This window comes from Propionispira raffinosivorans DSM 20765 (assembly GCF_000381065.1).
Taxonomy (GTDB): domain Bacteria; phylum Bacillota; class Negativicutes; order Selenomonadales; family Selenomonadaceae; genus Propionispira; species Propionispira raffinosivorans.
Window position 1 is genome coordinate 1 of sequence record NZ_KB905866.1, and the last position, 54,973, is coordinate 54,973.

At 37.3% G+C, this 54,973-nt stretch carries 48 protein-coding genes and 1 pseudogene; 16 read left to right on the top strand and 33 right to left on the bottom strand.

Features of this window, described 5'->3' with window-relative positions:
- The coding region (locus F606_RS0116965; RefSeq protein WP_019555088.1) for a transposase at nucleotides 1-766 on the top strand (766 nt) is incomplete at its 5' end.
- 209 nt (nucleotides 767-975) lie between these two features.
- On the opposite strand, the gene ccsA is transcribed toward F606_RS0116965, so the two are convergent.
- The 7 genes from ccsA to F606_RS0117000 are packed head-to-tail and all read right to left on the bottom strand — an operon-like array spanning nucleotide 976 to nucleotide 7,411.
- A complete protein-coding gene (gene ccsA, locus F606_RS0116970) occupies nucleotides 976-2,787 on the bottom strand; it encodes a cytochrome c biogenesis protein CcsA (protein WP_019555089.1) in 1,812 nt (603 codons plus the stop codon).
- Nucleotides 2,784-3,161, bottom strand: coding sequence for a cytochrome c maturation protein CcmE domain-containing protein (locus F606_RS0116975; RefSeq protein ID WP_019555090.1), 378 nt, complete (start codon nucleotides 3,159-3,161; stop codon nucleotides 2,784-2,786). The genes ccsA and F606_RS0116975 overlap by 4 nt, the downstream gene beginning before the upstream one ends.
- Entirely contained in the window at nucleotides 3,154-3,777 is a 624-nt protein-coding gene (locus F606_RS0116980; protein ID WP_019555091.1) for a cytochrome c biogenesis protein, read from the bottom strand. Before F606_RS0116980 ends, F606_RS0116975 begins: the two co-directional genes overlap by 8 nt.
- Before the next feature lie 14 nt (nucleotides 3,778-3,791).
- A complete protein-coding gene (locus tag F606_RS0116985) occupies nucleotides 3,792-4,469 on the bottom strand; it encodes a heme exporter protein CcmB (RefSeq protein ID WP_019555092.1) in 678 nt (225 codons plus the stop codon).
- A complete protein-coding gene (locus F606_RS0116990; protein WP_019555093.1) occupies nucleotides 4,441-5,058 on the bottom strand; it encodes an ABC transporter ATP-binding protein in 618 nt (205 codons plus the stop codon). The genes F606_RS0116985 and F606_RS0116990 overlap by 29 nt, the downstream gene beginning before the upstream one ends.
- Before the next feature lie 31 nt (nucleotides 5,059-5,089).
- Nucleotides 5,090-5,617 carry a cytochrome c3 family protein gene (locus tag F606_RS0116995; protein ID WP_019555094.1) on the bottom strand — a complete coding sequence of 176 codons (528 nt, stop codon included), beginning with the start codon at nucleotides 5,615-5,617 and terminating at the stop codon, nucleotides 5,090-5,092.
- Nucleotides 5,618-5,641: 24 nt separating this feature from the next.
- Nucleotides 5,642-7,411: an FAD-dependent oxidoreductase gene (locus F606_RS0117000; RefSeq protein ID WP_019555095.1), complete on the bottom strand. Its 1,770-nt coding sequence runs from the start codon at nucleotides 7,409-7,411 to the stop codon at nucleotides 5,642-5,644.
- Nucleotides 7,412-7,641: 230 nt separating this feature from the next.
- On the opposite strand from F606_RS0117000, the gene F606_RS0117005 reads away from it, so the two are divergent.
- From F606_RS0117005 to F606_RS0117040, 8 genes are all read left to right on the top strand, one after another.
- Nucleotides 7,642-9,579, top strand: coding sequence for a BglG family transcription antiterminator (locus F606_RS0117005; protein ID WP_019555096.1), 1,938 nt, complete (start codon nucleotides 7,642-7,644; stop codon nucleotides 9,577-9,579).
- Nucleotides 9,580-9,797: 218 nt separating this feature from the next.
- On the top strand, nucleotides 9,798-10,841 hold the full coding sequence (locus tag F606_RS0117010) for a galactitol-1-phosphate 5-dehydrogenase (RefSeq protein ID WP_019555097.1): 1,044 nt from the start codon (nucleotides 9,798-9,800) through the stop codon (nucleotides 10,839-10,841).
- 164 nt (nucleotides 10,842-11,005) lie between these two features.
- Complete coding sequence (locus F606_RS0117015) at nucleotides 11,006-12,934, top strand: BglG family transcription antiterminator (protein WP_019555098.1); 1,929 nt, start codon at nucleotides 11,006-11,008, stop codon at nucleotides 12,932-12,934.
- Between the two features lie 14 nt (nucleotides 12,935-12,948).
- Entirely contained in the window at nucleotides 12,949-13,416 is a 468-nt protein-coding gene (locus tag F606_RS0117020; RefSeq protein ID WP_019555099.1) for a PTS sugar transporter subunit IIA, read from the top strand.
- A 40-nt stretch (nucleotides 13,417-13,456) separates the two neighbouring features.
- The gene (gatB, locus tag F606_RS0117025) at nucleotides 13,457-13,732 is read left to right on the top strand and encodes a PTS galactitol transporter subunit IIB (RefSeq protein WP_019555100.1); all 276 of its coding nucleotides are present in this window, start codon (nucleotides 13,457-13,459) and stop codon (nucleotides 13,730-13,732) included.
- A 53-nt stretch (nucleotides 13,733-13,785) separates the two neighbouring features.
- The gene (locus F606_RS0117030; protein WP_019555101.1) at nucleotides 13,786-15,165 is read left to right on the top strand and encodes a PTS galactitol transporter subunit IIC; all 1,380 of its coding nucleotides are present in this window, start codon (nucleotides 13,786-13,788) and stop codon (nucleotides 15,163-15,165) included.
- A gap of 124 nt (nucleotides 15,166-15,289) precedes the next feature.
- Nucleotides 15,290-16,147: a tagatose bisphosphate family class II aldolase gene (locus F606_RS0117035; RefSeq protein ID WP_019555102.1), complete on the top strand. Its 858-nt coding sequence runs from the start codon at nucleotides 15,290-15,292 to the stop codon at nucleotides 16,145-16,147.
- Nucleotides 16,148-16,163: 16 nt separating this feature from the next.
- A complete protein-coding gene (locus tag F606_RS0117040) occupies nucleotides 16,164-17,093 on the top strand; it encodes a 1-phosphofructokinase family hexose kinase (RefSeq protein WP_019555103.1) in 930 nt (309 codons plus the stop codon).
- 169 nt (nucleotides 17,094-17,262) lie between these two features.
- Here F606_RS0117040 and F606_RS0117045 read toward each other — a convergent pair whose 3' ends face one another.
- The 14 genes from F606_RS0117045 to F606_RS21550 form a co-directional block, all read right to left on the bottom strand.
- A complete protein-coding gene (locus F606_RS0117045; RefSeq protein ID WP_245542144.1) occupies nucleotides 17,263-18,027 on the bottom strand; it encodes an SDR family NAD(P)-dependent oxidoreductase in 765 nt (254 codons plus the stop codon).
- Nucleotides 18,028-18,043: 16 nt separating this feature from the next.
- Nucleotides 18,044-19,075: an alcohol dehydrogenase catalytic domain-containing protein gene (locus tag F606_RS0117050; protein ID WP_019555105.1), complete on the bottom strand. Its 1,032-nt coding sequence runs from the start codon at nucleotides 19,073-19,075 to the stop codon at nucleotides 18,044-18,046.
- Between the two features lie 115 nt (nucleotides 19,076-19,190).
- Entirely contained in the window at nucleotides 19,191-20,531 is a 1,341-nt protein-coding gene (locus F606_RS0117055; RefSeq protein ID WP_019555106.1) for an MFS transporter, read from the bottom strand.
- 683 nt (nucleotides 20,532-21,214) lie between these two features.
- A complete protein-coding gene (locus F606_RS0117060; RefSeq protein ID WP_019555107.1) occupies nucleotides 21,215-22,489 on the bottom strand; it encodes an MFS transporter in 1,275 nt (424 codons plus the stop codon).
- 211 nt (nucleotides 22,490-22,700) lie between these two features.
- Complete coding sequence (locus F606_RS0117065) at nucleotides 22,701-23,948, bottom strand: enolase C-terminal domain-like protein (protein ID WP_019555108.1); 1,248 nt, start codon at nucleotides 23,946-23,948, stop codon at nucleotides 22,701-22,703.
- Nucleotides 23,949-24,033: 85 nt separating this feature from the next.
- Entirely contained in the window at nucleotides 24,034-24,711 is a 678-nt protein-coding gene (locus F606_RS0117070) for a FadR/GntR family transcriptional regulator (RefSeq protein WP_019555109.1), read from the bottom strand.
- Between the two features lie 296 nt (nucleotides 24,712-25,007).
- Nucleotides 25,008-25,463, bottom strand: coding sequence for a pyridoxamine 5'-phosphate oxidase family protein (locus tag F606_RS0117075; RefSeq protein WP_019555110.1), 456 nt, complete (start codon nucleotides 25,461-25,463; stop codon nucleotides 25,008-25,010).
- Nucleotides 25,464-25,622: 159 nt separating this feature from the next.
- The gene (locus F606_RS0117080; RefSeq protein ID WP_019555111.1) at nucleotides 25,623-26,276 is read right to left on the bottom strand and encodes a D-sedoheptulose-7-phosphate isomerase; all 654 of its coding nucleotides are present in this window, start codon (nucleotides 26,274-26,276) and stop codon (nucleotides 25,623-25,625) included.
- Nucleotides 26,245-26,853 (bottom strand): D-sedoheptulose-7-phosphate isomerase, encoded by a 609-nt coding sequence (locus F606_RS21540; protein WP_019555112.1) that lies wholly within the window; start codon nucleotides 26,851-26,853, stop codon nucleotides 26,245-26,247. The genes F606_RS0117080 and F606_RS21540 overlap by 32 nt, the downstream gene beginning before the upstream one ends.
- Nucleotides 26,854-26,936: 83 nt before the next feature.
- Entirely contained in the window at nucleotides 26,937-28,280 is a 1,344-nt protein-coding gene (locus F606_RS0117090) for a PTS ascorbate transporter subunit IIC (protein ID WP_019555113.1), read from the bottom strand.
- Nucleotides 28,281-28,327: 47 nt separating this feature from the next.
- Nucleotides 28,328-28,606 carry a PTS sugar transporter subunit IIB gene (locus F606_RS0117095; protein ID WP_019555114.1) on the bottom strand — a complete coding sequence of 93 codons (279 nt, stop codon included), beginning with the start codon at nucleotides 28,604-28,606 and terminating at the stop codon, nucleotides 28,328-28,330.
- Nucleotides 28,607-28,629: 23 nt separating this feature from the next.
- The gene (locus tag F606_RS21545; RefSeq protein ID WP_033368567.1) at nucleotides 28,630-29,070 is read right to left on the bottom strand and encodes a PTS sugar transporter subunit IIA; all 441 of its coding nucleotides are present in this window, start codon (nucleotides 29,068-29,070) and stop codon (nucleotides 28,630-28,632) included.
- A gap of 25 nt (nucleotides 29,071-29,095) precedes the next feature.
- Nucleotides 29,096-29,533, bottom strand: a complete 438-nt coding sequence (locus F606_RS0117105) for a PTS sugar transporter subunit IIA (protein ID WP_026329462.1) — start codon at nucleotides 29,531-29,533, stop codon at nucleotides 29,096-29,098.
- 76 nt (nucleotides 29,534-29,609) lie between these two features.
- Nucleotides 29,610-29,849: a type II toxin-antitoxin system RelB family anti-toxin gene (locus F606_RS21550; protein WP_019555115.1), complete on the bottom strand. Its 240-nt coding sequence runs from the start codon at nucleotides 29,847-29,849 to the stop codon at nucleotides 29,610-29,612.
- A gap of 171 nt (nucleotides 29,850-30,020) precedes the next feature.
- Between F606_RS21550 and F606_RS0117115 the strand changes: the two genes are divergently transcribed.
- The 3 genes from F606_RS0117115 (at nucleotide 30,021) to F606_RS22450 (ending at nucleotide 31,501) form a co-directional block, all read left to right on the top strand.
- A complete protein-coding gene (locus F606_RS0117115) occupies nucleotides 30,021-30,323 on the top strand; it encodes a type II toxin-antitoxin system RelB family anti-toxin (protein ID WP_019555116.1) in 303 nt (100 codons plus the stop codon).
- Nucleotides 30,324-30,533: 210 nt separating this feature from the next.
- Nucleotides 30,534-30,752, top strand: a complete 219-nt coding sequence (locus F606_RS0117120) for a helix-turn-helix domain-containing protein (protein WP_019555117.1) — start codon at nucleotides 30,534-30,536, stop codon at nucleotides 30,750-30,752.
- Between the two features lie 365 nt (nucleotides 30,753-31,117).
- A complete protein-coding gene (locus F606_RS22450) occupies nucleotides 31,118-31,501 on the top strand; it encodes a helix-turn-helix domain-containing protein (RefSeq protein ID WP_019555118.1) in 384 nt (127 codons plus the stop codon).
- A gap of 130 nt (nucleotides 31,502-31,631) precedes the next feature.
- Here F606_RS22450 and F606_RS22455 read toward each other — a convergent pair whose 3' ends face one another.
- The 4 genes from F606_RS22455 to F606_RS0117145 form a co-directional block, all read right to left on the bottom strand.
- Entirely contained in the window at nucleotides 31,632-31,829 is a 198-nt protein-coding gene (locus F606_RS22455; RefSeq protein WP_051083368.1) for a hypothetical protein, read from the bottom strand.
- Nucleotides 31,830-31,946: 117 nt separating this feature from the next.
- The gene (locus F606_RS0117135) at nucleotides 31,947-34,724 is read right to left on the bottom strand and encodes a hypothetical protein (protein WP_019555120.1); all 2,778 of its coding nucleotides are present in this window, start codon (nucleotides 34,722-34,724) and stop codon (nucleotides 31,947-31,949) included.
- Nucleotides 34,724-37,486, bottom strand: coding sequence for a hypothetical protein (locus F606_RS0117140; protein ID WP_019555121.1), 2,763 nt, complete (start codon nucleotides 37,484-37,486; stop codon nucleotides 34,724-34,726). The genes F606_RS0117135 and F606_RS0117140 overlap by 1 nt, the downstream gene beginning before the upstream one ends.
- 574 nt (nucleotides 37,487-38,060) lie before the next feature.
- Nucleotides 38,061-38,846 carry a PhzF family protein gene (locus tag F606_RS0117145; RefSeq protein WP_019555122.1) on the bottom strand — a complete coding sequence of 262 codons (786 nt, stop codon included), beginning with the start codon at nucleotides 38,844-38,846 and terminating at the stop codon, nucleotides 38,061-38,063.
- A gap of 496 nt (nucleotides 38,847-39,342) precedes the next feature.
- Here F606_RS0117145 and F606_RS24030 point away from each other — a divergent pair, with 496 nt between their 5' ends.
- A complete protein-coding gene (locus tag F606_RS24030; RefSeq protein ID WP_407635984.1) occupies nucleotides 39,343-39,420 on the top strand; it encodes a putative holin-like toxin in 78 nt (25 codons plus the stop codon).
- Nucleotides 39,421-39,635: 215 nt separating this feature from the next.
- On the opposite strand, the gene F606_RS0117150 is transcribed toward F606_RS24030, so the two are convergent.
- The 4 genes from F606_RS0117150 to hsdR all read right to left on the bottom strand — a co-directional run bounded on the left by F606_RS0117150 (nucleotide 39,636) and on the right by hsdR (nucleotide 46,733).
- Entirely contained in the window at nucleotides 39,636-40,550 is a 915-nt protein-coding gene (locus tag F606_RS0117150) for a restriction endonuclease (protein WP_019555123.1), read from the bottom strand.
- 96 nt (nucleotides 40,551-40,646) lie between these two features.
- On the bottom strand, nucleotides 40,647-41,978 hold the full coding sequence (locus tag F606_RS0117155) for a restriction endonuclease subunit S (RefSeq protein ID WP_211210093.1): 1,332 nt from the start codon (nucleotides 41,976-41,978) through the stop codon (nucleotides 40,647-40,649).
- A gap of 38 nt (nucleotides 41,979-42,016) precedes the next feature.
- A complete protein-coding gene (locus F606_RS0117160) occupies nucleotides 42,017-43,474 on the bottom strand; it encodes a class I SAM-dependent DNA methyltransferase (protein ID WP_026329465.1) in 1,458 nt (485 codons plus the stop codon).
- A 1-nt stretch (nucleotide 43,475) separates the two neighbouring features.
- Entirely contained in the window at nucleotides 43,476-46,733 is a 3,258-nt protein-coding gene (hsdR, locus tag F606_RS0117165) for a type I restriction-modification system endonuclease (RefSeq protein ID WP_019555126.1), read from the bottom strand.
- Nucleotides 46,734-47,118: 385 nt separating this feature from the next.
- Here hsdR and F606_RS24035 point away from each other — a divergent pair.
- A pseudogene (locus F606_RS24035) lies at nucleotides 47,119-47,181 on the top strand (putative holin-like toxin); the annotation flags it as partial.
- A gap of 749 nt (nucleotides 47,182-47,930) precedes the next feature.
- Here F606_RS24035 and F606_RS0117175 read toward each other — a convergent pair.
- Nucleotides 47,931-48,557, bottom strand: a complete 627-nt coding sequence (locus F606_RS0117175; RefSeq protein ID WP_019555128.1) for a lactate utilization protein — start codon at nucleotides 48,555-48,557, stop codon at nucleotides 47,931-47,933.
- 203 nt (nucleotides 48,558-48,760) lie between these two features.
- Nucleotides 48,761-49,234 (bottom strand): MarR family winged helix-turn-helix transcriptional regulator, encoded by a 474-nt coding sequence (locus F606_RS0117180; RefSeq protein WP_019555129.1) that lies wholly within the window; start codon nucleotides 49,232-49,234, stop codon nucleotides 48,761-48,763.
- A gap of 302 nt (nucleotides 49,235-49,536) precedes the next feature.
- On the opposite strand from F606_RS0117180, the gene F606_RS0117185 reads away from it, so the two are divergent.
- Entirely contained in the window at nucleotides 49,537-50,592 is a 1,056-nt protein-coding gene (locus F606_RS0117185) for an HlyD family secretion protein (protein WP_019555130.1), read from the top strand.
- 2 nt (nucleotides 50,593-50,594) lie between these two features.
- On the top strand, nucleotides 50,595-52,139 hold the full coding sequence (locus F606_RS0117190; RefSeq protein ID WP_019555131.1) for a DHA2 family efflux MFS transporter permease subunit: 1,545 nt from the start codon (nucleotides 50,595-50,597) through the stop codon (nucleotides 52,137-52,139).
- A gap of 339 nt (nucleotides 52,140-52,478) precedes the next feature.
- On the opposite strand, the gene F606_RS0117195 is transcribed toward F606_RS0117190, so the two are convergent.
- The gene (locus tag F606_RS0117195; protein WP_019555132.1) at nucleotides 52,479-53,705 is read right to left on the bottom strand and encodes an anaerobic glycerol-3-phosphate dehydrogenase subunit C; all 1,227 of its coding nucleotides are present in this window, start codon (nucleotides 53,703-53,705) and stop codon (nucleotides 52,479-52,481) included.
- Nucleotide 53,706: 1 nt separating this feature from the next.
- On the bottom strand, nucleotides 53,707-54,973 hold a 1,267-nt coding region (glpB, locus tag F606_RS0117200), incomplete at its 5' end, for an anaerobic glycerol-3-phosphate dehydrogenase subunit GlpB (protein ID WP_019555133.1).

A 54,973-nucleotide genomic window follows, 5' to 3' on the forward strand; every position in this document is an offset into this window, starting at 1 on the left:
ATATAACATCCAGTATGGTATCGATGCCGAGTATGTGGTGTGGGTGACGGTTGGCCCACAGCCGACAGATACGACGACACTTCTTCCGTTTCTTCAAGATTTTGAGGCACATTTCCCTCAAAAATATCTCAATATTATCGCAGATGCTGGCTATGAGAGTGAGGAAAATTATCTGTATCTTGAGCAGCGTGGACAAATAGCATATATCAAGCCGAACAACTATGAAATGAGCAAACAGCGAAAATATCAGAAAGACATTGGTCGTAGAGAAAACATGGAATACAATGCGGATAAAGATTTTTATGTCTGTGCCAATGGTAAGAAAATCAGCGTAAGCGGCGAACGAAAACAGAAAACCAAAACAGGCTATGAAACATGGAAGACGCAATATTCGTGTGAAAATTGTAGCAACTGCACATTAAAAGCACAGTGCATTCATGGGAATCGTAGCAAGACGCCCTTAGAAACACGAACCAAACATTTTGAAATCTCAAAGATTTTCCAGCAGAAACGGGCAGAAGATTTAGAACGCATTACGTCAAAGAAAGGGATTGAACTACGGGTGAATCGGAGCATTCAGTCGGAAGGAACCTTTGCAAATGTAAAGGCCGACCTACAGTTTAGACGTTTTCTTGGACGGGGAAAAGTAAATGCATTAGTAGAAAGTATGTTGATGGCAATGGCACATAATATAGGAAAAATGCATCATAAAATACAGTCCAGCCGATCAGGACAATATCTATTCCCAGTAAATAACGCAGCCTAAAAGAAAAGACGTACGAAAAACCCATTAATAGGTGGGCCGTTTTCGTGCGCCTTTTTTTATCCTTCAATATAAAAAATGACATCAAATTGTTTTGTTCCGAAAAAAGAAGTCGCCGCAGAAATGAAAAATCACTTCATGCGACAGCCCCTTTTTACTGTAAAACGAATTAAAATTTATACTATGTCAAAACAAAACCCTGCTGTCATATTTTATAATTGCTTTTTAAACCTCTTGAAGAATGCAAAAAAACAACCCGCAGTTATCAGCATACAACCACTCCAGACAAGAATAATCAGCGGTTTGAAACTAAGTGTCAAATTTCGGTTCAGATCGGCAAGATAATAGTCACCAATAAATTTATGCAGAATAGCTGGTTTCTTTAAAACAATTTGACCCTCTGTGTTGAGCTTTGTTACTAAAGTCATTGGAATTCCATCAAACGTAAAGTTATAGTCAGCCGCCATACCATCTTCACTCATGCTGCCACCATTATAGGTAAGCTGCATGTTATAGACAGTCAATGATGGATTTTCTTTCGCAAATACAAGCCCATCCATTGTAATACTTGCAACGGATGAAAAAATTATACCTGCACAAAGCAAGGCTATACCAATATGAGCTAGACAAGCAGGCAAAGAAATGGATTTATACTGAACAATATGCATACCGATTGCCAATGCAGAAAAGCTTACAACAGCAATATACAGAGGGTTGTAAATCTGGTAGAAAATACACAGAATACAGCCTGTCAGAAATGAAAGGATTAGAAAAAAGCTCTTGCTTCTTCCCAGTTTCTGCCTGCCATTCCACATAATAAACGGACAAAAACTAAGTGCCGCCAAAACAATGAGAACTGGCAGCACGATTGCGTGATTATAAAATGAAGTATCAATGTTCTGAGGACTACCAATGATTGTAGAAACAAGCGGTGTCGATGTGCCAATGAATATCAGCACAGCCAATGCATAAAATAACATACTGCCAGTCATAAGAGTAAACGCACGACTGAATAACGTATTAGGAAATGATACCGATTCAATGGATCGATACCTAAACAAAAAGATCACGAAAGCAACACCAATAACGGCCAGTATACAAATAGCCAGCAAAGAAGCAGAATCGTCACCGCTGAAAGCATGCACTGAAAAATCATTCAGCACACCACTGCGCGTTAAAAACGTACCATACAAAATCAATGAAAATGTAAGAATCGCCGTAAAGTGAGTAAGTCGGCGAACCCCCGCATGAATTCTAGACAAATATAAGAGATGCACGAGAGCGCCGCCAGTCAGCCAAGGTATAAGTGATGCATTTTCAACTGGATCCCAGCCCCAATATCCACCCCAGCCGAGTGTTTTATACGCCCAATAACCACCAATAAAAATACCTGCACCAAGAAAAAGCCAAGCAAAAAGTGCCCAAGGTAACGACCGTGAAATCCATTTTGTTGACGGCTTAGCACTGAATAAATTCCCAAGTGCATAAACAAACGGAACAACGAATACAGAATACCCTATGAAAATAATAGGAGGATGAATCACCATCAAAAAATCCTGTAACAGCGGATTCATTCCAACACCATCTAAGTGCATGCCGCCAATCATAAATGGATTCTTAATAAGCAGAAAAATCACAAGTAATACCTGGATCATCGCATAAAATGTAAAAGTCGGACGATTCATTTTACCGCTTTTCAAAAAATAAAAACCCAGCACACTATGGATCAACATCCATAGTAAGAAAGAGCCTTCTTGACCTGCCCAAAAAACAGCTACTTTATACCAAAAAGTAAGATTGATCGATGAATAATTATATATATATATATATTGAAATTTATCAGATAAAATAGCTTGCATATAAAACATTGATGCTGCAACAATGAACAAGACTGATAAATAATAAATTTTATCAAGCCATGGTGATTTTTTATTAACTGAATTTCCCAAAGAAGAAAATAGATACCCTATAAATGCGATGATACTGAGCAAGCAGCTCACATAAAAACTAACTACACCAATCACTGCAAAGTTCCCTCCTTTTGATACTTCGAAGGACATTTGATCAAAATCTTATCCGCATGAAACTGCTGATTCTCATATTTTCCTATCACGACAACATCCGTTGCACGTTCGAAATCTCTCGGTTTTTCACCAGCATATGAAACAGCCAGCAGTTCGCCTGCTTCATCCATTAAATTAAAATGCAGCATACGCTGCGCATCATACGTAATACTAGCCTCATCTTTTACAAGATGACCTTTTACTTGTACCGTCGAATGACTGACTTTAACCTTACTAATTGTAATGTATGGATTAAGTGATGCACTGAATTCATGCATTGAATAACCACCAACTAAAACAATCAGTACTAAAATAAAAACGTGTCGTTTATTCATCAATCATATCCTTCCTTCTATATAAAACTCTAAAAAATATACAAGTAATATTACATAAACAAATAAGCAATACAAGAATCATGACGGAATCCATTTGAATACTGCCATTTTTATTAAGCAGCGGTTCTGGATGCAAAGAAAAATAATAACGTGGAATAACAAATACTAAAAATGGCACTGCCGCACAAGAAAATAGTGAATAAATTGCTGAGAGTTTTGCCTTGACTGCCCTGTCAACGATAGAGCTGCGCAATGCAAAGTATGCCCCATATATAAAAAGCAAAATAAAAATTGTAATCTGCCGCGGATCCCAATTCCAATAAGCCCCCCAGGTAAGTTTCGCAAAAACAGCACCGCTTATCGTAGCACACAAACAAAAAACAAATCCCATTGCAGCAGAACGACTACTAATAGAATCGTACGATAATCGAGATGTCTGCAAATAGCGAAAAGCCCACCAAGCAGAAAGAAAAAAAGCCAGTACAGATACCCAAGCGACTGGAATATGAAAAAAAGCAATACGAACAAGCCCACCAAGGCCTTCGGCTGGTGGAACAAAATAAAATACGCCCCAGATAGTCGCAGCAGTAAACACGATGAGTGAAAGATTAATCATTATCAAAATCCTTTCTAATCATACCAAATATAATCAAACAAAATAGATGCTATTCCAATCATTACAAGATCATAAACAAAAATAAAGGCCAATGGTTGCTGCAACATAAAAGTATCCGGTATAAATACAGCTTCTGTAAGTTGAATACAAAAGAGAAAAATAGGCAAAATCAATGGAAAGCTCAAAACAGTAAATAAAACACTCTGCATTTGCGTATAAATGATCATCGATGCAATCAATGTAGTGATCATAGCTATCCCCGCATTTCCGATGAAAAAGATAAGCAGCAATAAAAGCGGATGATATATATCTACATTAAGTACAATGACAAAAAGCGGCAGTAAAAATAAAGTAAGGATGTTAAGCAATAAAAAATTATAGATAAATTTTCCGAACAAAATCGGTTGTGCATCACTATAAGCACGCAGCGTTTGAATTGTACCCGAAACTTGTTCCTGCAAAAAGACGCGGGATAATCCGGTCATTGCTGAAAAAAACAAAATAATCCAAAGCAGTACTGCTAAAAGCTGTGGCGTCAGCTGCAAATTGCCGATTGACATGCTGATTGCTGTCAATGTTGTTAACGAAAACATAAACAATGCACTCATCGCATAATACGAACGACATTCTGTCTTTATTTCTTTTTGCACAACAAGCATTGTTTTATGAAAGCCGGATAACATCGTCTGCATAACCTACCTCCACTGAGTCATTCGTTGCCAATAAAATAGTACGATTTTGCGACCGAGCATTAAAAAGTATTTTCTTTACCAACGCTCGACCAGCCTCATCAAGATTAGAGGATGGTTCATCAAGAAACCATACCTCTTTTTTTGATGCAACCAGCAAAGCAATTTTCAAACGCTGCTTCATCCCCGTAGAAAAATTTTTTATTGCGCCTAAGGTCCCTGCAAGTTGTACATACGCCAAAAGCTCAACCAACTCACTATCTGAAAGTTCAATGCCACTCATCGCAGCAAAAAAATATAAATTTTCTTTTGCTGTCATCATATCGTAAAACTGCATATCCGGTGTCAAAAATCCAGCATGATGCCGAAAGTCCTCCATTGCCAGCTTTCTTTTGGCATCCATATATGCAACAACTCCAGCAGAAGGTTTTATAATACCAGAAAGAATTTTTAGCAATGTCGACTTGCCCGAACCATTTTTACCAACAATACAGGTACAAACTCCAGCAGAAATCTTACCCGTTAACCCTTGATATAAAGACAGTGATGGAAATGTTTTATGTATATTAGTAAACGCAATATCAATATTCATAAGCCAGTACTCCTGGCATAATGTAAAACAATCACTGTTCCCAACTACTATCAGGCTTCAACTCTTCCAGACCATGGCACGTAGTACATGCTTTGAGAGACTGTTTATGATGAACACTATGGCACGTATAACATTGCGGTGGTTCCGTATTTCCAACAGCATGTTCTGACTCATGCGGATTTTCCTTGCCATATTTGGCTGTTTTCGCTTTTACCGCATTAAAATCATGACATTTTAAACATTGCTCATTGCTATATTCATATTGCGGTAACGGATCCGTATAATTACCAGTCACAAATTTAAATCCTTCATCCATTTGTTGTGACATACTAGGTTCATGGCAATCATGGCAGGTAACATTGGCATCGGCATGTTTTTTCGCCAATAAATTGCCTTGTGTATACGTATCGCAATATGACTGCATATTGTGGCAGCTTCCACAAAATTTTGGATTTGCACTGACTTTTTCCATAGCAGCATAACCGACCGTACAAAGCACGATAACTATAAAACATACAAGAACTAAACATTTAGGCTGCTTAAAATCTTTTTTTGTCATACTCAACCCTCCCATAAACAATCATCAAAGTTTTGCTGCTGAAGCACCAGCCAGTCGACCAAAGCCCAATGCCATTGCATGGCTTACACCAGCAGTAACAACCGGATAATCCCCAACAAATCGACCACCTTGAACATTACCAGCTGCATATAAACCCGGAATACTATCATAATTTTTATCAAGAACATTACAATTTTCTGGATTTATAGTAAAACCACCACCGGCAAACAACATGATGCCTGCTGGCATTTTGCCGGCATAAAACGGAGGCGTCGCAATTGGAAACATTCGTTTAGCTAATTTACCAAATTCTTCATCATTTCCTTTATTCGCCGACTCATTATAACGAGCAATTGTCTTTTTAAGATTTTCTTGATATTCTTTATTTTCAGGAAAAATCTTACTAACTAATTCATCCATGGACTGTGCAATAATAAGATCCTGTGTTTTAAGAAAATCTTCGCGTGACGTATATGCTGTTCTACCAAGTGACCATGCACAAATTTTAGGTAATTTGGGGTTCTGATCTACAGGCAGACAATGGTTTACACTCCCATGACCTACCCCCATAAATTCCAGTTGCTCTGGCCATTTATCATCAAAAATTTGCCAAGCAAAATTTCCCGGCTGCCGATAAAGAGAACATGAAAGCTGCTGTCCACCAATATCTTCATTTACAAAACGTTTTCCACAATCATTCGCGAGCATATATGCATCCGTTCCCATTGGTCCACCCAGTGTATGGACAACTGGTGCATGCGGACCATCTTCAATTTTTCCGCCAATCCAAGCGCCCATGATGTGACCATCCCCTGTATTTGTCGGCTTTCCCTTCGCATCTTTATTGGGAAATACATTAACATAATCCACGGCCCACGGCATAAGTGCTTTAACCATTGATTTATTATTAGAATAATCACCAGTCGCAAGAATAACAGCTTTTTTAGCATTGATCTTGATATAGTTACCTTTAATATCCTCACAGATAACGCCTTCCACCCTGCTTTGATCATCAGGACGAAGCAATTGGCAAACTTTAGTTTCAAACAAAAATTCGCAGCCTTGTTCTTGATCCTTTTTAAATACTCGTTCCAAAATTGATTTTTGATCCGGTAAGAACGACATAACAGTTGGATATGTCGGACTATTTTCTTCAGAACGATTATACGACGCCGGAACGGGATAATGCATTAATAATAAATTGATTTTCCCTTCGGCAAGCTGTGTCGCTGTTTCAGGTAGAACTGCTAAGTCCGGTGCAAGTTCAAGCAGCCAGTCAAAATCTTCACCACTATGATCAGCCCAATAGTTCCAAATACGCTGATCAGCACGATATCCCATTTGTTTCATATTTTCCAAAATAGCTGTGTTTTTCTCAAAGGTAATGCCCAGCGAACGCTGTATTTTGTTATTGAGTGTACCATATTGACCACTGCGGCATTGCCAAGTACCAGCTTTTTCAATAACAAGAACTTCAGCACCATTTTCAGATGCAGCACGTGCAGCATTCAAACCTGCAACTCCTGCACCAACAACAATAATATCTGTGTTGAGAATCTTCTTAATTTTTGAATCAGGAATTTCCGGTGATTTGCCAAGCCAGTCATTGAAAATTTCAGGATTTTCCGCGGTAGGTTTTTTTAAGTAATCTTTTGGATTTTCATTGCAGCCGGTCAATAACAGACCACTGGATAAAACCCCGCCCGCAAGCATTACACTGTCTTTTAAGAAAGTCCTTCTTGAAACGGCATGTTTTGAAGTTTTTTTTTCTAACACATTCTGTTTTTCACCCATAAGCCTCATTCCTTTACTTTTAAATAGCGAATGAATCATCTGTTATAGTTTATGCCGAAATAAACAGTAAAACAAATAAACTATTTCATAGTAAATACGCAAATGATTATTGTACAAACCATAAGTTATAATGATATAATTAAAATTTATATGCATTGAAGTTGTAAAATTCAGCCAGACCTTCAAATCAAAGACCCTGCAACATTTATAATTAGGGAGTATGAGAATTTATGAATGGTAAAAACAAACAAGTAATAAAAATTCTTCTGGATGAGGAAGATCCTATTACCGCCTCTTCTTTAGCCGATAAAATAGGAGTTTCTGCCCGAAGTGTAATAAATTATATTTCCGAAATAAATTTTTTTCATCCAGATTTAATAAAATCATCACGAAATGGCTATTGTATTCATAAACAAATTGCCAAAAAGCTCTATCGCGATAAACACCAAACCCTTCCGCAAGCCCCCGAAGAACGTATAAATTGCCTATTACTAAAAATATTAATGGATCAAACATCTAAAGAGAATGGCATTGACCTGCATAATTTCGCTGACGATATATGTGTAAGTATGGAAACAATAAAAAAAGATTTAGTCAATATGAAAAAGAAACTTGCTGTTTTTGAAATAACCATAAATGTTACAAAAGGTTATATTACATTGATCGGTACAGAACAAAATAAGCGTAATTTATTTAGTAATATTATCTATGAAAATTTTGATAAATATAAGTTAAGTGTTTTAACCGTAAAACAAATATTCCCTGATGCCCCAATTGATCCACTCTATCAAGCCATAACGACTCAATGTAGACAACACCATTATTTTATTCACGATTGTTGGATTTTAAATTTAGTCTTAGACCTTTTAATTGCCATTTATCGAATACAACAAGGTTATACACTAAAAGAGAAGAATAACGCTGACCAAAATAATACTATGCCAGCTTCTGAATTTACCAATCAAATTACTACTGCTACAGTCAAATTTTATAATATTAAATATAATCATGCCGAAATAAAATACCTAAACGAAATTATAGTAAGCTACATTATACCGGCTGACTTAAAAAAAATCAGATATGCCCAAATTGATTGCCTTCTCGAACCGGAATGTAAACAAGTATTAAATCAAACTTTTGCCTATATAAAAAAAATGTTTTATTTTATTGATTTAAAAAACGAACGTTTTTTAGTCCGTTTTGCACTAAATGTTAACAATTTGTTGTATCGGCTGCGCCATGGTCATTGGATTCATAACCCGCAAAAAGAAGATATGAAACTAGCCTCCCCTTTTTATTTCAAATGCGCTGTAAACATCGCATATAAGATTACCGAACAAACTGGACTCCAAATAAGTGAAGATGAGACTGCACCGCTAGCCTTACACTTGGGTTTAAATATAAATGAACAAAGAAATGTTGATTTTGATAAAATTCGTTGTGGATTAATGATTACGCACTATTTTGATTATGATGAAGATTTAATCAAAGTAGTTCAACGTCGATTTGCGAATGATATCATTATTTCAGATATTTTCCGTTTGGAAAAACAAATGCAAGAATTTAAAGATATTGATTTATTAATCTCGACCGTACCATTACCTGAGAGTTTTAAATTTGACTGGGTTACTACTGACCCATTTCTATCAGATAAAAACATTGAAAAAATCAGCAGAAAAATTGCCGCAAAAAAACTTCAGCAAAAGCAGAAGATGCTCCACAATGAATTAATAAAAATAGGCAGTGAACTGCTTTTTTATCGAAATAAATCAAAAAAACCAATCCAGCCGGCTATCGCATTTACGCTGATGCATACATTATTAATCGAAAACAACTATCTTGATGGGACTGCCACATCTATGGTCCAAAATTACGGCAATGATGTAATACCAACCTATTTCGGTCATATTGCTGTACCAGATATTTTGTCCACCAATGTAAAAAAAACTGGCATCGTAATTATACTGAATGAACACCCTTCTATTTGGGCGAATAACCAAGTTGACATCGTTATTATGCTGGCACTTAATCAAACGGAATGGGAAAAAACCAGTTATGTATTTGATACACTGATTGGTGCACTGCGAGAAATTGAAAATTTAAATCAGATTTTAAAATGTAAAAACTATGCTCAATTTGTTGATACAATTGTTAATTTAATAGAATAAGTCTATACAGAAAGAGATCGTTTAAAAGGACCATCTAATGTGTCTTTACGATCTCTTTCTTTTCGTGGCAATATATTTTTGTTGATAATACTACAAGCACTGTCTTCTGCTCATCTCGATTTCCCTTCTATGCGGAAATTTTCAGACTATGGCTTAGAGAATCTTTTTGTTACACTTGGTTTGTCAAAAAAGTGACAAAATACAAAAGGAGCGATTTTATGAAAACAATGAAAGCCCTTCTTGTCGAAGGCGTAAAGGAACTTGTCTATAAAGACGTTCCCATTCCGCAAGTAAAAGAAAACGAAGTTCTCATTAAAGTACATGCCTGCGGTATTTGTGGTTCGGATATTCCCCGTGCCACCGACGGCGGCGTCCATTCTTATCCCATCATCATTGGTCATGAATTTTCCGGTGAAATCACTGAACTTGGTACACAGGTAAAAAATTTAAAACTGGGCGGCCGCGTGACAGCAGCCCCGCTGATCCCTTGTTATACCTGTGATAATTGTGCCAAAGGAAAGCCTGCTATGTGCATGAATTATTCATTCATTGGCTCGCGTCAAAATGGGGCCATGGCAGAATATGTAGTTGTACCAGCACGTAATGTTGTCCCAATTGCTGACAACGTTTCTTACGAACAAGCGGCCTGTATTGAACCAATTACCGTAGCCATTCACGGCATCGAACGGGTCCAGCAGCTTGGCAGCGGCAAATCCGCCATCGTTTACGGTTGTGGTACGATTGGTATTCTCACTTTGCAATGCCTCAAAGCCAAAGGTATCGAACAAATTTATGTCATTGATATTGACGAAACCAAACTTACGCTTGCCAAAAAGCTTGGCGCATATAAGACCATCAATTCGGGAAAAGTGGATGTAGCCGCCTATTTTGAAGAACATGGCAAAGTGGATTATGCATTCGAAACAGCCGGAGTAAATGCTCTCCAGACGCAAATACTCACGCTTGTAAAGAAGAACGGTCATGTAGTCTATATCGGCACAGCACAGCGTGATATCACTATTCCGGCAAGTACATTCGAACTAATCCTGCGTGGTGAGCTCAATATCACCGGCTCCTGGATGAGTTATTCAGCACCATTTCCTGGTAACGAATGGACCGCAGCCGTTGAATACCTTAAATCAGGTAAAGTAAAAGTAGACGAAATCATCACACACACCTTTCCGCTTTCTGCTGGCTATGAAGCGTTTGATACCTTGTTAGCAAAAGAGAAAAAAACATTAAAAGTTATGTATATAATGTAATATAGTATATACATGACGATGCGGTATAATTTCCTCATGAAAAAGTGCTTTAGGAAAAACATAATGAATTTACAAAATATTTCCTCAATGGAAGGAAATAGACAGCCTATGCGCTCTTACCGCTTTTTGATACACTTGTTTTAAGGCAGAAAGGATTGACAACGATGCTAAGTGAAAGACAGCAAAAAATCATAAGGCTGCTCCAACAACACCAAGATGGTATGACGGGCGAGGAACTTTCTAAACGGATTGGTGTCTCTTCCCGAACAATCCGCACGGATGTTAAAAACACTTCCACTACACTTGAATCAAAGGGGGCCAGAATTCATTCAGACACCCGTTCCGGATATACACTAGAAATATTTGATACAAATTTATTTAGAAAATTGACGGATCAAATGCCTGGTATCTATATTGGATCCATAGACGACAGAGTAGCCTTTATCCTGCAAAAATTTCTACAAGGTGCATTGGAAAATAAACCTCTCACGCAGCAACAATTGGCAAATGATCTTTTCATCAGCCTTTCCACCCTAAAAAACAGTTTAAAAGAAGCTGCAAAAAAGCTGGCTGTATATGATTTAGAATTCACGACCTACAAAACACAAGGTATGCAAATTAGTGGCAATGAAGCAAAGCTCCGCTATTTTTTGGCAGAATATTGTTCAGATCGAAAAGAAACAAATACCATCGCCAAAGAAGATTTCTATCGACAGCTATTCAAAACAATAGATCTGGATACTGTCGAAAAAATTATTTTACGTGTGATTACAGCCTATGAAATTCGCCTAACTGACATGGCTGTGCAAAATCTGCTCATCCACATAGCAATCGCTATGAAGCGCGCCAATCAAGACAATTACATGATCTACACCGTCAGTCAAACAAAAATTATGGAAAAAACAAAAGAATTTGAAGTGGCTGCTTCGATCTTTGAAGAAATCTATCGCGAAATGTCCATTGATGTAGCTACAAGTGAAGTGTACTACTTAACGCAGCATCTCATGACTAGTAAAAAATACATGGATGTCGATGATGCAGCGCTTGATCGTACTACTGAAATGGTAAAAAAAATACTCCTGGTTATCAATGAAAATGTAAGCATTGATTTTTCTAAAGATGAGGTGCTCATCCAATGGCTGGCACTGCACTTAAAAACATCCATACCACGCATGCGTTTTCAAATGAATATCCGCAATGATGTATTAGAAGTTATTAAATCCGAATATCCATTAGCCTTTCAAATTGCGGTTATAGCCAGCCACTACCTTGAAAATCAGGAAAACATTACCGTCAATGAAAACGAAATTGGCTATATTGCCGTTCATTTTGGTGCCGCTCTCAGCCGTATGGATATCAAAAACGATGCTTGCGTCAAACGGGCACTGCTCGTTTGTGCAACAGGTATTGGTACCGCCGTTTTACTCAGAACATGTCTTGAAGAAAATTTTAAAAGCCGCATAAAAATTGTCGATACAATTCCTGGTTATCAATTAGAACAACGTATCATTGACGATGTAGATATGGTAATCACGACCGTTCCCATCAAACATATTCAATCTGATAAAATTATTTTGATTCAGCACCTTTTAAATCAAAATGAACTCCAGATGCTGCAGCAAAAGTTTTTTTCGACACAAACGAATGCCGGAGCTGAAATCGAGACATTCTTTCACAAAGACTGTTTTAATACCGGTCTTCAGTTTAAAACCAAGGAAGACATTCTTGAATTTCTTACAGAACAGCTTAAAAGTAAAAATTTTATGAATGACGAAGCAAAAGCCTCTGTCTTCGAGCGAGAAGAAGCCTCCCCAACTGAAATTGGCAATCTGGTAGCAATTCCGCATCCCATTTACAACGATCCTCCCGTCTCATCCATTGCTGTTTTAATCTTAGACAAACCAATTATGTGGGATGAACATCATGTCCAACTCGTATTTCTGATCAGTATTGCAAAATCACAATTCAAATTATGGGAAACGATTTTCCTCAAATTATTTAAATATCTTGTCCAAGACAATGGAGTTAAAGAAATCCTCCATGATGCTACCTATGAAGCATTCATCAAAAATTTCAAAAAGCAGTTTTCTTAGAGGTGATTAAAATAATGAATATTACAAATTTATTGAATGAAAAGTTGATTTGCCTGGACGGAACAGCTGCTGACAGTACTGAAGCAATTAACCTGCTGGGTACTATGATGGTACAGGACGGTTATATCCATCCTTCCTACATTGAAGCTATACACAAAAGAGAGATAAACTTTCCTACAGGTATCGTTCTTGCAAGCTGCGGCATTGCTCTCCCGCATGCAACTCCAGAAGATAATGTATTTAAAAACGGTATTGCTGTATTACGCCTAAAACAGCCAGTCCATTTCCAGAGTATGGAAAATCCTGATGACAATGTATCTGTTACCTTACTCTTTATGCTCGCTTTAAATGGCAGCGAAAATCATTTGAATATGCTGCAAAAACTCTTTGCCGTTTTTCAGCAGGAATCTCTGGTTCAATGTATGCAGCAAACAACAAGTGCCAAAGAAGTGTGCCAGCTTATGCGGGACAATCTCAAATAACACTCGATTCGAGAATATATGAAAAAGGCGGACATTTAACATGAAAAAAATTATTGTAGCCTGCGGCGGTGCCGTAGCAACTTCAACAGTAGCTGCAAGTGCCATTAAAGACCTTTGCAAAGCCAATCAGATTCCTGTGGAAATTATCCAAATACGCATGTCAGAGATTGAAAGCAATCTCGACGGTGTGGATCTTATTGTTACAACCATGCGCATAAAAAAAGATTTTGGCAAACCTTATGTGAATGGTATGGCTTTTCTCAGTGGTATCAATAAAGAAACAACAGAAGAACAAATTTTATCCTATTTAAAGTAATCCCCTGCCAGTATTTATTTTAAAAGCATAATTCGAAATAGGAGGTTTTTTATTTGGAAACAATACTATACTGTGTACAATATTTTGTCGATCTCGGTGCAGCGGTCATGCTGCCTATCGTTATCTTCATCGTTGCAATGTGCCTTGGACAATCCTTTGGCAAAGCTTTAAAATCTGGTATATCCATTGGTATCGGCTTTATCGGCATCGGTCTTGTTATTGGGCTCATGCTCAACAACCTGGCTCCGGCAGCGAAAGCAATGTCAGCGAACTTCGGTATCTCTATGAACATCATTGATCTTGGCTGGCCTGGTTCTTCCCCTATGACCTGGGCAAGCAGCATAGCCCTTGTTGCGATCCCAGTCGCTATTGCCGTCAATATTCTCATGCTCGTATTAAAGCTCACACGTGTGGTGAATATTGATATCTGGAACATCTGGCATTTTGCCTTTACCGGTGCTATTATCAATATCGCTACAGGAAGCTATACACTTGGCATCCTCGGTGTAGCTCTTCATGCCGCTTACGCGTATAAAATCGGTGACTGGTTCGCTCCTGTAACCGAAAAATATTTTGGTCTTGAAGGAATTGCCATGCCTCATGGAACAACCGGCTGGTTCGCTCCGATTGCAGTTCCGGTAGATTTGATTCTTAATCGTATTCCTATTATAAAAGACATTGATATCAATCTGGAAAGCTTCGAAAAACACTTTGGTTCACTTGGTGACCCAGCTATCATGGGTGCTATCATGGGTATTATTATCGGTATTCTCGCAGGCTATGACGTCCGCGGTGTTCTCACTCTCGGTATTCAAATGGCAGCCGTTATCATTCTGATGCCACAGGTTGTAAAACATATTATGTCTGGTTTGCTGCCTGTATCTGAAACAGCAAGAACTGTACTGCAGAAACATTTCAAAAACTCGACCTTCTACATAGGTCTTGATTGTGCACTTTTACTTGGCGATCCAGCTGTAGTTGCAGCATCTTTGCTCTTCATTCCAGTTACCATTTTTATTGCAGCCATTGTTCCAGGCAATCAAATTTTGCCTTTTGGCGATTTGCCAACGATCGGTTTCTTTATCGCTATGGCAGTTGGTGTTCACGGCGGCAATCTGTTCCGTACACTCATTACGGGCTCCATCGTTATGTTTATGACCATCTGGATATCCAATCAAATGATTGGACTTCATACGGTACTTGCGGCAAATGCCGGACAAGTAACCTCTTCCGTTTCACAGTTCGCATCCCTTGATCAAGGCGGCAGCCCCGTAACCTATATCTTGACGCAAATCATGAATACAACCAACGTTACCGGACTTGCTCTTATTGGAATTTTCTATGGTGCCTGTGTTGTCTGCACCTATTTCTGGCACAAAAAACAACTCGCAGCAATGGCACAAGAAGCAGCACTTCGCGTGGAAAACAAATAATTTGAAATCAGCCCGCAAACAAAATTTGACGAATAGATGTTATAGCCTATAAGACAATTTTTATAGCGGGCAATTTTCTGCCCAAAAGTCGGCAAAAATCACTTAATTTATGGAGGAAAAAATCATGCACACAATTTTATCAACCAAACAAATGCTTTTAAATGCCCAAAAAGAAAACTATGCTGTCCCCGCTTTTAATATTCATAACATGGAAACCCTGCAAGTTGTTGTTGAAACAGCTAGTAAAATGCACTCACCGCTCATAATCGCAGCAACACCTTCTACAGTAACCTATGCCAACTGCGAGTACCTAATTGCCATGGCCCAAGTCGCCGCCAGACAGACGGATATCCCCATCGCCCTTCATCTTGATCACCATGAAAACGTTGCAACAATCAAAACGGATATTGATGCTGGTTTTCGTTCTGCTATGATCGATGCTTCACATGAATCCTTCGAGAAAAATATAGAGATTGTCAAAGAAGTTGTTGCCTACGCTCACAAATATGACACTACCGTGGAAGCCGAACTGGGTAAACTCGTTGGACAAGAAGACGATCTCATTGTAACCGAAGCAGACAGTGCCTATACCAATCCAGATGCAGCTAAGCTTTTTGTTGAAGCTACGGGTATCGATTCCCTCGCCATTGCCATTGGCACCGCGCATGGTCTCTATAAAGGCACACCAAAACTTGATTTCGACCGACTACAGCAAATTCGTTCGAAAGTTGATATTCCTCTGGTACTTCATGGTGCCTCTGACGTACCGGATGAACTTGTGCAAAAAGCGATTGCAATGGGTATTTGTAAAGTCAACGTTGCCACGGATCTCAAAATCCCGTTTTCTGGCGCCATCAAAGAATTTTTTCTGGCAAACCCTTCTGCGAATGATCCCCGTCGCTATATGACGCCGGGTAAAGATGCCATGGCAAAAGTTGTAGAACATAAAATCAAAATATGCGGTAGTGCAAACCGCTATTAAAACAAGGAGAAATTTTATGATTCTAGTTATAAACCTCAACCCGTCTTTAGATAAAATCTATACCATTCAAAGTTTAAAATATGGACAAGTCATGCGAACTGAAAACGTACAAAACACCGCGGGCGGCAAAGGAACCCACGTTGCCAATGTTATAAATATTTTGCAAGAAAGCTGCACCATTACAGGTTTTCTCGGTGGTCATATCGGTAAATTCATCGCGGACAACTTGGTAGAAAAAGGTATTACCAATCAGTCAACAAACATACAAGCGGAAACCCGCTCCTGCATCAACATCGCCACCGCGGATGGTAAACAGACAGAAATCCTCGAACCAGGCCCCTGGATCACGTCGCTAGAACAAGCAGATTTTCTCACAACGTATAAAAAGTTGTTAAAATCTGCAGATATCATAACAGCTTCCGGCAGTCTGCCGAAAAATATAGAACCGGATTTTTACAATAAATTGATCACACTCGCCAATGCCGCCGGGAAAAAATTTCTGCTAGATACAAGCGGCAAAGCCTTACAAGAAGGTATCAAAGCAAAGCCATTTTTCATAAAGCCAAATAAAGATGAAGTGGAAGCACTCACGGGCAATAAAATCAACTCCATCGAAGATGCAGTTCGGGAAATAAAAACCTTTGTGCAAAAGGATATCAAACTGCCCGTTATTTCACTTGGCAAACAGGGGTCCATCGCTGCTTTTGCCGGAAAAATATATCATGTCATGCCGCCAACACTTGAAGCTGTCAATGCTGTTGGTTCTGGTGATGCCTATGTCGCTGGTATTGCCAATGGACTGCATCGCCAGCTTGATATTCAATCCATTCTCCGTCTCGCCTCAGCCTGCGGCACCGCAAATATTCTCGAAAAAGAAAGCGGCTTCGTCCGGCAGCAGCAAGTACAAACGCTATTACCTGATATCGTAATAAAACAACTCTCATAAATTACAACACAAAAAGAGCCATCGATTTCAAGCCGATGGCTCTTTTGCTATGAACGACGTATATTTAAATTACTTATAGTTCTAAAAAAATAAAGAGCACTTATATAAATAAGCACCCTTTATAAAAATAATTTATCGTAACTTTCACTAATATTTCATAAGAACTAAACTATTTTACTAAATAGCCGCCATCAACCGGAATAATAGCCCCCCCCAAATAATCACTGGCAGAAGATGACAAGTAAATGCAAGTACCTTTCATATCATCACCAGTCCCCCATCTATGGGCTGGAATTCTATCTGTAATTTCTTTGTATCTTGGATTATTATGGTCTAGCAATGCTTCGTTCATTTTTGTTGCCATATAGCCAGGAGCAATGGCATTAACATTGATACCACGGCTGATCCAGTCGTTGCTCATTTCCTTCGTCAGCTGTGTAACACCGCCTTTGGCAGCGGAATAAGCCGGAACCGTCTGCCCGCCGAAAAACGAAACCATGGAAGCAATCGTGATGATTTTTCCGTAGCCTTTTTTCAACATGATCTTAGCCGCTTCCTGACATAAAATAAACACGGAATTCAGGTTTACATTCAACACACTGTCCCATTCTTCTAAAGGGAAAAGTTCCGCACTGTAGCGTCTTTGAATACCGTGCGCTGTTACCAGGATATCCAGATTGCCGCCCAGTTTTTCTACACAGGCATTAAAAGCGCTGTATACTTCATTTCTTTTTTCAAAATTTCCTTTTACACCATAGCATTTGAAGCCTTTAGTGCAAAATTCATCAGCTACTGCATAAACCTTATCGGAAGTCCCGACAATAGCGACTTCACAGCCAGCTTCCATCAATCCTTCTGCCATACCATAGCCCAGACCTCTTGTACCGCCTGTAACAATTGCTTTTTTTCCTTTAATATCAAAAAGATTCATCATATTCCCTCGCTTTTTATTATTCGTCAAAAAGTATGACCATTTTCTTTACAGTTGGATCCGGATGACTCATATAACCAAAAACTTTATCTATTTCATTGAATTTGATGAAGGTCGTTGCCACACCATCCAAAATGAAATCCTGATCTTCTATGTGTTTAATGGTGGGTTCAAATTGATAGCAAGACATTCTAGAACCAATAATATCTATTTCTCGCTGATTAATCATAGCCTGGGTAATAGCTTCCGGTTCCGTAACAAACCCCATTGGCACCACTCTACCAGCATTTCTAATAATTCCCGGCTGCATGACAAAGGTCAAGGAACCAGGAAAACAGGCTGAATCAAAAGCGATACTAACACCTTTTTCCTTAGTGATTTCTTGCACTCTCTTCACAACATCCTCTGTTTTAGAGTTAATAACATAATCCGCACCATATTTTTTGGCCCTTTCTAAAGAACTATCGTTGATATCGCAACAAATGATTGTCTTACAACCTTTAGCTTTACAACTCTGCAAGATAATCGAACCTATTGTTCCCGTTCCCAGAATAAATACGACATCATCGGCTACCACACGACCTCTGTTGGTACAATGCGCGCCGATAGCAAATGGTTCAACAAGTGCAGCATCCTTCCATGGCACATTCTTAGAAATTTTATAAACTTCCGTTTCCGGTGCTGTGAAGTATTCTCTCCAGCCGCCATCAGTGCCTGATCCTCTTACACGGACATTCTCACAGACATTTTTGCGGCCTATTTTGCACTGATAACATTCTCCACAGGTCATAATAAGATCGACAATTACATGATCACCGACTTTAACCTTACTTACCTTGTTGCCAACGGCGGCAACAATACCAGCATTTTCATGACCAGGAATTCTCGGATAGGTTGAGCATGGATTGGTTCCATGATATATATGAAAATCACTTCCGCATACGCCTGCCGATTGCATTTTTACCAAAACCTCATAATCATTTGAAATTTTCGGCACTGGAACTTCTCTCACTTCAATTTCATGCGGTTTTACTACAACAATTTCTTTCATAGATGTCACTCTCCATTTCTTAATATATATCAACCGTTTACAAAATTTCGCAAACATTGATTGCCGTTATTTTTCATACTGCAATATTATAAGACTATTACAATATTTTCACTTTTTAAATACTATCCTTTGGCATTTTCGTTAAATCAATCGGTTCTAACTTATCAACAACAAACAAAAATCCTATCGCACCAAAAAATGAAATTGCCGCAATATAATCCATCGCTAAATGAAAATTATTTGTTGCCTGTAGCAATGTTCCAAACACTATCGGTGTAAGAATTCCTGATAAATTACCAAAGACATTAAGGATAGCTCCAACTGTTCCCATCATTTTTTTTGGCATAATATCGCTCATGGCTACCCAGCCTAAATTAGAAGCAGCATTCGCAAAAAAAGCAATAGATAAAATACCAACTGCTATAATAGGAGAATCCTCAAAAAAATTAGCTAAACATAAAACAGCAGAAATAATCATCCCTACTACCATAGGACATTTACGAGCAAACGTTGTAGATTTTCCTCTTTTTAACAAAGTATCGCTTATCGTTCCACCAATTAGAACACCTGCCATAGCCATTAAATATGGTACACAAGCTGTAAAACCAGCTTTATCTATTGAAAGATGTAATCCTTTTTGCAAATATACAATAAACCAAGTTAAAAAGAAATATAATGTCGAGGACGCAGCAAACTGTGCAATAAATATCCCCCAAACTCTTCTTTGCTTTACTACATATTTAACCTCAGCCCAAGAAACCTTTTCTGCTTGTTTTGTTCCATCTACATCTGGATTATAGCCACCATTATTTTTTATATAATCCAATTCCTGCTGATTTACTTTTTTGCTGTCCTTGGGATCCCGATAAAATGCATACCAAACAAATCCATAAACAATCGCAATACCACCCGAGAAGTAAAATACCGACTCCCAACCTATATTCGCAACCATAATTGCCAATACCGGTGTAAATATTGCTAAGCCTATATATTGAGCTGATGAGTATGTGCTGATTGCTCTAGCCCTTTCTTTATTAGGAAACCAAAGAGAAGCAATCTTTGTATTACTTGGATATGCCGGTGCTTCTGCAATACCAATTAAGATGCGGCAAAATATCAGAAAAGCAAAGGAAGCACTAGCCGTAATAAAAATTACTTGGGAACTAAACGCCATTATGAATGTAAATAATCCCCAAATAGTAATAGCTGCTCCATATAATAAACGCGGTCCAAATTTATCCAACAATATTCCTACGGGTATTTGAGCGATGGTATAGGACCATGTAAATGCTGAAAATAATATTCCCAGTTCGGTAGCACTTAAATCGAATTGACTTTGAATTGCTGAACCCGCAACGGATAAATTTGCTCGATCCATATAATTAATGGCAACGGCAACAAAAAGCAAAGCTAATATTCCTAATCTGGCTTTGGTCGGTTTTTCCCCTATCTCCATAATTGACAACTCCTCATAAATATATATCAGCATAAGCCTTACAATACCTATCATATTTTTTTAAAATACTATCATATATATCGGAGAATAATGCATTGTAAAGTTTAAAAATACCGATTACTTTGATATAAATTTTAATTTTATAGATTGTTTTTTCAACAAAGAAATTTATGTAAATACATTTATTAAAAATATTCCATGAATTATAAAAACAATAGTATCATAATCAATAGGCATCTTTTGTTTGGTGTTATCTACTTTGTTTTTTTTAACAAAAGACGTCTATTAATCTATTATTAATTAAAATAATTAACTCAAATCATAAACTTTGTGTATATTCAAGTAAGCTCGTGAAAACTTTCAGTAGTGCTTTTTAGGCTCCTTCAATGCTTGAATTACAAGCTCAGGTGTTGCCAATCTAGCCACTCTTGAATGTCAGCACCATTGGTCTGTATGGGCATCGCCACAACCAAGCCAATCTGTTCTCATCTTAAATTTTTATCGAATATTTACAATTCTCCAACTATTTAAGCATCGCCAATATGATTGATACGAATATAACCGATTAATCTTTCGGAAATTAAGTACCTACATTCATACGGAGTCTCAAACAGTTCATCTAAGTCAATAAGTAACAATTTCTTTTTTCCTTTAATATAAAAAAGTTATATATATAAATGAGTTCATCTGGGAAAATTTCCCACAGTTTTTTTAGTTGTTGAAAATTTTGTCATTATCGCTAAAATTACTGCAATTGCCAATGACCCAGCCATAAACACATAAGATGCGCTTGGCGTTCCAGTGGCACCATTCAAATACCCTACGATATATGCTCCAACAAAAGAACCCAATGCCCCGAAACTAACAATTAAAGCTGTTGCTCCACCAACCACATTTTTTGGTATAACTTCTGGCATAACGGCAAAAAACGGACCGTAGGGAGTATACATACAAGCACCAGCAACAACAAGCAGGCCATACGATAGCCAAAAATCAGACGCACCAACAATGTAAGATGCGATAAAACAAATTGTACCAGCAAATAAGAAAGTCACAACTACCCCTTTACGATTTTGACTTCGGTCAGAATAATACGACACACTGAGCATGAACAACACAGCTAGCGCATATGGTACTGCCGTAAGCCAACCAGTTGTCACGATGCCCATGTTAGACGCATTCTTTAGAATGGATGGTAACCACATAATAAACCCATACATACCAATATTCCAGAAAAAATGTATGAAAGAAAATGAAATTACTTTACCAGATCTGAAAGCTTCACCATAATTTTTAATAGGTTTCAATTCTTTTTGTTCTTCTAATAGTGCCTCTTCCAGATCGTTTTTCTCCTGTTCTGTTAACCATTTTGCATCCCGTGGACGATTTACAAACACACGCCACCAAACAAAAGCCCAAATTAACGCAGGAAAGCCTTCGATGATAAACATGAGCCTCCAGCCAAAAGAATCGCACAGATATCCTGATAATACAGACATCCATAGTACCGTAATTGGATTTCCTAAAAACAGGAGGTTATTTGCCTTTGCACGTTCTTGTTTAGTAAACCAATGGCTAAGGAAAATAAGCATTGCTGGCATTATAACACTTTCGGCCACGCCCAGCAAAAATCTGATGCAGTACAACGCAGTAATATCATTAACCATACCAGTTGCAATAGCAAAAATTCCCCAAAAAATCAAGCTCCAAAATACTAGTGTTTTAGAGCTATGCTTTTCCGAATAAATACCACCCGGTATTTGAAAAAAGAAATATCCCAGAAAAAATAATGCCCCTAACAAAGAAGATGCCCCAGGCGTAATATGTAGATCCGTTGCTAGTCCTGCAGCTGCCCCAAATCCGTAATTTGCTCGATCAAGATAAGCTAAACTATAAGTGATAAAAGCTATCGGGATTAGCCGTATCCAACGTGCTGAAGCCAACTGTTTCATTTCCATAATTAACTCTCCTCCCTATATAACTATAGGTTTTTCTCTTAAATTCTCTCTTTTTCTCAGTATTTCAAAAAATTTCAAAGTGCTTCGTGCGGCGTAAATATACATCTTATGCTTTTAGTTAAAAATTCTATTAGTAAGTTGAAATATCTTTTTTACCTTTCCAGCTTAATTTTTTACAAAGTTACAAATGGTTCATTTGAATCTTATTTTATTACGGAGTTTGTAAGTTTCCATCAACCAACCTTGTTTGTGTCCACAAGGTTACGGTATTTTCACAGGGATACTTTTTCGCTGCTTCTTCATTGATATCTACGCCAAGCCCAGCTTTATCATTGGCATAAACATAGCCTTGTCTGTATTCAGGTAAGCCTGGAAAAACTTCCAGAAGTGCTTCTTTAGGTCCCTTCAACTCTTGAATTACAAAATTAGGCGGTTCTGTGCCTGACCATTCTTGAACACCAAAATTATATGCGGCTAAATCAAGATGGATGTTGGCCGCATGGGCAAGCGGCGACATATCGCCTGGTCCATGCCAAGCTGTTCTCACTCCAAATTGTTCAGCGAATATTTGCAATTTTCTAGCTGCTGTAATTCCACCAATCTGGCTGATGTGAACACGAATATAATCAATTAATCTTTCAGAAATTAAGCCTCTCCATTCATACGGATTATTAAACAACTCACCTTGGGCCAACGGAATAGAAGTCTGCGCCCGAAGCTGTCTGATCCAATCCCCTTGTTCCAATGGAATTGCATCCTCTAAAAAGAACAACTTAAATGGTTCCAATTCTTTAGCAAAACTAATGGCTTCGATTGGGCTGAGACGTTCATGTACGTCATGGCAAAGTTCCATATCAAATCCTATTTTCGTACGAATGTCTTCAAATAATTTTACCGTATCTCGCATATACTTATTGCTGTTAAGATAAACCCCATCGGCTGCCCCAACTGGTGCATTAATCGGTGCTTTATCATATCCGCCACCACCATAACCACCACATTGACAACGAATATGCGTGATGCCTTGCTCTTTGTATCTTTGAATGTTTTCACAGATTTCATTTACATCTTTACCATCCGCATGTCGATAAATAGGCACACCTTCACGACATTTTCCACCAAAAAGTTGATATAGTGGCATATTAGCCATTTTCCCTTTAATATCCCATAAAGCCATGTCCACACCAGAAATTGCATTATTTTCAATTGGTCCATTGCGCCAATATGCATTTTGATGCATCAAATGCCACAGTTCTTCAATGTTTTCTACACTTCTACCAACGAGAAGTGGTTTTAAATATTCTTCAATTACACACGTAACCGCTAGATGCCGATAAGCAAAAGTTGCACACCCTAAACCATATAGACCATCCTGATTTGTTTCTACTTTGACAACAATTAGGTTGATTCCCTCAGGTGCTGTTAGAATCACCTTAATATTCGTAATTTTTATTCCCATTTTCGATCCTCCTATTTTATTAACATTTATATAATGCCCCAATGTTGTAGGTCGTCATACAAGTTAAAATAAAAAAAATATTTTTTTATTTTAACTTTATGCGATCTATAGCCTGTTGCAAATGTTCTTTCATTAATTTTTTTGCTTTTCTAGCATCTTTTATTTTAATCGCCTTCACTAATAAAGCGTGAAAATAAATCCCATCATTATAACCAAAGGCCTCATTCATCTGTTTATGATTTTTTGTTGTCTTCTGAAAAACTTCTTTTAAGCAATTATCCAATAAATGATTGCCCGTAGCATGACAAATTTCTTCATGAAAAAGAATATCCTGTTTGACAAATTCTTCAGATTGACCAATATTATTTTTCATATTCCCCAGATATATCTCAAGGTTGTTTATGGTCTCAGGTGTTGCCTGTTGAGCAGCAATATATGCACATTCGGGTTCAATGATTCGTCTAAATTCTAAAACTTGGTTTATATCATCATAATTAGCATCATTAATTGCATTTAAATTCTTGTTTACGCCCATAATCTTATTCGTTCTTACAAATGTACCTTTTCCATGAACGCTCTGCAATACATCTAAGGCAATAAATTGCTGAATTGCAACTCTTATACTGGAACGGCTTACACCTAAAATTTCCGTTAGATTGTTTTCTGACGGAATTTTTTCTCCCACTGACCATGTACCATTCTCAATATTTTCCTTTAAGTATTCGATAACTTGTTGTGTAATATTCACTTTAATAATTTGCAATAATAATACCTTCTATCTCCATTCTTACTCATCAGTCGTTACTCTTCATACATGTTTTTCTTTATTATAAACTACCACTCGAAACTAATCAAGTGAAAATACAGAAAATTTAATTTAAAGTAACATCGCGATAAATTCAGAGCGCTCCTAGTTGTGTGATTTTCGTTTCCCCTCGCATTACTGCCACAGCAGACTAAAGTCTAAATTACAGCAAAAGAACCATCCGTTCGAATTGATGGCTCTTTTACTATAGAACGAATTAATTTTTATACTATGTACGAAGCACTACTCTACCATCAGCCTCGTGATTTACCGGTAACTTGAAGAATCTCGATCTTAAGAACTTTCGTTTTTTCACTGGCATTATCAATATACTTGACACCTGCTTCATAAAACTCCGGACTGTACTTTTTCACAATAGCGATAAGACCCTCCCGTTTTTCTTCCGGATCTTTCACTTCATGGATTTTACCAACCACGATGGCTGATTTATATTTCGTCGAAAAAGCTTCCGGCATGAGTTCCACCGCATCATACACGCTAAAACAAACGTTGCTGTTTATACCTATATTATCCAATTTCTTACCTTCTACGGCACTATGCAAATAAATCGCTTCTTTTGCATAAACAAAATTAAGCGGAACCACATACGGTGTATGATCTGGATTCACTGTAGCCAATGACCCCACTTCTGCTGTTTCCAAAAGCTTTATGGTTTCTTCTTTCGTTATTTCTCTATCTTTTCTTCTCATTTCATGTGCCTCCTCATTTGTTGAAAAACCTTCTATCTCTAAATATACAACAAAATATGGCAATATAGAAGTTTTATATCAAATTAGACATAAAAATGAAGGCTGGAAAACACCATGCAGAATATTATCCAGCCTTCATTTTTAAGATTAGATTACCGATTAAGGTTTGCCAAAGATCTCATTTTCTACCGCGGCACAAAACATATGATAAATCATCACATGATACTCCTGAATGCGATACGTTTCCGTTTCGGGAACCTTTATGCAAATATCCGCTACCGCTTCCAGTTCCCCTCCATCTTGGCCGGTGAGTGCCAGAACCGTCAAATCCCTTACTTTTGCTGCTTTGGCAGCATAGATGACATTTTCCGAGTAACCGGACGTACTAATCCCCAGAAAAACATCCCCCGCATTCCCTAGTCCCAAAACTTGTTGCGCAAAGCAGAGATTCGGTGCCTGATCATTGGTAAATGCTGTATTGAACGCAATTGGATTCACCAAAGAGAGCGCCGGTAAGCTTCCCTGTAGATTTTCGATAAAATACGCTGCATCCTCAGGAAACATAAACTCAAATTGATCCTGCACCGCCCTTTTTAACTTACGCGGCAGAAGGAAGCCTTTCATGAGCTCCCCAACAATATGTTCCGAATCTGCCGCACTGCCGCCGTTACCGCAGACCAGCAGTTTATGCTGATTGCTATAACAAACATACAGTGCTTCTACCGATGACAAAAAAGCATCTAGGCAAACTGATAATACCGGCTGCCGTTTTATAAGAATCTCAATGATGGATAAAGTCGTCTTTTTCAACATCGAATACCGCCCCGCAAACTGCGTTTTTATGTTTATAAACCGTAACAATACTATGTTCTATGATTAAATGGAGATCTTCAATTTGTTCCGTAATGATCGAATCAATCGAAATATTATAATCCGACTGTGCTTTTAACTTTCCTCCTGTAGCTCCAGTCAGACTGATAATCGTTCCTTTTTTTCTTTTTGCATACTCTACGGCACAAAGTACATTTTCTGAATTTCCACTTGCCGATACCGCAATGAGAAAATCTCCCGGATTCATAAGATTTTTGAGTCTTTCTTCAAAAACATGTTTATAGCCCAAATCATTGCCAAAGGCAGTAATCGTTTCAATATTATCGCACAACGAAATAATTTTAAAACGCCCTTCATCCCCTTCAATCGCATTTTTTCCTAAATCACAAACAAAATGATTGACCGTTGCCGCACTGCCGCCATTACCCAAAACAAAAATGTTTTTATCACGGACTCTAGCTTTCTCCATAAATTTAATCAGCCTTGCAATATTTTCTTCATCAAAACCTTTTAAAATCTCAGCAACTTGATCCAAATACTCCCGAATCATACTCTTCATCGTTTTTCACCTTTCATAAAATCCAACAGACAAGATAAAATGTGAACACAAACCCTGTCTGCTGAATCTAAAATAGTTACAACTTATTCTTTCACAGGTGGTGACAGCTTCGCTTTAAGCTGCAAACCTGCAAAAACTACAAACAAGATGGCCAATAAAGCATAAATACCTTCTTGCGAGAAAATCTTGCCGATCGTTCCCACAATAATGCCCGTCAAAACAAAGTCTGCATCACCAAACGTGGAATTCGCATATCCCAAACTCCCGAGCAACGGCAATAAGAAAGCTGGCAATACATTCAATATAGCACCATTGACAAAACAGCCGATAATTGTACCGCGAACGCCGCCTTGTGCATTCGTCAAAACCCCCGCTGCCGCGCCAACAAAGAAAATCGGAATTAATCCGGGAATAATAATTGCCAAACCCGTAAACGGAAGAATTAAAAACATGACAATCGCCCCCGCCAAAGAAGACAAAAACCCGATAATAACAGCATTCGGAGCAAAAGGGAAAATAACCGGACAATCCAATGCCGGAATCGCATTCGGTACCAGTTTTTCCGAAATCCCCTTGAAAGCAGGAATAATTTCAGCTAGCATCATCCGTACACCCTGCAGAACAATAACGAATCCACCCGTGAACTTCATCGCTGCCATAATGGAAAACATCCCCGCATTTTTCCCATTCGCCAATTTTGCCACCACACTCGTATCAGCAAGCAGAATCGTAATTACAAAAAGCAACAGCATAACAAGCCCTGTCGATATTACATTATCTTTAAAAAAGCTTAAATTTTCCGGTACATGAATGTCTTCTGTCGAATGTTCTTTGTTTCCGGTCCATCTGGCAATCAACGCCGCCAAACAATACGTCAAGGCATTATAATGCCCCATAGCAACACTATTACTGCCGCTTGCCGCTCGATAAAAAGGCTGCACCAATGCTGGTGTGATAACCATCGTCGCCCCCAAAAGCAAAGAACCGATAACAATCAAGCTCGTGCCCTGAAATCCAATGACAGTTAAAATAGCCGCCAGTAATCCCGCCATAAAAAGCATATGATGTCCTGTTAAAAAGACATATTTTAACGGTGTAAATCGCGCCAGTAATAAATTGGCAACAAAACCAAATGCCATGATTAAAGCCATCTGCATACCAAACTGCTCTTGAACCAAAGCAATAATGGCCTCGTTCGTCGGAACAACCCCCTGCATATGAAATGCACTTTCAAAAGCAGGCCCTAACTGCCCCAAAGCTTCCGCGATAGCACTTGATCCAATCTGGAAAATAATAAAGCCGATAATGGTTTTTAAAGTTCCGCTTACAATCTGTGATACGGATTTTTTAAGTGAGATTAACCCGATTAAGGCCATTAGCCCTACAATAATAGCAGGTTCATCAAAGAAACTAAAAATAAAATTCAATTTTATTCCCCCATCGATAAGGATATAAAAGTATTATATCTTTATTCTTATTTTTTTAAATTTCCAATCGCATCCATTATGATCGTTTCAAGAGCTTTCTTGTCAATCACACTGCGAACATAAGCCACGTTATAACCTTTGTCTTCTACCTGTGACTTCAATTCATACGTCGTTACAACAAGATCTGCGACCTTCCCCACCAGAGAGCCAAGATCACAAGCTTCCACTTCGGCTTTGATTCCTTTTTGTTTTAAAATATCATCTATATTCATCTTCAAGACCAGACTCGAACCCATTCCCATCCCGCAAACCGTTACAATGTTCATAGAAAATCCCTCCTTTTATCATTTCAAACCTGTAGTAAAGCTAAAACATCGTTCACTTCCCTCGTGGATTTGATTTGGCTCATTTTATCCGCGTCATTCAAAAACACAGCCAGTTCACGCATTGCCTTAATATGCGTTGTGTGGTCGACAGCCGCCAAACAAATCACCATTGCAACCGGATCATTATCCGGATTGCCAAAGGCAACAGGACTTTCCAAGGTCACTAAGCTCATGGCAATCTTTTTCACGCCATCCTCCGCTCTTGCATGCGGCATAGCAAAACCCGGTGCAATCACAATATACGGCCCCAGTTCTTTTACCGCACGTACCATTGCCTCCACATAACTTTGCTCCACCGCATCTTCCTGCACCAAAAGCTGACCTCCCATGCGGATAGCCTCTTCCCAGTTTTTCACCTTTACGTTCAAACGTACGGTATCTTTCGTCAATAACTCACCTAACATGTTCTCTCACCCCTTTTTTATTTATTCAGCACAAAGCCATGACGGACCTCACCTCCTCCAGCGTCTTTGCCTCTGCCAGTTGATCAAGCACGTTGTACTCGATTAGATCAAGGGCAAACGACACCATATGCCAATAATCTTGGATATTCATTGCTGAAAAACAAAGCACAATCTTGACCTTTTCTTCTGATTCGGCAAAAGACAACGGCGTTTTTAATGTAACCAAACTCACACCCACCCGAAACGCTCCATCTTCATATCTTGTATGCGGGATTGCAATCCCCTCCGCAATGACAACATCCATCCGATGTTTGTTGACCTTTTGAAGCATCCCGTTAATATATGAATCTTCTACACAACCCTGTTCAACCAGCAGTTCCCCGCCAATTCCCACCGCTGCTTCCCAAGATGCTGCTTCGATTTGCAGTCTCGTATTTTTTTCGTCAAACAAAATCTCATCCAATGCCATCGCCCCTTATTTAGTTAAAATAGATAAAATTCCTTACTTTATTTAATAGAATTTTCCGATTATTATAAAGTTATCCACCCCCACTTGTCGGTTTTTTTCCCTTAGCAGCTTTATGAGCTTTTAAATGCAACGAAATGTCAAAGCCCAAAACCTGAGTAAGTTTTTCCAAAGTCTCAACCGTCGGCACAGCTTTCCCATTTTCAATATTGCTGATGTGCTTTTGACTGACCCCGCTTTTCAAAGACAATTCTTCCATCGTAACTTTTTGCTGAATGCGTTCTTTTTTTATCCGGCTTACAAGTTCCTGCATCACTTTTATCACCTCTGTGTTTTAGTTTCCCTTTATATTATCACCTATAAGTTATTATTTCAATATAATTTATATTCTATAGGTAATATTTAAAAATATTATTTTAACTTTTCCAGTATCGAGTTATAATGGAATTATTACCTGCAGGTTATTAACGGAGGATCTTATATTATGATTAATGTTGGTGAAAGAATTCGACAACTACGGAAAGCAAAAAACATAACATCGACAAACCTTGCACAAAAGCTTGGCGTAACGCAAAGCTTTATATCTGGCATAGAAACCAATCACAAGAAATGTTCATTAGAAACCTTGGATGCAATCTGCACCCTGCTGGATATTTCCCTCACGGATTTCTTTCAAGAAGATGAAACCGAAATGGAAGCAAACTTAAAAGAGCTGCTTGATGCCAGTAAAAAACTAACAGTAGAACAACGTGATTTAATGACTATGTTTTTAAAATCGCTGAAATGAACGCCAAAGCTTATATTCTCAGTGATCTGGCTTCGTGATATAATAAAAAGACCATTACATTTTTTCTGTAATATGAATACAAACGTCAATCTGTTCATATTACGCGGATCTTTTCTCTTTTTTATACACGCTAAATATATCGTACAGGTCATATTATATCACGCTATTTTTATCGTGTAAAGTATAATAATAGAATTCAGGAGATTATCTATGAATAAATTCGCTGAACGACTAAAGGAATTACGAAAATTTAATAAAGTAACTCAAAAGCAAATTGCTACAGAAACCGCGATTGCGGAACGTGTTTATCAATCCTATGAATACGGCAAAGTAATCCCAACGGCAACAACTCTCGTCACGCTTGCTGATTATTTTGATGTATCGCTTGATTATCTCGTTGGCAGAAGCGATATTAAAGAACGAAGATAAATTTCAGCCAACGATTACGACAACATTTTCTTAATGACTAGTCCCCTCACCCGTTTCCCTTTAGGAAGTCTTCATTTTCAGTGTTTTTACTTCGTGATATAATAATTTGATGATATTTATAATTATTGTTATTTTGCTTACACTACAAATAGCGAATTTAACTGGTCTATTTAGTCATATCTTAAATATGATTTATTTACGTCCCCTTTCATTACAGTTTTCAACTATCTAAAAGTAACTATTATCTCAATTAAATTATCCTAAGTATCTAGTGTTCCGTTAGAATACCTTTGTTTAATTCAATTATAAGTATTCTTATAGAATACGTCAAGTCTTTTTATTCAAAACTTTAAAGAGGTGTTTTTATGAATACAAGCACGGTAGGAACCAATCTACGTAAAATTAGAACATTATCAAAACTATCCTTAAAAGATGTTGCTGATGACCTAGGTATTCAAAAAGGAACCCTTGGAAATATTGAGCGTTTTGACAAATCACCTAGCTTGGATATGCTATTTAAACTAGCCAACTATTTTTGCATATCTGTCGATTATTTACTTGGTCGCACGGACGATCCCCAATACGAAAAATACATACAACCCGCAGAAGAAGCATTTTTTAATCATCCAGCTACTTCAAAAGATTTAATTGATAAATATAAACAGGACAAAGCAACGCACCCGATTCAACTTGCGCCTAGTTTCTTGCGTGACTGTGAAACTATTCGTGATGAACATAGTCAAAAATAAAATTAGCTATTTTCACGCATAAAGAAAAGCTCAGTTGTTGATAACAATTATCAACAACTGAGCTTTTTATAAGCACCAATAGAACAGCTACTACTCTTATAACCTTTAATTTTTGTTTAATCGAGTTCTCTTACTTATCTTCATTTTCTTTTCTAATCGTTCCAATCTTCTTGTCACTACGTGCATCCCGTCCGTCAGGATTACGAACAGTTCCTGGGGGCAGTCCACGTGTTTTTTCAAAAGTACCAACGGTGCAATCACTTCTTACTTTACGAACCAAAAATATCACCACCTTAACGGTTGATGCCAAAAGATGACTATTCAGCATATTACTTTTCAAATACTACCCAAGCAAGGCAATTTCCTTCTCGCTATGAAAATTTATAATTAGAAACATATTATTTTTTCTCTTTTAATTGATCATGTATCCTATCCAATAAAAATTTTATTTAAAATCAAGTTCCTCAAAATTAGGTGATCGAAAACTTTGTTCAATTCCCATTTTCCGAATTCTGTCCAGCCAATCATAAACCATTGCCTGTTTATACAGCGGTTTGCCGTTTTCATCTTTCACTTTCTCCAAGGCAATTCCCATCAATGCGTATTCGTTTTCCAACAGCGTATCAAAAACACCTTGATCATCCGTATTAATGGAGACAAAAAGCTGCGGACAATCTTCGATTTTCTGTGGATCAACCGTTAGTCCAAGATTATACATATTGAGTATTGGATGCTTATCATAGCGTTTAAAATTACTGATTAGATGATTGGAAGATGGATTGCATTCTATGCCGATCCCGCACGCACAAATTTCTTTCTGCAAATTTTTCTGAATTGCCTCGATTGCTGCAATCATATAAGGTTCAATCTTGAATACAGTTTTTTTGAAGCCTTCTTTTTTCACCGCAGGGTCATAATGATATCTTTCATATAATTCGCAGCTTACTGGATCATATTTCACCTTATCATTTCTCCGAATTGCACAACGATCCCAATAACTGATTTCCATGTGTTTGCCGATATTTCCATTACGATAACATTCTGGATTATTCCCACGCAGTTCCCATGCTTTCATATAGTCATCCACCGGAACAAGCATTGATTTCGTCAGATATGTTATGTGGTCTTTTGCAAATACTATATTATAAGAATTTTTTTCTGTTATATAGATTTGCAAATAATAGTCATTATATATCGTGGTGAGCCGATCTATTACATTAAATGCTCCATCAAAATCAAGTTTTTTGAGCTGCATGATCATCCATGCAACATTATCAAGGATATCCTGTTGACTTAAATATACCTTATAGCATTTTTCTTCATACCAGTTTCGTACATCAATCCCCAACGCAACTGCATGACCCAAACGATCGCCATGCGTCATTCCAAGAAATAACCTTGCCTCATCAATTGCCCTCAAACCATCAACAACGTCTAAGAAATCTTCTCCGACGTGATAGGTCAGGCGCAAATTTTCTAATGTAGTTTCATTATTCCACATTTTTTGATAATCTTCGTAAGGCAAATGCCCTTTTAAGCAACGAAAAGCCTGTCCATAGACTTCCGGTCTCGTATCCAATTCATTGGAACAGGCATCAATCCCGACGATGCGCTGTGCAATCCCCTGATTATTTTCTCGCAGTTGATAAAGCGCCACTGCCTGTTTTTTTAATACTTTTCGATACGCTTGATGACGGCAATAGCTCACCAAAAACAAATCCAGATTATCACAATCGCTTAGTTTTGCTAACTTCTCTTCATAAGGATCTTTCTTTTTAGGGAAATGCAGCACATAAAAATATTTATTCATATAAGATTGTTGCTCTTGTTCATCATCAAGTATTGCTGCTATTTTAGAATTCACTTTTTTAGAATTTCTTTTTTTAAAATCAGTTTTTTTCCAATAATTATCATCATCCGCAGAAATTTTTTCGCAAATACGCTTGTCCAGATCACGAATGCCTGCAACGTTTTCTACTCTTGTATTTCCCGGCATAATTCTGGCTTCTAACGATACGATTCTTTGTTCTTTTATCGTTGTCAAAATTGCTGATGGCTCTACCATTTTTTTCAGCACGCTACCAGCAGGAATATAACTGCCTTTTCGATCTTGATACTGCGAAAAATTTGCAAAGCCAACCCTTCCATTTTGCTGGATTATTTCTGCACGAATTTTGTTTTTAATAATCAAATAGGCATAAAACAAATCTTCGTTGCCTTGCATGTTTACGTCATCCCGATAAATGCACTGAAAACATCGATATAAAAGTGCTCGTTCACCAACAAAAAATGAAGTTGCCAAATCGCCTCTGTGCAAACTTGAAACAATCGCATAATCTACACTTTTGTGCACAAATTCTGTTTCAAAAATACATTTTAGCGAATCAATACTTTCTTGAATCTCCGGTGTATAGACCTCAATCATTTTTTTCCGGGAACCATTTTCATCCGGCTGATTTGTAATCATTTTCAATAGACCAAGCAGTGATTTTTTTTCTGCTTCTGCCTTTGAACTTTCCCCTGTTTGTATCACTAGAAATAAAATTGCCCTAATAACTGCTGCAACTGCCATCAGATTGGTAATATCCAATTGCCCATCCAGATCTTTTCCCAATCGCTTTTCATTTTTATCAATCGGATTTAATTTTCTGTTATGAATATTATTCATCAAAGAAACCCAGTTTAATTGAAATGCGGGTGCTGATCCTTTCAAATGAAAATGGTTTTCCGCCATACCCTGCTTTAACATCGTATGCAGACGAATGTTATTGCTTTTTATACTACTTCCCCAGTTAAAATCACTCCGCTGTATTCCCATCAGCATATCATTAAACGCTAAAAAAGCCGTGACAAACATATCTTGATCCAGTTTCAATGTCATTGCCCGCCAGCGCAACAACGCCTTGTATTTACAATAAACTTTGTTCAAATGATTTTCCAGTAACGCCTCAGCATAGTTAAGTAATAAATAAAAAACAGAATTTAGTTTCTCATATTGACAGCATTTTCGCATATCTTCTTGAACCATTTGAAAAATATTTTTCGCTTCATCTATAGAGCATTGTCGTTCCAATCGCTGATAGAGATCAACAAACACCTTTTCATTAACATTTCGATAGCTGCTGTTATATTTTTGTTTACAACCATCGAAATAGTTTTCTAAAATACGATATGGATTTTGCTCCTTAAAAATAATAATTAATGACGATTTAAATTTGTCCATTACATGTCACTCTCATCTACTTTATTATACTGTTCAATCGTATTCATTAATTGATTTAACAAGTTCTCTACTCCTTCCCAACAATCTACCATAGAATCTTCCGGCACATTTTTAAAGTTTTTATATTTATAAATATAATCCTCTATATCTTTTATTTGCCTTTCATTTTCTTTACTAAAAATAGAATTAACCGCTCTTATTCTATTGATTGACGATTTGAAATTTATGCCTCTTTTCCGAGCTTTATCGATATAGTATTCTCGCCCATCATTTAGTATTCTATCTACTTCCTTTTTAATTTTCTCTATATCATCACTTTTTATTTTATTCTTATTAGACTCATCGTATTTCTTTATCAATCCGGCGATTTTTGTTATAACTTCAGAGCCATCAATAATAGTAATAAATTTCTCTTTTTGACCATTTTGTTCCATATACCTTGCAACAAGCTCATTGCTTTTAAAAGTTTCCCTGAACTTCTTAAAATAAACATCTCTAATATGTCCCAAGTTAAGGATTTCACATTTATCACATAAATTTATTATGCTTTGAATAGTTCTTTTATATATTAATTTAATACGAATTTCATTTGTTGTTTCTTGGTTTTTAGGTGGCCGTGCCTGTGATACACTTTCAGCAATTTCTTCTAGTAACGCCATATAAAAATCCATATTGCAAATCAGCAAATAATGAGTAGGATCTATTGTAAGTTTATTGACCGAATTTTCATAAACGGTCGATATTAACGTATATTTTTTATCGCCATCGTCATTATCTTCATTATCATTATATACAGATTCTCTTATACCTAATATGTTTAATGGTTTAAACATATAATTTGATGTTGCTTTCTTTTCTTTATCCGCTTCTCCTCGTTTTGCCTTTGTCGTATATACATGGTTCACATAAAATCTTTTAAGGTTTCTAGCATCTATCACCTTATCATATACTGGCTCCAATAATTCATAAAACAATTTAACTTCAGGTTCATTAACATTCAGTTCATTTTTTGCTTTTATTTTTATTTCTAAATCACTAATTTTTTTCCAATGTCTATTATCATGAACAAATTCAAAATATCTGCCAACAACGTCTTTTTCAACTATATATAACAAATCTTTTTTACCACTATACAAGGCCTCTAATAAACGAAAAGAATATATGCTTTTTAGAAGTTCACTAAAGTTCTTTTCACTTATAAAAAGATTCATATCCGCAAAAAGTTTGCTCCATGTCACCACGTCACCAAAATTAACACTTTTTTCCAATATTGAGCGTGAATAAATATCTATCTCATTAATATAACTATCAATCATGAAATCAATATCTGTTCCATCTTTTTCCTTTAATGAGTTATCAACTTTTCTTCGCTTTTTCAATTCTCCATTCAAAAACAATAATATTTTTCTATTTATACTAATAAGTGGTGCATCGACCACCTCTTGCAAAAGTTTTTTCATGCTAATATCATTGATTTTATGGATAAATGTATCAGAAAAATATTTTTTTACTTGCCCAATATTTTTTACAATTGTTTCGCTCTCATTTTCTTCTGAAACCACTTGCATCGCGGAAAATGTCTGAATCAATTCCACCAATTCGCGTAATGTATTTGGCACAATTGCGTTATACTGTGCGGGTGTTACAATAATATAGTGTAAATAATCATAATAGAGCTTCGCCATGCACTCATCAATTGACTTCTTTTCACTTTTAAGTTGTTCTAAGTTAATTTCTATTTCAACATCACCATCATTAATTTCCGGCATAAAGATACGTTTATTATAAGGAATAATTTTCTCCAAATACTTATCGGTCTTATTTTCCAGTTCAGCTTCAATGTTCTTAAAATTCTCATTCTGTTTTTCGGGTTTCGTTTTGTCTATTTTTTCCGCATATTCTACCAAGGTATTCAATTCATTAATATTTTTTTGTTTAACCAGCATTTCTAATTGTGAAAAACGAATAGCCATTAAAATAACAACCTGCGCTGTAACCAGGTATTTTCGTATCTCTTCAATCATTTTTTCACCGCTAGAAATATTCATATCAAGGTCATCAATACAAATGACTAAAAAAGCATTGTTTTGCTTTGTCATATATTGTAAATATAATTTTATTAACTTCCCCAAATCTTCCTTCATATTAATAGCAGAGGCTAAATCGACCAAGGCTTCAATATCTTCCGCATTCTCACGGAAGATATCGTTCTTTTCACTGTTGGTGATTTTTAAATCCTTGTATACTTTTTCAAATTGTTTTACCAGATTCAACTTAGTAGAATCATAACTTCCCTTTTCACCATCATCTTTCAATTTCTTTTTAAATTTTTTGAACATAGTTGCCACAATGATTGCAACAATAGAATCTCTAGTATCAAAAACAGAAGGATCTATCATATCTAATAAATGAAATAAATATCCCTCGGATTTTTGCTCATTTAAACTTTCAGAAAAGCTAATCATTGATGATGTTTTCCCGCTGCCACGTTCCCCCAGAAACGCAATAATATTATTGAAGTCATTATCCACTTTTTCACTGTTCTTTGAATCTGTATTATCTACACTGTTTTTAATAATAGCATTTAGTAAGTTCTCGGCCTGCTTATAAACATCATAAAAAAATGATCCTTTAAATTCCGTTTTCTTTTCAATTTTAACTTTATAAATAACACTCTTATCTATTTTTAATACATTTCCTGTCCTTTTATCATTCATTTTCTTCGTGGTGTTCTCCGCATTCATATTGCTACTATCTGTCATAATATATTTCCCCTTTTATTTGTTTATTATAAGTCAGCTGAAAAAGTTCTATATGTACAAAAAATTATGCAATAAACCATTCCAACAATCTGGTTCTACGCAATTTCTTCTTTATTTTTCATATCAGTTCTAGCAGGTTCCTATGTATCCACTATGACGCAAAATAAGCGACTGAGAAATCACATTCATTTCTTCGGTCGCCTAATAAAAGTCCCATAATATAGTAATTTTTGTTTATCCACCCCGACTCGACTATTTTGTCCAACGTCAACCATTTTTTCACTTCTTTTCGTATTTATTGTCTTGCATTTTCTTACAAAAGCCTTAACATTTCCATACTTCAAGCGTTCAAATGATCTGCGCTGTCGACGTTACAAATCAACAAAACTCACATTTTTTAATTATTTATAAATATTCACTTATTTTATATAGTATAAGACTTTAAACCCAGTTTTTCAATAAAAACTACAAATTTTCCGAAAAATATTTTCGCCTTATTATTTCGAACCATTTACTCGTTCCTATTGACTTCAAATTCCAAGAAACCCGAAGAAAATGGTTCAATAACATATTGCTATAGTAACTCGCAGCGCATAACAGTAACTGCATTACCAGTTAAAAAGACTCGATCGGAGACAACTTTTACGCCTATGTATCCGCCTCGTTTTGAAGCTTGATATCCTATCAACTCACTTTTACCAAGTTTTTCTTGCCAATATGGCCCTAATAAACAATGTGCTGAACCAGTAACAGGATCTTCATTGATCCCAACTGCCGGAGCAAAGCAACGGGAAACAAAGTCATACTTGCTGGTGGATGATGCACTTGTCACGATAATTCCACTGGCAGGCAATCGTAAAAGCTTTTCCAAATCCGGTTTTAGTGTTTTAACCGTATCTTCATCACTTACTTCTGCAAGATACATATCACCATTTAATCCAGTATATAAAAGTTCTACGCCAAGTGCATCAGATAACCCCAATAAATCGACGGTTTGAACTGGCTTTGCCGGAAAGTTCAATTCGATGCTATTGTCTTTTATACAGGCTGTCAATATTCCACTGCGTGTAAAGAATTGCACGGTCTGTTCTTTATCGATCAAACCAGTTTCATAAATTATATGAGCACTTGCCAGTGTTGCATGTCCACAAAAATCGATTTCACGAGTAGGTGTAAACCAACGCAGTTCAAACCCATCTTTTCTTCGAATCAAAAAAGCTGTCTCCGATAAGTTCATCTCACTGGCCACATTTTGCATCCATGTATCATCCCGTTCACGATCCAAAATAGAAACCCCTGCCGGATTTCCTTTAAAGGGTTCCTTTGTAAACGCATCTACCTGAAATATTTCGACTCCCATAATAATCCCCCCACAGTATGACTTTATATATAATAGCTTCCAAATAAGAACATTTCTTCGAAGGACACCGATGACATTTATTTTTGTCACCTTAAATAACGGCATGAAAAAAACCGCCTAGCGGTTTGCCAGCGGCCTTCTTCATGATTTTTAATCTTCGAGAAGAGCCGACGCAACCAAACATCAACTATCTCATTGTCTATATTATAACACTCAAAAATATTCCTATCAATCATTTCAAAAATTTTTATACTTTGAAATGATTGTAAATGATACTTCTAGGTGCTACAGACTTTGTTCTGTAAGCACCTTTTTATTCCCTTTTTTGCATTTTTCAGGCCACAAAAATAGACGGCTGAATCCCATTATTCAGTCGCCTAATAAAAATCATATAATTGTAAAATCAATTTGTTTAAATAGAACTGGAGTGCTATAATTTTCTCAGAGATAGTTGATGGTGTCGGTTTTTCTACTCCCAGAGTAGGGGGGTGGTTCTATGACAGTTTATGAAACGTTATCTTTAATGATAACCTTTGGTATCCTGCTTGTTGCCATTCTTTCATTCCGTAAATAACGGCATGAAAAAAACCGCCTAGCGGTTGCGAGCGGTCTTCTTCAAAGAATGTTTAATTCGAGAAGAGCCGACGCACCCAAACATCAACTATCTCTTTGTTTCTATTATAACACTCAAAAATATTCATATCAATCATTTCAAAATATTTTATAATTTTCAATGATGTTTCTAGGTGCTACAGATTTTGTTCTGTAAGCACCTTTTTTAAACAAATTTTACTCTCCAACCTCGAAATAATCTAGATCAAGCCGTTTCATGTCATAAACCATCTCACTCGAAACGCCGACGCCAAATTCAATCATGAGCTGAGCAAGCATCATCCCATCGATCAAAACAATCCGATTACCAACTCTCGCTGCAATATCCTTGGCTTGCTGCGTGAAAGTTGATGTTGTGATAAAAATTCCCTTTTGTGCATTTTTCAGCTGCAAAGCACCAATAAAAGTCTGAATATCGGGACTGCCGACGGAATTTTTCCAACGTTTTGCTTGCACATATATTACATCTAGACCAAGACGGTCTTCCTTGATAATCCCGTCAATTCCCTCATCACCCGTTTTGCCAACCACTTGCGCTGCATCTTCGCGTGAACCACCATAGCCCATTTTTAGCAGCACATCCAATACAAGCTGTTCAAAAAACGGCGGTGAATTGGCAGCGATTTTCTGAAGAAGATCATCCGCCAACGCATTTTGAATTGCTTGGTAAGATTCATCCATCTGTTCTCGCGGTGTACTTACAGTTTCATCGTCATCAACTTGAAGTGTCTGAGTTTTTGCTTCCTTGGCTGGTCGCTTAAACTCAACAAATTCCGAATACTGTCCTAATAATTTATTTGTTATTTTTCGAGGAGATGCCGCCAGCAAATCCAAACCACGCTGTGTAATCTGGAAATGTCCACTGATAATCGCATTGATCAATAAAGATTTCTTTAAATACGTCCGTGCCCAGCCAAGACGGTTATAAAACATATTCTGCCGCCCCGAAGGAAACAGACGATTTTTTTCTTCTTCCGTCATATTGAAACCATCCGACAAATCCTCTTGCAAGCTTTTGAGTGTATGTACCTGCCCATCACTCAAGTGCTGCAAAAAGGGCAGCATAATATCTTCGTATGTAGGGATAGCCATAACCAAGACTCCTTTTTAAATCCATTTTAATTGCGCCATTATGTAACAATCAGTTCTTTTTACTTTCATTGATTCAAGCAAAAATCCTTCGAAAATTCACAGTTTTTCCTGCAATACTTTTTTCAATAATTTCTTAGCATTTTCTTCTGACGGATTATTGGTGTCAAGCGCACCACGAAAGGCTTGGGCTAAAATCGATTTTTTCATCAAATCAAATTTAGCTATATTATTAATCATAGCATGTGCTTTTTGATCAGCTCCTAATAAATCAACAAGAATACGAACAATTTCTTGTTGCTCTTGTACTGAACATACAGGAATTATTAACTTAGATAATTTTTTTGCATTAATATTTGATTGATTTACACCATCACTTTTCACTTGATTATAATATTCTCGTGATTTTTGTGTATTAAGTGCATAATTTAAATACTCGCCAATTAAACAATTTTTATAATTTATTCTTATTAAATATCCAGCAAATATAGCAGGATGCTCTCCTCGATAGATTGAAGTCTTACCAACAAGTACGGGACTATTTGTGCGATTAAACAATACATCTCCTGATTTAAGTAAATATTTTGCAATGTCCTCTTCACTTGTAGTATATGCAAGATTATTCCAATCTATTTCGCCATCTTGCAAATTCCCCATTCTAATTACCACTATATTTCCATTTTTTTCCGATTTTTTTGATGTTCCATACTGAAAAGAATCACACATTTCTGCAAGTGGTTTTTCTTCCCAACTATCGATCCCAATTCCATGCTCTCTTCGCCAGTTTGCTGTCAATTCTCCACTAAATGCTTGATGCAGAATTGCTGCTTTGCGATTGGCAAAAGAATCCAGTGCATTCTGAACAAGCTCTTTCGCTTTGTCGAGCTTGGCGAAAAGGCTTTCGATACAGTCAACAATTCGTTGCTGCTCGACTAGAGGCGAGAGTGGAATTTCAACAAGACTTACCTTGCTGGCCGATAATTCTAAAAATGTTGTACCACTTGCATATGATTCCAATAATAACTTACTATATTTTAAATAAAAATATAAATATTTAGGCAAATAAGCTACTGATGGAAGAAAATTTTTAAACCCTTGATTCGTAGATAATACATTTTCTGCAATTGCAACATAACCTATCGGAGCTCGTGACGATAATAGTACTGTACCACTAGGCATAATTCTTGCAGAACTTTTTTTCAAACCAAGTTCTGTTATATTTTTTTTACCATGAGAAATATATATATTCGTATACCCAGATAAATCAACCGGACTAATCCATGGTATAGATCCATTTTCATAGTATTCATTTACTCTCGACGATGGTGTGCCACCACCAATAACTGAAGTAATATTCCCCAGCCTCGTCCACACCCAATTTTCCGGCACTTTATAAGGTTGTTCCGCTTCTGGCACAAGTGCCTGTTCCAACAACTCAGCCATACTCAATTCTTGTTTCTGCTTCGCCATTACTGCTTGACCCCCAGCATGCGCAGCTCTTTTACCACACTCTGGATAAGGTCAACAGCTTCTTCCAATTGTACTACAATCTCTTCGCCACTTTCAATCGGATCTTGCAGATCTTCATAGTCAAGAATACTGTCGTCGCGAATCAGCCCGAGATCAAGGCTGTCATTTTTCTCCTTGATTTGTTCACGCGTAAATACCTTAAAGCGCTCATCTTGTACCTTCGTACGGTCTTCAGCTGTATAAGCCTTGATAAAACCTTCGAAATGTTCTTTTCTAAGAGGATTTGTCTTGCCGAAATTCTGCATATTCGTTCGCATATCGTAAAACCAAACCTGCTTGGTATTGCCTTTATCGCTTTTTTCGCGAGTGAAAAACAGAACATTTGTCTTTACCCCTTGGGCATAAAAAATACCGGTTGGCAGGCGCAAAACCGTATGGAGATTGCATTTATCCATCAAATCTGCCCGTACGCTGGCACCATCGCCATCAGCAAAAAGAACGTTATCTGGTAAGACCACCGCAGCCCGAGCCTGACCGTTTTTCTTTAAGGAACGATAAATATGCTGCAAAAAATTCAATTGCTTATTGGAGCTTGGATAAACCAAATCCTTGCGCGTTGCCCGTTCTCCGCCTTTTTTAGTACCAAATGGAGGATTGGTTAAGACGACGTCAAGATTTTTTATGTTTTCACCAGCACTCGACAAAGTATCCGCCAGAAGGATTTCGCCTTCAATATCATGGAGCATGGCATTCATTAGTGCTAGACGATGTGTATCATGCACGAGCTCACAACCCGTAAAAGCTTCGTGTCGCTGGAAATTCTGCTGTTTAACTGAAAGATCAAATAACTCATCTTGATCTTTTTTGATGTGCTTATCCGCTGCGATCATGAAGCCGAACGTACCACAAGCCGGATCGTTGCATAATTCACCAACCTTCGGATCAATCAAAGCAACCATAACATCAATCAATACGCGCGGTGTAAAATACTGCCCCGCTCCAGATTTTTTTTCGTTGGCGTTTTTTTCTAAAAGTCCTTCATAGAGATTTCCGAGTCCCTCTTCTTTCGCCGAATACCAATCGAGTTCATCAATGGATTTTATGATTTTTTCTAGATTTTTCGGTTCCTCAATGTTGGAACGAGCTCCCGCATAAATCTCACGGATACGACCCAGACAGTTTTCGCCGAATTCATTTAAAATTGTATTATAATAACGCTTCAAATCGATGCCCTGCTTTTTGACCAAGTCCGCCCAGGTATAAGACTCTATTGTCAAAGCCGCATCTTCTTTTTTGACAATACTTTTTAATATATTGTCTTCATTGCCCGTTTCCTTCATCATTTTTAAAAACAAAATATAGGTTAGTTCGGTTACATATTGATGATAAGTAATACCATCATCTCTTAAAACATTGCAGAGATTCCACAGTTTTGCTACTATTTCTTGATTGTTCATTTTATGCACTCCAATTTTCATACAGGTACTCGTTAAGTTCTGCAATGATTTCTTCTAATTTATTTCCAAATACTTTGTTCATGACCTTATAGCCGCCCTTTGATTGGAAAGCTCCTATTTCAAAGGTTTCTTTATTCAGAATGCTGTCATGTAAAAGCTGTTTTTCGATCCGCTCCAGCCAATCAAGTTCCATTTTTTTAAAAGTATGCTTTTTCTTCAGTTTGTTTACAGCTTGTTCAATTCTTGCCGCATGGCTAATCAGCGGAATGCCTGAAGCCAAATTTCGGATAAAAGTAATGATATCTGCTGCTATTTCTTCATTTTTCATTTCTTTCCAGGCAGAGTTAAGCTGCACTTCGGTAAATTCATGCTGATCAAGCTCCAATTTGAGCTTTTTCAGCGCCTCACGCGTCAATTCTTTTGGTCGCGTGCAAACAATATTCAAAGCATCCATCGTATCTTTGTTTTCATCGACAAATCGTCTAAATTCGTCGAGATAGTCTTCCGGCTTTTTTGCTTTCCCATAGCTGCGTGTATGTGCAGTCAATTCATCTTCTTTAAATGAAATCACGACCGGCATATTCCAATTATATTTTTGCACATCGAGCATGTCAAACAAAGCCCGGCTCTGCAATATTTTCTTTTCAGCCAGAGGTGCTCCTAAAGCCTTTAATTTTTCGATAAATTCCGTGGGATTTTTGCTTCCACTTAAATATTCAAATTGTTCCAAGTCATCCACACTGAGATTTCTTTTTTTACGCTGCAACTTGGCGATAAGTATGTCAATAACATTCTTTTTTTGTTCTTCCGTTTCTAGTATTGTCAAGCCATCCAACAGATCCCCAAACGAGGTCGCAGGATTTGCAACTACTGGTTTCATCGTACTCACCGGTGCCAAAGATTCATATACGCCGACAGGATCAAATATTTCAAAATACGACTTGCAGATTTCCGGACAAAGACGCGTTGCCCTCCCCAGCATCTGTTCAAACAGAATTCGCGATTTCACACGGCGCATAAAGACTAGGCTCGTAATCTTTGGCACATCAATACCCGTAGTCAAAAGATCTACTGTCACGGCAATATTAGGATATGCTTCGTTCTTGAATCGCTTGATTGCCGCGGCGATCTTTTTCTTGTTCCCGTCCCCCAGTGCTCCGGTAATCTTCAAGATAGCATCATTGTCGACCCCGTATTCCGCGTATATTTCGCGCAATAATTTTACAATAAGATCCGCATGAGCATCATCAACCGCATAGATCAGCGTTTTTCCATCCCCTTCGGGATTGATAAATTTTGCGATTTCTTCCAATACCGTACGATTGAAATTCTCTGTAATAACCTTCCGATTAAAACTTTCAATATCAAAGTTCAGTTCATCTTCGATTTCCTCACTATTTGTCAGCTCTCCTGTCACCGGATCATAGATAGCAACAGTCTCGCCTTTGTCATAATGAATACCCTCGGTGCTGAGCTTTGTTTCCAAGGTATGCGGCATATCATGATCGACCAAAAAACCGTCGATTACAGCTTCTCGATAAGAATAGTTAAATACCGGTTTACCAAAAATCTCCGTCGTTTGCAGAGCTGGCGTTGCCGTAAGCGCAATTTTAACGGCATCAAAATATTCAATGACCGTCCGGTATTTACTTACGTAATCGTTCTGGCTTCGGTAAAGCAGCTCATCGTCCCCCATCTCTTTGTCGAGGATATAGCCGCGATGTGCTTCGTCAATAATGATCAAATCATAGTCCGTAACCGCTGGCATAGATTCTCCCGTATTATAGAGAATCCGCTTAACCAAGCTCTGTACCGTAGCCACCTGAAGTTTTGTTTCCTTATCAATTTCTTTATCTTCAAGTTCTTTGATATTATATAGTTCATCAAACGTCAGCAATTCTTCCAGCTTTACTTCTTTAAATACATCTTGTGCCTGTTCCCCTAGCGCGGTTCGATCTACTAGGAACAAAACTCTTTTAAAGCGATCTGCCTTGATAAAGCGATAGATGAGCCCCAATATCGTCCGTGTTTTCCCCGTACCGGTAGCCATAGACAAAAGTGCCGTCTGCTTCCCATCGACGATGACTTGTTCCGCAGCTTGAATTGCTCTGATCTGATACTCCCTCAGATTGAGTCCATCTTTATCTGCCAGAATTTCATAACCGGTCTTTGCCAGTGAGGCATTTGCCGCAATGATATCTTGTTCCAGACGTTCCAGCAGCCCAGAAGGGCTCGGCCAGCCTTGCTGCGCATAGGAAATATTCGAGACCTGCCGTGCATCCAAGAACCAAATTCCCGATTTTGTATCAAGCTGTTTTAGATATTTTCTGCCGTTCGTCGCAAACAAAAACGGTACCTTATAAGCACCCCATTGACTGACGAGATACTCTTCGTGTTCTTTTTTGATTGTTTTTGCATAATCCTTGCATTGCGTATCGATAACAGCGGGAATGTCTTTGTATTTTCGTTTCGCTTCTACTACAGCTACCAATTTCAAGCCGGCAAAAAGCGCATAATCAACCGCACCTTTCGTTGCAACCAATGAATCGGTCGGCCATTCAGCAATTGCTAGGTTTTTCCCTTTTACCGGTCTTGTTCCCTTCGAATAACGAATATGTATCGTATCAGCTTCCCAGCCGACCTGCCGCAACTGTTCATCAATTAAGTATCGCGTTTCTGCTTCACTCATATGTAACTGATCTGCTGCCTTGCTGCTTTGCCGACGCCTATCATCAAGAGATATACCTGATTCCACAGCTTTTACACTCGCAAGCTCAGCCGTAAGTGCTTCTATTTTTGCTTCCTGCTGCTTACTAAGGACAGCAATATCATCGGCAGAACTTGTCTTTTCCGGAATAACAAATCCCATCGCTTTGTAATTCCAATCTCCATAGGTCTGCATAAACCAAACACCAAGTTTATAGGCAAACTCGACTAAAAGTTTAGACTGCTTCGTTGATTCATAGCCACTATGGACAGCTTTATTGCGGTTTTTCCGCAGTGAAAAAAGGATATCATCAATTTCACGAGGAAGCAATCCTTCTTTTTTCAGTAATTTAATGCGCCGATCATGTGTATTATCCCATTCCGGCTCACTTATTTTATCAAACGTAAATATGAGATGAACGATCGTTTCGGCAAATAACCCCAGTTTTATCAGACAGGAATTTGAATCCGTATAAATATATTTTTCCGCCATACTGCCAACAGATGCCAGCAACGGCCATCGCGCTTCAAGAAAACTAAAATTCGACTTCAATAAGATCGCCTCCCAGTTACAATGTCAATCCAATAATATATCTTAAAAATAAGCAAACTAACCATAATATATTTTCCATATAAATTCGCAAATCCCTCTTTATTGCATGAAATCCCACTAAATTCACTTCATTTCAAAGGTCACGACATAAAAGAGCACCTCTCGATTTCTACCACAGCATCAGCTACTGCTTATTACCATCGCAATAAGTCACGCTACAAAAAGACGACTGAAGCCTATATTCAGTCGCCTAATAAAAGTCATATCATTTTAAAATCAATTTGTTTAAATAGAACGGGAGTGCTATAATTTTCTCAGAGATAGTTGATGGTGTCGGTTTTTCTACTCCCAGAGTAGGGGGTGGTTCTATGACAGTTTATGAAAAACGTTATCTTTAATGATAACCTTTGGTATTCTGCTTGTTGCCATTCTTTCATTCCGTAAATAACGGCATGAAAAAAACCGCCTAAACGGTTTTAAGCGGGCTCTTTTCAAAACATTCAACAGAGAAGAGCCGACGCTACCAAACATCAACTATCTCTTTGTTTATATTATAACACTCAAAAATATTCATATCAATCATTTCAAAATATTTTATAATCTGCAATGATGATTCTAGGTGCTGCAGACTTTGTTCTGTAAGCACCTTTTTATTCCTTTTTTTTGCATTTTTCAGGCCGCAAAACAAACGACTGAAACCCATTATTCAATCGCCGAATAAAAATCATACAATTGTAAAATCAATTTGTTTAAATAGAACAGGAGTGCTATAATTTTCTCAGAGATAGTTGATGGTGTCGGTTTTTCTACTCCCAAAGTAGGGGGTGGTTCTATGACAGTTTATGAAACGTTATCTTTAATATAACCTTTGGTATTCTGCTTGTTGCCATTCTTTCATTCCGTAAATAACGGCATGAAAAAAACCGCCTAAACGGTTAAGCGGGTTCTTTTCAAAGCATCTATATGGAGAAGAGCCGACGCAACCAAACATCAACTATCTCTTTGTTTATATTATAACACTCAAAAATATTCATATCAATCATTTCAAAAAATTTTATAATTTGCAATAATGCTTCTAGGTGCTACAAATTTTGTTCTGTAAGTACCTTTTTATTACTAATAGCACCCAGGGAAATTTGTTGTTTGTCACCTTAAATAACAGCATGAATTGTACATAGCTCTCCATAACTATATACACTAAATACCAAGTTCATCCTTAATAATAATTACAGTTATTCTTCCTTTAGGATATGATTTTTCTATGATTGACCAGCTATTGCATATTCTTCTCGGTGAAGAACAGTTCATACATTTATTCATGGTTATACACGGAGTTTTTAATTCTGGATGCCGTGCTGCATTTCTCGGCGCAGTATATTCTCGAACTTTTTTAAATGCAGCATCAAGATCTTGTACGATTTTGTTCAGACTTACCGTTAAGATAACTTTTTTAGGACCAAAAGTTATCCCTCCGATACGATTACCAATCATATCAAGATTCACCAGAATACCATCAAGTGTTACTGCATTGGTTCCGGTTAAAAATAAATCTACCGTAAGTGCTTCTTTTTTTCGAACTAGCTGTTCTTTAAATGATTCATCCGGATTAAAGGTATCAATAAATGTGAAATCACTGCAAGTTTTACAATACTCAAGAATCCCTGTACTTTTAAGCGTTTCTGAGTCAGCATAGGAAACAGTTTGAGGTTTAATATCCATTATAATATTTTTTATAAATGTACTTGCTTCCACTACATTTTCTGCAATTTCACAATTGAAATTGTTTTTCAAAAGGGATTTTTGACAAATTTCCAAAAGTGACATTTTAAATTCTCACCTCTCTTAATTTTATTAAAAACAATGAAATATAATGAAGTGATATAATTTTCTCTGAGATAGTTGATGGTGCCGGTTTTTCTACTCCCAGAGTAGGGGGGATGTTATCCTGCTTCTTGCCATTCTTTCATTCCGTAAATAACGGCATGAAAAAAACCGCTATGCAACCCCTCTTTGAATCTTCTAAAGCCTCAGCGCTCCTTATGTTCACACAATATATCATCCACACAGCTTTCAATATCAGACATAATTTCATTAAAAAACAACATTTCTTCTTGTGTAAAAGTGCTGAACTTTTTTATGATATTCTTACTAAGCATCTCATGAAAATTCAAATGATAATTATACGCTATTTCCCCTTTATCTGTTAATTCCATCTGAACTGCTCTTTTATTCTGCTGCTTTGCCGAACGAACAACCATATCTTTCTGCGTTAATTTTTGTATTACTTTCGGAATAGCACTCTTTCGAATCCCCATTTTTTCTGCAATTTCTGTAATATTAATACCTGGGTTTCTACCAATAATATCAATAATATGTATTTCTGAAGCATATAATATTTCAGCGGTTCCAAACGATCTAGGTTCCTTTAAGGCTTCATTTATTTTATTAGCAATTCTTAAAACTTTTTCAAATTGTACAGCATATGGTATTTTCTTTTCCAATTTATAAAACCTCCCTTCAGATATAATGCTTACCTATTGTGTTATTGAATATATACTCCCGTTTTTATTTTGTCAATATATAAATGTTTCTCACTTTTTTAATTGAAATAATTTTTAAGAAGTATGCCCTATTTACTACTCCATAGATTAATAATGCTATACTTTTCTACACAAAAATCCCCCTTGACTTCATTGTTCACCTGGTGTACATTTAAATAGTGAAGTAAGGATTTTTATAATTTACATGTGTTTACTTTGGAAATGCAAAATCAAACAGTACAGAGAAAGGCGTGACTATAATAATGAAAAGTCAAAAAGTCAAAATAATGATATTATTTATCTTTATTGTTTTATTATTTTTAGGCATTGGATTTTATATTCATAAGTACCATCAGGATATTTCTACCGACAATGCAATAATTGACGGCAAAACTGTTGTATTAAGTCCCAAAGTTCAGGGTTACATAAAAAAAATCAATGTTGAAGATAACCAAAAAATAAGTGCCGGCGATGTTATCATGGAAATTGACACTACAGATTACCAAGTAAAAGTAGATCATGCACAAGCTGCTTTACTTACAGCGAAAGCAGCAATATCCGCAGCACAAAACAATGCGATAAAAGCAGGTATAACTGCTCCAGCAAATGTAGAAGTTTCAAAAAAGAAAATCGATGCTGCCCAAGCCACCTGGGAAAAAGCATATGCAGATAAGCAACGCATGCAAATGTTAATAAATAGTGGTGCCTGTTCTCAAGAACAATTTGATCAAGCTGTTGCAACAGAAGGTTCCGCAAAAGCAACTTTAGAACAAATGCAGGCTGAACTAGATTCATCAAATGCAGCACCCGTTATTATTGCCGCCTCACAAGATACAGTTGAACAATTAAAAGCTGAAGAAAAACAAGCTAAATCAGATTTAGCAGAAGCTAAAAATAACTTACAAAACACAAAGATAATAGCCCCTATGGACGGAAGGATTACGAAACGCAGCGTTGAAGTTGGATCATACGTAGAGGCTGGAACACAGCTCTGCTCTTTAGTTGGTCTTGATTTATGGATCATAGCAAATTTTAAAGAAAATCAATTAGAAGGTATGCATCCAGGAAATAAAGTTGATATTTCGGTTGATGCCTTCCCCCATTTAAAATTAACTGGGATAGTATATAGTTTTCAAGCTGGTACAGGATCCTATTTTTCTTTATTTCCCGCTGAAAACGCAACGGGTAATTTTGTAAAAACAGTACAGCGCCTTCCTGTTAAAATCACTTTTGATCCGTTATCACCGGAAGATGCTTTATTACTGGGACCCGGTATGTCTGTAATTCCAACTGTACACCTCAATAAAGGCGATGTGTAACGATGGACGAAAAGCACACAAATCCACTTTTTATATCAACAGCTGTTAGTCTTGCCGCTTTTATGGAAATTTTAGATACAACAATTGCGAATGTAGCACTTACTCATATTGCTGGTGATCTTGGTGCTAGTATGCAAGAAAGCACCTGGATACTCACATCGTATCTTATAACAAATGCTATTGTTTTGCCCATATCAGGATGGCTTTCCTCCTTGATGGGGCGTAAAAACTTTTTTTTATTTTGTATTATAGGTTTTACAACAACTTCATTTTTATGTGGTATAGCAACATCCCTGTCAGCATTAATTTTTTTTCGGTTATTACAAGGTCTGGCAGGCGGTGGTTTACAACCTAGCCAACAAGCTATTATAAAAGACAGTTTCCCTCCTGAAAAACTAGGAATGGCTTTTGCTATTACTGGCATAGCTACTGTTTTAGCCCCGATTTTAGGTCCTGCTTTTGGTGGATATATTACGGATGAATTTAGCTGGCGCTGGATTTTTTTTATTAATATTCCCGTTGGAATAGTAGCAGCTTTATTAGTTAAAAAATTTGTATATGATTCCGTTTCTTCTCGTAAACAAAAAGTCGGTAGTATTGATTATATTGGTCTTGGACTTATTGCTATTGGTCTAGGAACGTTACAAATTGTATTAGACAATGGGGAACAATATGATTGGTTCGATAATTTTTTTATTGTTACTTTTTCGATTGTATCCGTCAGTTGCATTTTAGCATCAATTTTTTGGCTTTTAAAACAAAAATATCCGCTTGTTGACTTAAAACTGTTTACCATCCCTAGCTTTGCATTATCCTGCATCATGACGTTTTTTATTGGTGCCTTTGTCAATGTCACCGTTATGCTTTTACCTATGTTGGTACAAGCTAATTTTGGTTATAATGCAACTTTATCAGGAATGATACTCGTACCAGGTGGTATTGCTATTTTAATTCTTCTTCCTGTTGTTGGAAAATTATTAAATATCATCCAAGCAAAATATCTGATTGCATTTGGTATGTTATTTAGTGCAGTCAGCATGTGGGTATCTGCGCAATTAAGTCCACAAACCGATGAAGCTTCATTTATTTTTATGCGAATTTTACAAACGATAGGCATTCCTTTTTTATTGATTCCGGTAACAACACTAGCGTTTTCAAAAATTTCTACAAAAGACAGCAATAATGCATCTGCTATTACCGTTTTAATGAAAAACATTGGGGGAAGTATCGGAATCTCTTTAGTTACAAACTATCTTGTACACAGTCGGCAAATAGAACAATCTCAATTGGTAGCACATTTAAATATCGGAGAATGGGGATATAGAAATTATCTGGATATATATACACATATATTACAAAGCTCACATTTTATATCTTTCATAAATCAAAAGGAAATTGTAAAAGGAAGTTTAGCTAAACTCTATCAATCCATTCAGTTACAGGCAAGCATTCTTGCTTATATTGATGTATTTACAATGTTAAGTTATATTTTCATTGGGCTTGCCGCCATATCCTTATTTATGCCAAAAAATATTATTCATAAATGAAATGATTCTATATTAAAGAACACCGAGGATGTTTGTTTTTATAACTTTAAATAACGGCATGAAAAAAACCGCCTAGCGGTTGCGAGAGCGGTCTTCTTCACAGAATATTTAATTCGAGAAGAGCCGATGCATCACAACATCAACTATCTCTTTATCTATATTATAACACTCAAAAATATTCATATCCATCATTTCAAAAGATTTTATAATTTACAATGATGCTTCTAGGTGTTGCAGGTTTTGTTCTGTAAGCACCTTTTTTAACAAGTTTTACGCTCCAGCCTCGAAATTATCTATATCAAGCCTCTTTATCTTAAAGCCGCAGTTTAGATTTAACTCTTATTCACTTAAATCTGCATTATGGTAAGCTTCCGCCAATATACTGATTGGATGCATCGTTTTTACATCTGCGCCATGTTCAATCTGTGCGCGGCATGTACCACAATCTGTAAGAACCGTATCGACACCACTTGCTTTTACTGTATCAAAGAGAGTATTTCCTATTTTCATGGAAAGATCATAGTTTTCCGCTTTATAACCATAGTTGCCTGAAATTCCACAGCAGCCAGCATCGGCATCGGTTACTTTAACACCCGATATGAGTCTGAGTAGTTCCATGGCCGGAAGTCCAATTCCCTGTACACGCAAATGACACGGTGCATGATACATAAATTCATGGCTCACTTCACCAAATTCTTCATTTAATTGATCATTTTGGTAGAGTGCTTCTAAAAATTCACAGGCATCAAAAATATGTTTTGCATTTTCTTCCATGTCCGGAATTTCACCTTCAAAAAGTTCTTGGTATTCATCTTTGATCATCAAGCTGCAGCTTGTACAAAGCGTAAGAATTGGATAGCCTTTATCGACCCATTGTTTGATAAGGTTTGTATTTGTTTGGGCATTTTCTTTGGCTTCATTCAAAAATCCGGTTGTAACGAGTGGTGAACCACAACAAACAAAGTTTTCGTCAAATATGACCTGATAGCCATTTTTGTTCATAACGTCGATGAAGTCCAAGCCAATCTGCGGTTCGTTATAGTTAATAATACAGCCTGGGAAAAATACAATTTTTTTCTCTAGTTCTGGTTGTTGTTTGCTTTTAAACAGGGAAGCAAAGGTTTGGTCGGAATAGGCTGGCAGCGGTCTTTGATCGGCTAACCCCATGACTTTAATCATGCCTAAGGTACGACCAACGGACATACCTGTGTTGGCAAAAAATGCTCCAAATGGTATTTTTGCCACGAGTTTGGACATTTTTTCAGGATGTCCCATCATTTCGTCACGCTGTGAATGCGGATGTGTTTCATAATATTTTGCCCGAGCTAACATATTCAAGGTTGAAATTGGTACACTGGACGGACAGGCAATATCACAGTTCTTGCAGTTTGAGCAGTATTCAAGGGATGCTTCGGAATCATTTTCGGCAAAATTCAGTCGAGACTGCGCGGGGCCAACCATTTTCGGTCCACGAAATTTATGTGTTGCCGCGGTTACAGGGCATGCTGTTATACAGGCAGTACAGGCAACGCAGCAATCGGGTAAGTTTATTTTTTTATCATCCATATTATTTCACCTCTAGCACCGAGACAGCTGCCTGATAGGCAGAGACAAGTGCTACACCATTTCCGGATTTTTCAAAACTAAAATCATATCCACTAAGATTACGACCTGTGACAAAAACATTTTTCAAAATGCACTGTCCTTTTTTATCAATAGGACGCATTTCAGGATCTACAGCAATGCCAACTTGGGCAAATGGTTGTTTTTTATCCGAAAACAAGTCTAAATTAGCCCAAGTTTCTTCACCGACTGAAACATTCACGGGTAGATTAAATACGGGTTCGGTAACTTTTTTTGCACTGGGTGCATAAAGACCGGAACCATAAAAGCCACCCGTGGCAAGAATAAAATGGTCCGCATAATAGGTATGTTCTTTACCAACACCATTTACAAGAACGGCTTCACAGCGACCATCTCGAATAACCGATCCGGTTGCTTTCGCTTGTTCAATAATTTTGACTCCATATTTTCTGGCACAGTCATGAAGCATTTTGGATAAACGCATTCCGGACATGGATGGCGGAATGCATAGCGTTTCGGTAATGTCACACTGTAGTTCGTTTTTCAAGAATGTATAGGGAGTATAATCTGGTTTTGTTCCCAACACTTGGGGCAGCACAACGGCGGCTCCTGGTTTTATAACAGCTTTTAGCTGTTTCGTGCATTCTTCTAAACCGTCTTTGGTATCAATCCAGCGAGCGATATCCATTGTCATAATATCTCGGCCGCCAATCGCTTCTTCCATATGCGGATCAACGGTAACAATTTTATATTCTTTGTCTTCACCCAAATGTTTTTTGAGATTTTGTTCTGTCATTTTTGCATAATAATCTTTGAGACCTTTAAAGTCTACCACATAAACGGTTTTGGCATCTTTTAACAGCTCACCATCAAACGTTTTTGAATAGAGTCCGGTTGGTTTCATGGTTCCGACAGCGGTAGGAACCCAATGTAAAGCTTGGATCGTGCTGCCTTCGTATTCATAGCCTGCTTCTTTGGTGAGATTTAAAAAAAACTCGACTGCTTCTTCAATAAGTGGCAGCCCCAGTTTACTGTATGGATGAGTCGGCGAAAGCTGCTGGATTCCTTCTGCCGGAGTCCGGCAAGGTCTGTTATCTTTCGGATATGCCATAAGATCTACCAGACCACCACCAATTTCAAACGTACCGAGTCCAAATCTGAGCAGCGTTACGGTTTTGCCTTTTTTTGCAACGGCGATTGCCGCTAACAGTCCGGAGAATCCCCCGCCAATTACAAGTACATCATTTTTT

What these genes read in the sequence shown, in the direction of transcription:
- F606_RS0117190 (WP_019555131.1), top strand. Translation starts at nt 50,595, where the DNA reads ATGGACGAAAAGCACACAAATCCACTTTTTATATCAACAGCTGTTAGT.
- F606_RS0116985 (WP_019555092.1), bottom strand. Translation starts at nt 4,469, where the DNA reads ATGCAGACGATGTTATCCGGCTTTCATAAAACAATGCTTGTTGTGCAA.
- F606_RS0117000 (WP_019555095.1), bottom strand. Translation starts at nt 7,411, where the DNA reads ATGGGTGAAAAACAGAATGTGTTAGAAAAAAAAACTTCAAAACATGCC.
- F606_RS24030 (WP_407635984.1), top strand. Translation starts at nt 39,343, where the DNA reads ATGACAGTTTATGAAACGTTATCTTTAATGATAACCTTTGGTATCCTG.
- F606_RS0117035 (WP_019555102.1), top strand. Translation starts at nt 15,290, where the DNA reads ATGCACACAATTTTATCAACCAAACAAATGCTTTTAAATGCCCAAAAA.
- F606_RS0116980 (WP_019555091.1), bottom strand. Translation starts at nt 3,777, where the DNA reads ATGATTAATCTTTCACTCATCGTGTTTACTGCTGCGACTATCTGGGGC.
- F606_RS21550 (WP_019555115.1), bottom strand. Translation starts at nt 29,849, where the DNA reads ATGCAGGAACTTGTAAGCCGGATAAAAAAAGAACGCATTCAGCAAAAA.
- F606_RS0117115 (WP_019555116.1), top strand. Translation starts at nt 30,021, where the DNA reads ATGATTAATGTTGGTGAAAGAATTCGACAACTACGGAAAGCAAAAAAC.
- F606_RS0117015 (WP_019555098.1), top strand. Translation starts at nt 11,006, where the DNA reads ATGCTAAGTGAAAGACAGCAAAAAATCATAAGGCTGCTCCAACAACAC.
- F606_RS0117175 (WP_019555128.1), bottom strand. Translation starts at nt 48,557, where the DNA reads ATGTCACTTTTGGAAATTTGTCAAAAATCCCTTTTGAAAAACAATTTC.
- F606_RS0117060 (WP_019555107.1), bottom strand. Translation starts at nt 22,489, where the DNA reads ATGGAAATGAAACAGTTGGCTTCAGCACGTTGGATACGGCTAATCCCG.
- F606_RS22450 (WP_019555118.1), top strand. Translation starts at nt 31,118, where the DNA reads ATGAATACAAGCACGGTAGGAACCAATCTACGTAAAATTAGAACATTA.
- F606_RS0117055 (WP_019555106.1), bottom strand. Translation starts at nt 20,531, where the DNA reads ATGGAGATAGGGGAAAAACCGACCAAAGCCAGATTAGGAATATTAGCT.
- F606_RS0117185 (WP_019555130.1), top strand. Translation starts at nt 49,537, where the DNA reads ATGAAAAGTCAAAAAGTCAAAATAATGATATTATTTATCTTTATTGTT.
- F606_RS0117005 (WP_019555096.1), top strand. Translation starts at nt 7,642, where the DNA reads ATGAATGGTAAAAACAAACAAGTAATAAAAATTCTTCTGGATGAGGAA.
- F606_RS0116975 (WP_019555090.1), bottom strand. Translation starts at nt 3,161, where the DNA reads ATGAATAAACGACACGTTTTTATTTTAGTACTGATTGTTTTAGTTGGT.
- F606_RS0117075 (WP_019555110.1), bottom strand. Translation starts at nt 25,463, where the DNA reads ATGAGAAGAAAAGATAGAGAAATAACGAAAGAAGAAACCATAAAGCTT.
- F606_RS0117080 (WP_019555111.1), bottom strand. Translation starts at nt 26,276, where the DNA reads ATGTTGAAAAAGACGACTTTATCCATCATTGAGATTCTTATAAAACGG.
- F606_RS0117195 (WP_019555132.1), bottom strand. Translation starts at nt 53,705, where the DNA reads ATGGATGATAAAAAAATAAACTTACCCGATTGCTGCGTTGCCTGTACT.
- F606_RS0117145 (WP_019555122.1), bottom strand. Translation starts at nt 38,846, where the DNA reads ATGGGAGTCGAAATATTTCAGGTAGATGCGTTTACAAAGGAACCCTTT.
- F606_RS0117065 (WP_019555108.1), bottom strand. Translation starts at nt 23,948, where the DNA reads ATGGGAATAAAAATTACGAATATTAAGGTGATTCTAACAGCACCTGAG.
- F606_RS0117095 (WP_019555114.1), bottom strand. Translation starts at nt 28,606, where the DNA reads ATGAACATTGTAACGGTTTGCGGGATGGGAATGGGTTCGAGTCTGGTC.
- F606_RS22455 (WP_051083368.1), bottom strand. Translation starts at nt 31,829, where the DNA reads ATGCTGAATAGTCATCTTTTGGCATCAACCGTTAAGGTGGTGATATTT.
- F606_RS0117140 (WP_019555121.1), bottom strand. Translation starts at nt 37,486, where the DNA reads ATGACAGATAGTAGCAATATGAATGCGGAGAACACCACGAAGAAAATG.
- F606_RS0117120 (WP_019555117.1), top strand. Translation starts at nt 30,534, where the DNA reads ATGAATAAATTCGCTGAACGACTAAAGGAATTACGAAAATTTAATAAA.
- F606_RS0117010 (WP_019555097.1), top strand. Translation starts at nt 9,798, where the DNA reads ATGAAAACAATGAAAGCCCTTCTTGTCGAAGGCGTAAAGGAACTTGTC.
- F606_RS0116995 (WP_019555094.1), bottom strand. Translation starts at nt 5,617, where the DNA reads ATGACAAAAAAAGATTTTAAGCAGCCTAAATGTTTAGTTCTTGTATGT.
- F606_RS21545 (WP_033368567.1), bottom strand. Translation starts at nt 29,070, where the DNA reads ATGTTAGGTGAGTTATTGACGAAAGATACCGTACGTTTGAACGTAAAG.
- F606_RS0117150 (WP_019555123.1), bottom strand. Translation starts at nt 40,550, where the DNA reads ATGGCTATCCCTACATACGAAGATATTATGCTGCCCTTTTTGCAGCAC.
- F606_RS0117135 (WP_019555120.1), bottom strand. Translation starts at nt 34,724, where the DNA reads ATGGACAAATTTAAATCGTCATTAATTATTATTTTTAAGGAGCAAAAT.
- F606_RS0117160 (WP_026329465.1), bottom strand. Translation starts at nt 43,474, where the DNA reads ATGAACAATCAAGAAATAGTAGCAAAACTGTGGAATCTCTGCAATGTT.
- F606_RS21540 (WP_019555112.1), bottom strand. Translation starts at nt 26,853, where the DNA reads ATGAAGAGTATGATTCGGGAGTATTTGGATCAAGTTGCTGAGATTTTA.
- F606_RS0117020 (WP_019555099.1), top strand. Translation starts at nt 12,949, where the DNA reads ATGAATATTACAAATTTATTGAATGAAAAGTTGATTTGCCTGGACGGA.
- gatB (WP_019555100.1), top strand. Translation starts at nt 13,457, where the DNA reads ATGAAAAAAATTATTGTAGCCTGCGGCGGTGCCGTAGCAACTTCAACA.
- F606_RS0117045 (WP_245542144.1), bottom strand. Translation starts at nt 18,027, where the DNA reads ATGATGAATCTTTTTGATATTAAAGGAAAAAAAGCAATTGTTACAGGC.
- F606_RS0117040 (WP_019555103.1), top strand. Translation starts at nt 16,164, where the DNA reads ATGATTCTAGTTATAAACCTCAACCCGTCTTTAGATAAAATCTATACC.
- F606_RS0116990 (WP_019555093.1), bottom strand. Translation starts at nt 5,058, where the DNA reads ATGAATATTGATATTGCGTTTACTAATATACATAAAACATTTCCATCA.
- F606_RS0117050 (WP_019555105.1), bottom strand. Translation starts at nt 19,075, where the DNA reads ATGAAAGAAATTGTTGTAGTAAAACCGCATGAAATTGAAGTGAGAGAA.